We start from the raw sequence: 55976 nt of genomic DNA, 5'->3' as shown, positions 1-55976 counted from the left end.
GTCGTACACGCCGAGCAGCCGGGCCGGGTTGGCGGAGATGGCCTGGACGACCGACTCGACGGGCAGGCCGTCGATGGTGGCGGCGCGCTTGAACGCGCGGTCCAGGGTGAGGGTGGAGCCGGCGATGGAGCCGCCCTCGACGAGGCGGGCGACGCTGTCCTTCACGTCGACCGCGAGCGGGCCGAGCATGTAGCGGCCGTCGCCGAAGCCGGCGGCGTCCATGGCGTCGGTGATGAAGGCGACGCGCCCGGGGCCCGCGTGGTGGAAGGCGAGCTCCAGGGCGGCGGGGTGGAGGTGGGTGCCGTCGTTGATGAGCTCGACGGTGATCCGCTCGTCCTCCAGGAGCGCGGCGATCGGGCCGGGGGAGCGGTGTCCGAGCGCGGGCATCGCGTTGTAGAGGTGGGTGGCGACGGTGGCGCCCGCGTCGATGGCCGCCCGCGTCTGCTCGTACGTGGCGTCGGTGTGGCCGATGGCGGCGATCACGCCGTGCTCGGCGAGCAGGTGGACGGAGTCGAGGCCGCCGGGCAGCTCGGTCGCGAGGGTGACCATCTTGGCCTGGCCGCGGGCGGCGTCGATCAGCTTGCGGACCTCGGCCGGGTCGGGGTCGCGCAGCAGCGTCTCGTCGTGGGCGCCCTTGCGGCAGGGGGAGATGAACGGGCCCTCGAAGTGGAGGCCGGCGATCTCGCCCTGCTCGGCGAGCTCGGAGAGCAGCCCGGCCCGCCGGGTGAGGAAGTCCATGTCGCCGGTGACGAAGGAGGCGACGACGGTGGTGGTGCCGTGCAGGCGGTGGGTGTGGACGCCCTTGAGGACCTCGTCGACGGTGCCGGAGGTGAAGGACGCGCCGCCGCCGCCGTGGTTGTGCATGTCGACGAAGCCGGGGACCAGCCAGTGCCCGGTGAGGTCGACGGTGGGGGCGTTCTCGGGGGCGGAGCCCGCGATGCGGTCGCCGGCGACGATCACGCGTCCGTTCTCGACCGTTCCGGTGGGCAGCACGACGTGCGCGCCGGCGAGAACCTGGTGATCGGCCATCAGGCGGAAACCTCCGAGTCGAGGGAGAGAAGGTCCCAGGCGAGGAGGCCCGCGCCCAGGCATCCGGCGGTGTCCCCGAGGGCCGCCGGGACGATGGCGGGCAGCTTCTGGAACGTGACGCGTTCCTCCACGGCGGCCCGGAGGGGTGTGAACAAGGTTTCCCCGGCCTCGGCGAGACCGCCACCGATGATGAGCGTCCGGGGGTCGAGGAGGGTGAGCGCGGTGACGAGCCCGTCGGCGAGCGCGTCGACGGCGTCCTGCCAGACCCGTACGGCCGTGGGGTCGCCGGACTCGACGGCCTTCGCGCAGTCGGCGGCGTCGGCCTCCGGGTCGCCGCTGGCCTCGGCCCAGGCGAGGGAGACGGCGGAGGCGGAGGCGTACCGCTCCAGGCAGCCGCGCTGGCCGCAGCCGCAGTCGGTGCCGCCGGGGCGGACGACGATGTGACCGATCTCGCCCGCGTAGCCGTGGGCGCCGGCCTCGATGCGGTCGCCGATGCCGATGGCTCCGGCGATGCCGGTGCCGAGGGGGACGAAGAGGAAGCGGTCGGCGCCGTTGCCCGCGCCGATACGGCCTTCGGCGAGGCCGCCGGTGCGCACGTCGTGGCCGAGGGCGACGGGGACGCCGTCGAGCCGGCGGCTGAGGAGTTCGCGCATGGGAACGTCGCGCCAGCCGAGGTTGGCGGCGTAGACGGCGATGCCGTTCTCCGCGTCGACGATGCCGGGGACGGCGACTCCGGCCGCGGCCGCGGGCTCTCCGTACCGCTCCTGGCCGAGGGCGCGGAGCTCTTCGGCGAAGCCGAGGATCGTCTCCACGACGGCCTCGGGGCCGCGCTCGCGCCCGGTGGCGCGGCGGGCCTCGTGCAGCAGGGTGCCGTCCGCCCCGACAAGGGCGGCCTTCATACCGGTGCCGCCCACATCCAGGGCGATGACGTGTCTCACGGGGGACATTCTGGCGCGCGAGGACCTAACAGGTCTAGTCCACTGGCCAGGATTGTTGCGCTCGGATACAAATTCGACGCCGACCATGGGGCCATGGTCCCGCCGCAGTTGCGGAAGTGATACCCAAGTGGTGTAGACCTCATGCCCGGGGGCGGGGCAGACTTACGGCCCTGAGAAGTGCAAACACGCAGCTCAATGCAGATGGACGACAGCTCAACGACGAGCAAAAGGTGGATGAAGCCGTGGAGCGGCGACGATTCCTTGGACTGACCGCGGCCGCCGCCGCCCTCGGACTGACCGCGACGGTCGCCGGCTGCGGCACCCTCGGCGGTGACTCCGGCGACGTGACCCTGAAGCTGGTCGCCGCCGACTACGACCTCAACGGCGGCGACAGCACCAAGAAGTACTGGGCCGACCTCGTCGCCGCCTTCGAGGCGAAGCACCCCGGCGTCAAGGTCGAGGTCCAGGTCCTCTCCTGGGACGACGTCGACCGCAGGGTCGCCGAGATGGTCAAGGACGGCGAGGCCCCCGACATCGCCCAGATCGGCGCCTACTCCGACTACGCGGCCGCCGGACAGCTCTACGCCGCCGAAGAGCTCCTCTCCATCCCCGTCCAGGCCAACTTCCTCGGCCCGCTCGCCTCCGCCGGCGCGTACAAGCGCACCCAGTACGGCATGCCCTTCGTCGCCTCCACCCGGCCGCTCTTCTACAACAAGGCCCTCTTCCAGGAGGCCGGCGCCAAGGCCCCCACCACCTGGGACGAACTCGTCGAGGCCGCCGAGAAGCTCAAGGCCAAGGGCGTCACCACCCCCTTCGCCCTGCCCCTCGGCCCCGAGGAGGCCCAGGCCGAGGCCCTCATGTGGCTGCTCGCCGGCGGCGGCGGCTGGACCGACGCCTCCGACCGCTACGCCGTCGACTCCGAGGCCAACGTGCGCACCTTCGAGTGGCTCCGCACCCACCTCGTCGGCAAGGACCTCACCGGCCCCATCGCCCCCGGCAAGCTCAACCGCAAGACGGCTTTCGCCGCCTTCGCGAGCGGCGAGGTCGGCATGCTCAACGGCCACCCCTCGCTCCTCAAGGAGGCCGCGAAGCGGGGCGTCCAGGTCGGCCAGGTCCCGCTGCCCGGCGCCGAGGGCACCCCCAGGACCTCCATGGGCGTCGCCGACTGGATCATGGGCTTCAGGCAGAACGGCCACCACAAGGAGATCGGCGACTTCCTCAACTTCGTCTTCAGCGACGAGAACGTCCTGAAGTTCGCCGGGGACAACGACCTGCTGCCGGCCACCGTCACCGCCTCCACCCGCATGGAGACCGACCCCGAGCACGAGAACCTGCGCGTCTTCCTCAAGGTCCTGCCCGACGCCCAGCTCCCGCCGGTCGGCAAGACCTCCTGGGCCAAGGTCAGCGAGAACATCAAGCAGAACATCGGCAAGGCCGTCACCCCCGGCGCCAGGCCGTCCGAGGTCCTCGGCCGGATAGGACGGGACGCGACGGCGCTGGAGAACGCGGAGTAATAGGTTGGTCCTATGACCGACGAGGCCGAAGGCAGTGGGCTCGGGGAGCGCGAGCAGGCGCTCCTCGCCGTCGAGCGGCGCTCCTGGCCCGGCCCCGGTGCCAAGGAGCGCGCCGTCCGCGAGCGGCTCGGGCTCTCGCCGACCCGCTACTACCAGCTCCTCAACGCCCTCCTCGACGACCCGCGTGCCCTCGCCCACGACCCTGTCACCGTCAACCGGCTGCGCCGGGTCCGGGAAGAGAAGCAGCGGCGGCGAGAAGGGTGACCCCGGCCACGCTGACGTGACACCCGTACGTCGGTAGGGTCGGAAGCATGGTCAGCAGCCTCCCGCACCCGACCTTCCCCAAGCTCTCAACCCTGTTCGAGCAGGGGAGACCCCATTCGTCCGGCCGCGACGGCCTGGCCGCGCTCCTCGCGCGGCCCGCGAAGGCCGTCGTCGCCCTCGACTTCGACGGCACCCTCGCCGACATCGTCCCCGACCCCGAGCAGGCCCGCGCCCACCCCGGTGCCGTGGCAGCCCTCGCCGCCCTCGCCCCCCGGGTCGCCTCGATCGCCGTCGTGACCGGCCGCCCCGCCGGGGTCGCCGTCCGCTACGGCGGCTTCGCCGGCGTCCCCGGCCTCGAGCACCTCGTCGTCCTCGGCCACTACGGCGCCGAGCGCTGGGACGCCGTCACCGGCACCGTCCAGGCCGCCGCCCCGCACCCGGGCGTCGCCTCCGTCCGCGCCGAGCTTCCCGGCTTCCTCGACCGGGCCGGGGCCTGGCCGGGCGTCTGGATCGAGGAGAAGGGCCGCGCGGTCGCCGTCCACACCCGCCGCGCCGAGGACCCGGAGGGCGCCTTCGAGGCCCTCAAGGGCCCGCTCGGCGACCTGGCCGTCGCCCACGGCCTCGTCCTGGAGCCGGGCCGCATGGTCCTGGAGCTGCGGCCCCCGGGCATGGACAAGGGCGTCGCCCTCGCGGAGTACGTACGGGAGGTGGGCGCCGGGTCCGTGCTCTACGCGGGCGACGACCTGGGCGACCTGCCGGCCTTCGCGGCGGTCGAGAAGCTCCGCTCCGACGGCACCCCGGGCGTCCTGGTGTGCAGCGGCTCCACGGAGGTCCCGGAACTGGCCGGCCGCGCGGACCTCTCGGTGGCGGGCCCGCCGGGCGTGGTGGAGTTCCTGACGGAACTGGCGAGGGCGGTACGGGAGGCCTGAGGCGGCCGGCCCGCAGGCGCGGCCCAGCGGCCTCGGAGACGCGGGCCCGGAGACGCGGGCCCGGAGACGCGGACCCGGAGACGCGGGCCCCGGACATACGAGGAGGGCGGTACGGAAGCTCCGTACCGCCCTCTTCTTCTCGTACGGATCAGTGCGCGGCCGGGTTGGCGACGCTGATCGTCAGGTCGTCGCCGGCGTCACCGGTGACCGTGACGCGCAGGCCGTGACCGGCGACCTTCACGCTGGCCTGGGGGGCCGTCGTGTCGTAGTACGCGTTCGGGTCGGTGTCGTCGAAGACCGGGATGCCCGGGACGGAGGGGGCGCAGGCCGCCAGCGTCTGGACGGTCTTGTTGCCGCCCTTGCCCACCAGGACCTCCTTGTGGAGGCAGGTCGCGTCGGTGGCCTCCAGGCCGAAGGTCGCGTCGAAGGGCTGGCGACGGTTGCTGGGCGCGGTCCCGTCGGCGTACCGGAACGGGGCCGGGCGGGCGTCGACGGCCATCGCCGAGCCGCCACCGGGGTGGTTGCTGACGTTGTTGTCGTCGAAGGACCGGTCGACGTACCAGACCAGCATGCCGTTCTGGAACTTGAAGAACTCGACCCAGTCGGGCGCCGTGATGCCCTTGCTGAACTGGTACGGGCCCTGGGCGAGGAGCGCGTCGGAGCCGACGTACTCGCGGTTCTCCACGAGGTAGTACCGCGGGGCGGTGGCGGTCTCGGTGCCGGTGGAGATCTTCCAGCGGCCCTGCGCGGTCCAGCCGCCGACGCCCTGCTCGACGTCGTCCGACGCCAGGGTCGTGCCGCCGGAGGTCAGCGCGATGTCGTCCAGGAACGCGCCGGCGAAGTGCACGCCGCCGTCGCTCTGGTAGCGGAAGCGGAAGAGGGACGGCTTGCCGGCGGAGTCGTACGAGTAGCGCAGCGTCGTCCACCGGCCGGCGGAGGAGCCGGAGACGGCTGCGCCGGCGCGGGCCCAGGTGGCGCCGTTGTCGAGGGAGTACTCGGCGAAGAGGTAGTCGAAGTCGGCCTCGATCTCGTACCAGGCGCTCGCCTTGACCGTGACGCGCGAGGTGGCGGGCACGGAGCGGGTGAGGGACTGGTTGAGGCCGTCGGCCGAGCCGGTCCACCAGGCGTGGGTGCCCGAGGTGGGCGTCGCGTAGGTGGTGCTGCTCGTCTTGTCGGGGAGCGCGATGCGGACGGCCTGCTCCTTGCCGGTGACCTGGAGCGCGGCAGGGCTCAGCGTGTACGAGCCGGTGGCGCCGAGCGGTGCGTCGGCGTAGTCCAGCCAGCCGAGGAAGAGCTTCTCCTCGGCGCCCATGAGGCCCGGGTGGGTGCCGATGCCCTCGTTGGCGGCGGCGCCGTGGCCGAGCCAGGAGCCGGAGCTCATGAGGGTCCAGAAGGCGGTGGAGTTCTCGCCGCCGTTGGTGTCGTAGAAGTCCGGCAGGCCGAGGTCGTGGCCGAACTCGTGGCAGAAGACGCCGAGTCCGCCGTTCTCGCCCTCGGTGGTGTAGTCGCCGAGCCAGTACTTGGACTGGCCGATGCGGGCGCCGCCCTGCTTGTTCTGGGTGCCGGAGACGTCGGGGCCGGTGAGGCCGTAGTCGTCGCCGTTCACGTACCAGCGGTGGGACCAGATGGCGTCCTCGCCCTGGGCGCCGCCGCCGGCGTCCTCGCCCATGCCGGCGTGCACGGCCTGGAAGTGGTCGATGTAGCCGTCGGCCTCGTCGAAGTTGCCGTCGTGGTCCCAGTCGTTGCGGTCCCAGACGTCGAACTGGGCGAGGTACGCGTCGATCTCGGCGGGCGACTTGCCGGCCGCGAGCTGGGCGTTCCACCAGGCGTCGCCGGTGTCCTGGATGAAGGCCCAGGAGCCGCCGGTGTCCTCGACGGAGTTGTCGCCGTAGGTGGAGGCGTTGCCGGGGACCTTGACCCAGTCCTCGACGGTGTTGGTCACCGAGTACTTGCCGCTGGACAGGCCCTCGTAGAAGGTCTTCATGGACTCGCCGGAGCCGTTGAAGAGTTCCTCGTAGTGGGCCTTGGAGAAGTCCGCGGTCCAGGCGTTGGAGTTGTCGGTGCTGCGGTCCGGCTGGGGTATCTGGTTGTGCAGCGGGCCGGGGACGGTGCCGAGCTTGCCGGAGCCCTGGTCGCCGAACTCGGAGAGGATCGTGAAGATCTTCTCCTGGCGGGTGGCGGTGGTGGTCTCGGTCTCGGCGAACTTGCCGGGCGCGACCTCGACGACGCCCTTGGCGTTCGCCTTGGCCTTGCCCTTGGCGACCAGGTCGATGGCCTGCTCGCGCAGCTTGGTGCGCTGCTTCGTGAGAGGTCCGGGCCGGTCGTCGGTCCGGTGCGCGTTCGCGCCCGCGGGTGCGACGTCCCGGGCTTCCTGCGCGGCGGCGGGGGTGAGCCCCGCGGCGAGGAGTGCGGTGAGCGCCGACCCGAGGGTCATGCCCACGACAATCTTCTTCACGTGTCTTGCGATCCTTCCGCTTTGCCTCTGGGGTGGGGAAAACGGATCGCCTGGGGGAACGATCGCCGCAGAGTCTGACACGAGAGGACCCCTCAGGAGGAGGGGTAGCACCGAATAGCGACGACGGATTCCCGCTCAACGAAGCAACAGGTCCACGACGCCGGTCAGGTCTTCCTGCCCGCTGCCCGTGTCGAGCCGCCGCCGCATCAGCTCGAAGTAGGGCCGCAGCAGCTCCGCACTGACGCCCTCCCCCTCGGCCGTGGCCAGGAACGTCGGCGTGCCCGCCACCTGCATCGCGAGGTTCGAGACCACGCCGGTGGTGTAGTCGCCGCTCTTCAGCTGCGCGGCCGTCCGGTGGACGCTCGGGGCCATGGCGGAGAGGAAGTCGGCGAGCAGCGGGGCGAAGGCGACGGGGTCGACGTCCGCCCTCCGTACGAGGGCGAAGGCGTGCGCGACGCCGGCGAACATCCCGTACATGGCGCTGAGCAGGGCCACGTCGTGCAGGGCGGCGAACCCCGGGTCCTCGCCGACGTACTCGGTGCCGACAGGTACGGCGAGGACGGTCCGGCGCATCTCGAACAACTCCCGGGAGCCGCTGTAGAAGACGTAACCGCCGGCCTCGGGGACACCGATCATCGGCGGGACGGCCATGATGCCGCCGTCGAGGTAACGGGCGCCCCGCTCCTCGGCCCAGGAGGCCCGGGCCCGGGCCTGGGCGGGGGTCGTGGTGGTGAGGTTGACGAGGTCCTTGCCGACCAGGTCGACCCCGTCGAGGGCGGATCCGACGGACTCGTCGTCGAGCAGACAGACGACGACGAGCCCACCCGCCGCGACGGCCGCGGCCGCACTGTCCGCGACCTTCGCCCCCTCGGCGGCGAGCGCCTCGGCGCGGGCGGGGGTGCGGTTCCAGACGGTGAGCGGATGCCCGGCCGCGAGCCAGGTGCGGGCGAGGGCGGCACCCATGGCGCCGAGACCGAGGAGGGAGACGGGGGACTTCGGGATGTTGTTCTGCGTCATGCGCAGAAGGCTGCTGCAGGCCCTCTGACCTGCTCAAGTACCCACTTCCAAGTGGGTGGTTACCCTGAGGTGAGCGAACAGGTCAGAAGGGTGGGGCGCGTGGCGACACTGAACCGACCGGCAGCCGGGACCGGCCACGTCTGCGGGATCGACACCGCGATGGAGGTGATCGGCGGCAAGTGGAAGGTCCTCATCCTCTGGGCGCTCCACGAGCAGCCCCACCGCCGCTTCGGCGAACTCCGCCGCCTGGTCCCGGGCATCACGGAGAAGGTCCTCGCCTCCCACCTGCGCGAGATGGAAACGGACGGCATCGTCGCCCGCGCCTCCTACGACGAGGTCCCGCCCCGCGTCGAATACACCCTCACCGAGTCCGGCCTCCGCCTCAACGAGGCCCTGGAGCCGCTGGCGGCGTGGGGGAGGGAGCGGCGGGAATCCATGAGCACCGCTCGCTGAGAGCCGGCGAGAATCCGTCGTCATGGGAGCGGACGTACACGGATTCATCGGGTGCCGGATCACGTACGGCACCATCGATGAGGAGGACGACGAGGTCCGGCGCCGGTACGAGGCGCGGACCGGCTCCCCGTCGGATTCAACGCTGCAGCCAGCTCAGCAGGGTCGTCGCCGTGAACACCGCGCCCGACGCCAGACAGACCGTGCGCGGGGTCAGCCACCCGGGGCCTTCCAGGGGCTGGGACTGCGGGACCGGAGCCAGCAGCGCGTCGGCGAAGGCCTGCGCGGTCGGCGGTCGATCCGCCGGCTCGACGGACATCGCGGCCCGTAGCAGCAGGGCGACGTTCGGTGGAAGCTCCGCTCCGGCCGGGAGCGCCGGCAGCGTCGAGGCGGTCGGCTGGTCGGTCATCAGGGCTGTGGCGCGCCCGCCCGGGCCGAACGGCTTCTGCCCGGTCAGCAGCTCGTAGGTCACGACGGCCAGCGCGTAGACGTCTGCCCTCCCGTCGAACCCGCCGGTCTGGAAGGCCTGTTCCGGTGCCATGTACGCCGGCGTGCCCGTGGTCACCGTCAGCCCGGACGCGTCGGCCAGTTGCTTCGCGCTGCCCAGATCCGCCACCAGCACCGCGGCCGGCGCAGAGCCGGTGGAGAGCAGCAGGTTGGACGGCTTGACGTCGCGGTGCACCACACCCGCCTCGTGCAGGACCTGGACCGCGTAGCCCGCCTCCGCAGCCAGCCGCAGCGCCTCCTGCGGGTCGCACTGCCCGACCCGGTCCTCCAGGGTGCCGCCGCGTACGTGGTCCATGACGAAGTAGGGCCGGTCCTCCTGCACCCCGACGTCGTGCACGCGGACCACCCGCGGGCTGGCGATCCGGCGCAGCAGCCTCGCCTCCGCCAGGAACCTCTCGCGCACATCGGCGTTGGCGGCCCAGTTGTCGGCCAGCACCTTCACCGCGACCTCGGTGTCGAGCTCCGGGTCGTAGGCCTTCCAGACCGTCGCGAAGGAGCCGGCTCCGAGCCGCTCCAGGAGGAGGTAACGGCCGAGCTTGCGCATGTGGCAGCATTCTGCCGGAGTCGGGGGGAGTGGGGAACTCCCGTTCGGCGGGCGGGATGCCAGGCGGGACGAAACGGGGATCAGGGTGTTCGAGGAAGGCGAGCTGGAACGGCTCGTGGCGGCTGCCAAGGCGGGCGACCCGGGGGCGATGGAGTACCTGCTGGCCAAGCTGCGGCCGATGGTGCTGCGCCGCTGCTCGCGCTTCCTGCCCCACCACGCCGACGCGGAGGAGGCCGCGCAGGACGCCCTGCTGTCCATCAGCACGCACCTGGGCGAGTACGGCGGCCACGGCTCCTTCCTGGGCTGGGTGACGGTGATCGCCTCGAACGCCGCCCGGTCCACCTACCGCTCGATGCGCCGACGCGCCGAGGACAGCCACGCCGACCTCCCCGAGTCGGTCGACCCGCGCACCACGAGCGTCATCGCCGGGAGCCGGCTCGACCTGATGGAGGCGTTGGCCGCGCTGGAGCAGCAGCACCCCACCCTGGTGGAGTCCTTCGTGCTGCGCGACCTGGGCGACCTGACCTACGTCCAGGTGGCCGAGCAGGTGGACGCCCCGTTGGGCACGGTCAAGGACCGGATCCACCAGGCCCGCCGCTTCATGCGCGAGCGCCTGGTCACCGGTCCGTGAACGGCGGTCCCGCGAGGGGCGGCGGCCACGCCGTCGTCCGGCCCCGGTCCGCCGTCGCCGCCCTGGTGGCGGCCGCCGTGCTCGGGCTGGTGACCGGCCGATTCGTCCTGCCCTCTCCGCCCGGCGCCGACGCGCACCCGGCAGCGCGGTCGGGTGCAGCGGTCGGCGGGGCGACCCAGGGCGCGTCCGCTCCCGCGCCGCCCGGCGCGTCCACCCCTGCGCCCTCGGCCTCCGGTTCCGGCTCGCCGACCGGTTCGACCGGGCCGGTGACGAAGGCGAACCTTCTGGAACCCGCGGCGTTCGGCCCGGACGCCGGCGTCGGGAAGATCCACGTCACCGACCGGTACGGCGACGGGAATTACGCCAACGCGGCCTGCACCGGGGAGAAGACCCTCACGGAGACCCTGGGCGGGCCCGGTGCCCACTTCCGCGGACTGATGACCGGCACCCGCACCAACGCGAGCGACCCCACGCTGGCCTGGGACGGCGCCGACCAGGTCGCCCGCGAGGTCGCCGCCGAGGCCCGGAGCGCTTCCCTGGCGCAGAACTTCTCCCAGCGCCTGCTGCTGGAGCAGGTGCCCTGCCAGGAGGAAGCGCCAGGGCACTGGGTCTATGGAAGGACCACGACGCTGCGGCTCGCCCCGGACGTCACCGCGAGCTGGATGGGCGTCTACCAGGGATCCCTCAACACCACCGGCACGGCGCCCGAGGGCGAGGAGCCCTGCGGCGGCATCGCCGTGCTGCGCAGCGGCACCCACTACGGGGTGCTGGAGGTCGACGCCTGCCTGGGGACGGCCGCGATGGACCGCGTCGTGAGGACCGCTTTGTCACGGCTGTGAAACAGCCGGTCAGGGCTCCAACTTTCCCTCCTCCGGCGGCATCTCCCCGGTTGTACGAGGACGCAGCAGGCGTCCCGACCAGCAGGGGGACCAGATGACCGAGAACCAGACCGTCCAGCAGAAGTCCGTTCGCCGCAACCGGGTCGCCGCCGCGGCCTGCTTCGCCGCCGCACTGATCACGGCCGGCGTCGCAGGCACCCAGTCGGCCGCCGCCGCCGGGGCCGCCCACCGCACCGCGGTCGCCGCCCACCAGGCCGCGGCCGCGGTCGCCGTGCCCCGACTCGGCTCCGCGGACCTCGTCCAGAGCGAGGACTTCCCGAAGGCCCTGAACCCGGTCGGCGCGACCGTTGCGCTGGACGGACGCCAGGGGCTGTCCGCGTGCTCCGGCGAGGAGACGATGCGCGACCTGACCAAGGGCAAGGCCACCGCGTACGCGTCCGTGAACTGGACCCTCACCACCGACGGCCGGCTGAGCGAGTCGGCCGCGAGCGCCCCCACCAAGGCCGCGGCCGCCACCTGGGAGAAGCAGCTCGTCGCGCTCGTCCAGGACTGCCAGGACGAGCCCGCCGGCCACTGGTACTACGGCGCGGCCCACACCCTGACCACCACCGGCGGCACCGCCCGCTGGTACCCGGCCTACAACGGCGACGGCACCGCCGCCGGCGGGGTCGCGGTCCTGCGCAGCGGCACCAGGGTCGGCATCGTCGAGCTCACCGGCCGGCCCACCCACGCCCCGACCCACGTCGAAGGCATCGCCACCGCAGCGCTGAACCGCCTCTCCTCCTGAACGGCAGCCCGCTCCGCCCGCGCCGTCGGGCGGAGCGGCGCCGCATCGACGCTGTCGTACGCGCGCACGCGCGCAGCCTGCGTGGGACGGAGGCCGTTCTCGATCTCTTCCGGGCCACCGGCTCACCGTTCCCGCAGCGCCTCCAGCTGGTCCAGGAACCAGCGTTGCGGGGGGAGCGCGGTGGCCGCGGCGGCGAGGCGTTTGGTGCGGTCCGCCCGTTCCGTGGAGGGCATCGTCAGGGCCGTGTGCAGGGCCCGGGCCGTCTCCGTGACGTCGAAGGGGTTCACCGTGATCGCGTCCTCGTGGAGTTCCTCGTACGCGCCCGCCTCACGCGAGAGGACGAGCGCGCAGCCCGACTCCGAGACGACCGGTATCTCCTTCGCCACCAGGTTCATGCCGTCGCGCACCGGGTTCACCAGGGCCACGTCCGCCATGCGGTAGGCGGCCAGGGAGCGGGTGAAGTCGTCCTCCACCGAGACCAGGACCGGCTGCCAGTCCGCCGTGCCGAACTCCGCGTTGATCTCGTTCGCGAGCCGTGTGACGGCGGCCGTGTACGAGCGGTACGCCTCCAGGTCCTGGCGCGAGGGGTACGCCGAGGCCATGTGCACCACCCGGTCGCGCCATTCCGGGTGGGTCGCCAGGAGCTCCCGGTAGGCCTGCAGGCCTCTCAGGATGTTCTTCGAGAGTTCCGTCCGGTCCACTCGGACGATGGTCTTCCGGTCGCCGACCTCGTCCCGCAGCCGCGCCAGGCGGTCGTCCACCTCCGGGCGGTACGCCAGCGCCCGCAGCTCCTCCCCGTCCACCCCCAGGGGATACGCGGCCACCCGCGTCCGTCCCAGCCCGCCCGCGCCCCGCTCGAACGCCTCCGCCCACGCGTGCGTGTGGAAGCCCAGCCGGTCCGCGCCCAGCATCCCCCGCAGGAGTTCCCCGCGGATGTCGGTCGGGAGCATCCGCAGGTACTCCGGCGATGCCCACGGCGTGTGCGTGAAGTGCGCGATCCGCAGGTCCGGGCGGAGGTCCCTGAGCTGCCCCGGGACCAGCGCCAGGTGGTAGTCCTGCACCAGGACCTCCGCGCCCTGCGCCGCCTCCGCCGCCAGGGCCTCCGCGAACGCCCGGTTGTAGCTCCGGTACGACTCCCAGCGGCGGCGGAACCCCGCGTCGAAGACCGGCTCGCGCGGGATGTCGTACAGGTGGTGGTGGAGGAACCACAGCACCGAGTTCGCGATGCCGTTGTACGCGTCGGCGTAGATCCCCGGATCGATGTCCAGCATGCGCACGCCCGGCTCCGCCGTCCCGCGCCGCACCGCCTCCCGGTCGCCCTCGCCGAGCGCCGCGCAGACCCAGAGGCTCTCCTGGGAGTCGATGGTGCTCAGGGCCGACGCCAGGCCGCCGCCGCCCTTGCGGGCGTCCAGCGAACCGTCCTCGCCCAGCGCGTACGAGACCGGGCCCCGGTTGGATGCCACCAGCACAGTTGCCATGTGGCGAACCTAGCCCGTCCCGTAAACGCTCAAACGTACGTATACGAGACGAGCTGATTCGGCCACGAGGAGTTGCCGCAGGTCAGTCGCGTCGGCCGCGCATCGCCGCCTTCGCCACCAGGCCGGTCGCCGCCAGGGCCACCGCCAGCGCCCCGAGCAGCCACAGCCGCTCGCCGCTGCGCCCGGTCTCGGCCGTGGAGCCGGCGTGACCGCCCCGGGGCCCGGGGGTCGGGGGTGCGGGTCTGTTGCGGAGCACGAAGGTGTTGTTGTCGTCCGAGCCCTGGCCGGAGGCCGCGGTCGCGCAGCGGGCCGCCAGGTCCGCCGGGGCGGTCGGACAGCCCATGACCGTGTTGCCGATCGTCGTGAAGTCGCCGTACGGCGACTCGTCGTACCGCTTGCCGAAGGGCTCGACCACGTCCGCGGCGGCCGGACCGGCCGCCGTGAACGCGAGCGAGCCCGCGACGAGCCCGGCGGCCGCGAGCACTCTCCCGAGCCCGAGGTGAAGGTGCGTGAAGCGCATAAAAGGGCAATTTATGCAAAGCGGATCATTGCGGGGCGTTACGCCACGCGGCGGTGCGCGTACTCCGCGATCTCCACCATCGGCGGCCGCTCCTCCGTGTCCACCGCGTACGTCCGCGGCTCGAAGCCCTTCTCGCCCCGCTCGAACTGCGTCAGCCGCGGCCGCACCAGATGGCCCCGCGAGAGCCGCAGCTGCGCCGTCCGGTAGATCGCCGCCGCCATCCGGCCGAGCGCCTGCCCGTCCTGGTGCCGGTGCTTGCGCACCCCCACGTCCACCTGCGCGAGCGCGTCCAGGCCCACCGTGTGCAGGGCGTCCACCAGCAGCCCCAGCTCCACCCCGTAACCGACCGGGAAGGGGAGCCGTTCGAGCAGCGAGCGCCGCGCCGCGTACTCGCCGCCCAGCGGCTGCACGAAACCGGCGAGCAGGGGCCAGTGGAGGTTCAGGAGCGGGCGCGCCACCAGCTCCGTCACCCGGCCGCCCTGACCGGGAGCCTTGCCGGAGGCGAGCCCATCGAATTCCGTGCCGAACGGGCGGTCGTACATCGCCTTCACGAAGTCCACGTCCGGGTCCGTGAGCAGCGGCCCCACGATCCCCGTCACGAAGTCCGCCGAGAAGTCCCGCAGGTCCGCGTCCACGAAGCAGACCACGTCCCCGCTCGTCGCCATCAGCGACCGCCAGAGCACCTCGCCCTTGCCGGGCACGGCCGGTATGCGGGGGAGTATCGCGTCCCGCGCGACCACCCGCGCGCCGGCCGCCGCCGCCACCTCCGCCGTACGGTCCGTGGAGCCCGAGTCGATCACCACCAGCTCGTCCACGAGGGGCACGGACTCGGTCATCAGCTCGCGCCGGATCACGGAGACGATGTCCCCGACCGTCGCCTCCTCGTTCAGCGCGGGCAGGACGACGCTGACCGTCGTCCCCCGCTTGGCGGCGAGGATCCGCTCCAGCGGCCGGTCCGCCACGGACCAGGACCGCCGGCCCAGCCAGCGCTCCACCTCTTCCAGCACATGATCTCCATCTCGCGGTTCGGACGGCCGGTTCAAGCGTCCGGGCCTTCGGTTACAGTCTTGAACAACGCGGATGCCCGATGCACGTCGGGGTGCCGCCCGCGTCGGAGTGCAGGAACGAAAGTCCACCGCGCTTCACAATCGAATACCGCTCATCCAGAGGGGCAGAGGGAAACGGCCCGTTGAAGCCCCGGCAACCCTCCAGTCGGTTTGTCTCGTCCTCCAGCGAGGTCCCCGGCTAGGGAAGGTGCCAAATCCGTCTCATGACGAAAATTTCGTCATGGGAAAGATGAGGAGAAAGGGCCTCGCCTCCATGGCTGTTCAGACCGTCGCACCCACCACCGTCGACCTCGGTCCCGCGTCCGGGCTTTCCTGTCGCGAATGTGGTGAAGTCTTCCCGCTCGGCCCGATCTTCGCCTGCGAACTCTGTTTCGGACCGCTCGAAGTCGCGTACGACCTTCCCACCGGTGACCCCGAGGCGCTGCGCAAGCAGATCGAGGCCGGCCCCGCCAACATCTGGCGCTACGCCCCCCTCCTGCCCGTCCCGTCCGACGTCGCCGAGAAGCCCAACCTGAACCCCGGCTGGACCAAGCTCGTCCAGGCCGACAACCTCGCCGCCGCGATCGGCGTCGAGCCCGGCAAGCTCTTCGTCAAGGACGACTCCGGCAACCCGACCCACTCCTTCAAGGACCGGGTCGTCGCCCAGGCCCTCGAAGCCGCCCGCGCCTTCGGCTTCACCACCCTCTCCTGCTCCTCCACCGGCAACCTGGCCGGCGCCGTCGGCGCCGCCGCCGCCCGCGCCGGCTTCCGCTCCTGCGTGTTCATCCCGCACGACCTGGAGCAGGGCAAGGTCGTCATGGCCGGTGTCTACGGCGGTGACCTCGTCGCCATCGAGGGCAACTACGACGACGTCAACCGCTTCTGCTCGGAGCTCATCGGCGACCCGCTCGGCGAGGGCTGGGGCTTCGTGAACGTCAACCTCCGCCCGTACTACGGCGAGGGCTCCAAGACGCTCGCGTACGAGATCTGCGAGCAGCTCGGCTGGGTCGTCCCCGACCAGCTCGTCATCCCGATCGCCTCCGGCTCCCAGCTCACCAAGATCGACAAGGGTCTCCAGGAGCTCATCAAGCTGGGCCTCGTCGAGGACAAGCCGTACAAGATCTTCGGCGCCCAGGCCGAGGGCTGCTCCCCGGTGTCGGCGGCCTTCAAGGCCGGCCACGACGTCGTACGGCCCCAGAAGCCGAACACCATCGCCAAGTCCCTCGCCATCGGCAACCCGGCCGACGGCCCCTACGTCCTCGACATCGCCCGCCGGACCGGCGGCGCCGTGGAGGACGTCAACGACGAGCAGGTCGTCGACGCCATCAAGCTCCTCGCGCAGACCGAGGGCGTCTTCGCCGAGACCGCGGGCGGCGTGACCGTCGGCGTCACGAAGAAGCTCGTCGAGGCCGGTCTCATCGACCCGAGCCTCACCACCGTCGTCCTCAACACCGGCGACGGACTCAAGACCCTGGACGCGGTGGCCGACACCTCTCAGGCGACCGCCACCATCCGCCCGAGCCTGGACGCGTTCCGCGACGCCGGCCTGGCGCTCTGAAAGGTAACGAACACATGGCCGTGAACGTCCGCATCCCCACCATCCTCCGCACCTACACGGGCGGCCAGGCCGAGGTCCAGGCCGAGGGCGCGACCCTCGCCGAGGTCATCGCGGACCTGGAGAAGAACCACACCGGCATCGCCGCCCGCGTCCTGGACGACCAGGGCAAGCTGCGCCGCTTCGTCAACGTGTACGTCAACGACGACGACGTGCGCTTCGAGCAGGGCCTGGAGACGGCCACCCCGGCCGGTGCGGGCGTCTCGATCATTCCCGCCGTCGCCGGCGGTTGCTGATCTCCGGCTGATCTCCGGCCGAGGTCTACCAGTCAGTACGAATTGCCCCTTCCGCGCGATAAGCGGAAGGGGCAATTCTGCATGGTTGAGCGCGGTAGAGTTGGGGAAGTCCCCTCCGCTGCTCATGCCAAGCGCATATGAGAATGCGTCCCCGCACGACAAGAAGCAGCCAAAGTGTGTGCGCGTTGTGTACCTTCTGCGCGCTTTGCCGGGCCCGACTTGCCCCGTCATCCAGGGGATTATCCCCAATTCCCCTTTCCAGGACGCCCAGAATTCTCGGTCGAATGACCTGTTGCAGAGGGCAGTTGGGCAGATACATTCAGCCGCGGTCGACGCGTTCCGGCGCAGGGTCTGACCCGGGTCCGCGAAGTGCGGTCCCGCGCAAGGGCCAGTAATAGGGGAGTTAGGCATGGCTCAGGGCACCGTCAAGTGGTTCAACGCGGAGAAGGGCTACGGCTTCATCGCGGTAGACGGTGGTGCGGATGTTTTCGTCCACTACAGCGCGATCCAGATGGATGGCTACCGCAGCCTCGAAGAGGGCCAGCGGGTCGAGTTCGAGATCTCGCAGGGCCAGAAGGGTCCGCAGGCGGACATGGTCAAGCTCGCCGTCTGAGCGCGGCGCGATCGGCCACCGACGCAACGCCGTCGAGGGGTCCGCATCCCTGAGGGGATGCGGACCCCTCGCGCGTTCCCGAGACCTCGCGGGGAGGTGCCCGATCCACGAGAGTCGCTTGCACTCGCATGGGTCGAGTGCTAATCATTGGCGTTAGCACTCGGAAGGTGAGAGTGCTACGAGGATCGGGCAGACGAGGCCGCCGGCCGGGTGGGGCAAGGAACCACACGGAACCGCGGAGGCCGTCCGTCGCGGGCGTCGGCGCGGTCCTGGAGCGTTATCCACCCCATGTCCGGGAGGACCACTTCACATGGCCAAGATCATCGCGTTCGACGAGGAGGCCCGGCGCGGTCTCGAGCGCGGCATGAACCAGCTCGCTGACGCCGTCAAGGTCACCCTCGGCCCCAAGGGTCGCAACGTCGTCCTCGAGAAGAAGTGGGGCGCCCCCACGATCACCAACGATGGTGTCTCCATCGCCAAGGAGATCGAGCTCGAGGACCCGTACGAGAAGATCGGCGCCGAGCTGGTCAAGGAAGTCGCCAAGAAGACGGACGACGTCGCCGGCGACGGTACGACCACCGCCACCGTCCTCGCCCAGGCGCTCGTCCGCGAGGGCCTCCGCAACGTCGCCGCCGGTGCCAACCCGATGGCCCTCAAGCGCGGCATCGAGAAGGCCGTCGAGGCCGTCTCCGGCGCCCTGCTCGAGCAGGCGAAGGATGTCGAGACCAAGGAGCAGATCGCTTCCACGGCCTCCATCTCCGCCGCCGACACCCAGATCGGCGAGCTCATCGCCGAGGCGATGGACAAGGTCGGCAAGGAAGGCGTCATCACCGTCGAGGAGTCCCAGACCTTCGGTCTGGAGCTGGAGCTCACCGAGGGCATGCGCTTCGACAAGGGCTACATCTCGGCGTACTTCGCCACCGACATGGAGCGCATGGAGGCGTCGCTCGACGACCCGTACCTCCTGATCGTCAACTCCAAGATCTCCTCCGTGAAGGACCTCCTTCCGCTCCTGGAGAAGGTCATGCAGTCGGGCAAGCCGCTGCTGATCATCGCCGAGGACGTCGAGGGCGAGGCCCTGTCGACGCTGGTCGTCAACAAGATCCGCGGCACCTTCAAGTCCGTCGCCGTCAAGGCCCCGGGCTTCGGCGACCGCCGCAAGGCCATGCTGAACGACATCGCCATCCTCACGGGCGGCACGGTCATCTCCGAGGAGGTCGGCCTCAAGCTCGAGAACGCGGGCCTGGACCTGCTCGGCCGCGCCCGCAAGGTCGTCATCACCAAGGACGAAACCACCATCGTCGACGGTGCCGGTGACAGCGAGCAGGTCGCGGGTCGCGTGAACCAGATCCGCGCCGAGATCGAGAACTCCGACTCGGACTACGACCGCGAGAAGCTCCAGGAGCGCCTCGCGAAGCTGGCCGGCGGCGTGGCCGTCATCAAGGCCGGTGCCGCGACCGAGGTCGAGCTCAAGGAGCGCAAGCACCGCATCGAGGACGCCGTTCGCAACGCGAAGGCGGCCGTCGAGGAGGGCATCGTCGCCGGCGGTGGCGTGGCCCTGCTCCAGGCCTCCAACGTCTTCGAGAAGCTCGAGGCCGACCTGTCGGGCGACGAGGCCACCGGTGCCAACATCGTCAAGCTCGCGCTCGAGGCCCCGCTGAAGCAGATCGCGGTCAACGCCGGTCTCGAGGGCGGCGTCGTGGCGGAGAAGGTCCGCAACCTGCCCGTCGGCCACGGCCTGAACGCCGCGACCAACGAGTACGTCGACCTCATCGCCGAGGGCATCATCGACCCGGCGAAGGTCACGCGCTCCGCGCTGCAGAACGCCGCGTCGATCGCCGCGCTGTTCCTCACCACCGAGGCCGTCATCGCCGACAAGCCGGAGAAGGCCGCCGCGCCGGCCGGCGGCGGCATGCCGGGCGGTGACATGGACTTCTGATCCCCCCGAGGATCGGCAGTTCATCGCTGAACGCGCAGCTCGCGTACGCGACCGAGGGCGGCACTCCCATCAGGGGGTGCCGCCCTCGGGCGTTTCTCCGGGGAGCCGCTCAGCGCACGTCGACGTAGTCCCCGCCGGCCGAGGCCGGGGAGTGGAAGTGCCGGGAGTCGGCGGCGTAGTGGCGGATCCGCCAGGTGCCGTCGGCGCTCGCCTTCGCCTTGAGCGAGACGGCGCCGCTCGCGCTGGACCGGCCCGAAGCCATCTGCTTCCAGGTGGTGGTGCCGCGCGCCTGGAACTGCAGGACGACGGGCGCGTTCCCGTACCCCTGCCAGGTGCCGTTCCAGAAGTGCTGGAGGCTGCCGGTGACGGTCACGTAGCCGCCCTTGGAGACCGGCTCGGGGCCGGCGTTCAGGGAGACGACGCGGGTGTCGAAGCGGACGAGCCGGAAGGAGGGCGAGGTGGCCCCGGCGAGCTCGTCGCTCGTCAGGTGACGAACCCGGAACCAGCCGCCCCGGCTGCCCGCCCTGAGCGTGATGTCCTCCCAGGAGAGGGCCGTCTCCCGGAGGGGTACGCGCTTCCAGCCGCCGTCGACGGACTGCTCCAGCTGCACGTCCTGCTGCGACATGGACGCGTCCGGCATGTACAGCGCGCGGAGGTTGACGGACACCGTGAGGGTGCCGTCGGCGGACAGCGAGGCGCTGCGGAGGTCGAGACGGGACTCCAGGGGGACGGCGAGCGGGCCCGAGAGCCGGTCGAACACCAGGAACGGGTCCCCGGAGGTGACCTCCCACTCGTACTGGCCGGAGCCGGCGAAGGCGGGGAGCTTCGCGGTGAACCGGCCGTCCGCGTCCGTGCGCACGTTCGCGACCTGCGGGCCGAAGGCCACGCGGACGGGCTGGTCGGCGAGCGGCGCGCCCGCGGCGGCCGGGTCGGTCAGACGTCCGCCGATGGTGACGGTCTCGCCGCTGAGCGCCCGCTTCCTGTCGGCGGCGGCGGTGGCCGACGCGCGGAGCGGCTTGTACGTCTCCGCGACCGAGCGCGACGCGCTCACGCTGCCGTGCACCTCGGCGCTGTCCTCGGCGAATGAGGCCGTGAAGGTGTCGCCGGGGCCGGCGACGGCGTACGGCTCGCCGGTGAAGTCGCCGGCGGCGGAGGTGGCGAGGGCCCGGGGGGCCTCGTCGGCGGCCGCGCCCTCGCGCCGGACGGTGACCGTGCGGTCCGGGAGCGGCACGATGTCCCCGGAGCCGGGCTGGACGGCGCTCAGGTTGCCCTGGGGGCGGGCGTTGCGGTCGTCCCAGGCGGGAACGCCCACGCCGAAGGAGAGGAGCTCCGGCCGCAGCCGGAAGTCGAGCCGGCCGGCGTCGGCGCGGGTGAGCGTGTTGCCGAGCGAGTCGGTGGCGGTGACGTCGATGGCGTACGTCCCGAGGGACGGGATGGTGCCGCCGTCCTCGACGAGCTTCAGCGTCGCCTCGGCGGGCAGCCGGAAGGTGCTGGCGAGCCGGGGGTCCCAGGAGTCTCCGGGGACGAGCGTCGGGACGGCGGCGACGACGGTGTCGCCCTGCCGGATCTTGGCGGAGACGGCGGTGACCTTGGCCTGCGGGGCGTCGGTCCAGGCGGTCACCTCGAAGACGCCGCGCTGGGTGTCGTCGGTGACGGCGCGGCCGATGCCGACGAGCGGGCTGCCCGCCGGGGTCTCCTCGGCGAGGGCGGGGGCGGTCGACGCGGCCAGGGCCACGGCCGCGACGGCGGCTGTCAGGGAGAGGCGGAGGTCAGCGCGCATCGATGTACTTCGCATTCGTCTCGCTGTAGAAGTAGCTGCCCGTGGTGTTGAGGTAGACCGCCCAGGAGCCGTCGCCGTAGGCGGTGGCGCGGTAGCTGAAGTTGCCGTAGCTGTTGGTGGCGATGCTCTGCGACACCCAGTACCACTGGCTGCTGCCCTTGGGCTTGTAGACCAGGGTCAGCTTGACTCCGCCGAGCGGCTTCCAGACTCCGCCGACCTTGCGCTGGACGGTGCCGGAGACGGTCATCTTGCCGTTCACCACGGGCTGTGTGGGGCTGATGGTGAAGGCGGAGAAGCGGGTGGGCGTGCGGCCCCGCTTCAGGCTCGGGCCGGTCTTGGCGACGAGCTGGTTCGTCTCCGGGTGCTGCACCCGGTAGAGCGCGGACTCGTATCCCTGGAGCCTGAACTTGTACGTGCAGTTCGTGTCGGTCCGGCCGGAGCGCAGGTTGAACCAGCTGCGTCCGCCGTCCAGGGAGGCCTGGAGCGTCACGGGCTGGGTCTCGTAGCAGGCGTAGCCGCTGCTGAGGCTGCCCGAGACGTCGAGCCTGCCGAACTCGTCGAGGGTGGCGTTGTACGGCGAGAAGGTGAACTGCTGCGGGACGACGACGTCGATCTTGTCGTAGGGCCGGGGGTCGCCCGCGAAGTACGGGGAGGGCCGCAGCGAGGCGTAGACGTAGTCGGTCGAGTACTGGATCCGCGCGGGGAGCGAGAAGGTGCCGGTCGCCGAGGAGGTGGCCGAGCCGAGCACGTTGACCGCGCTGGCCTCGTACCACCCGGGCTGGGTCCCGGTGGCGACGACGGGCGCGCCGGCGAAGGGCTTCCAGCCGTCGGCCGTGAGCCGTTCGACGAGTCCGGTGACGCGGAGGTCCGTGCCGGCGAGGACGCGGTACTTGTCGCCGTCGGCGGTGATCCGGTACCGCGTCTGCTCGATGGGCACGTCCGGCACGCTGCGGTTCGGCTCGTCCGGGTCGATGCCGGCGCTCGGGACGATGGTCGCCGTGCCGCCGGTGAGCCGGCCCTGGGGCGTGACCGTCACCGAGAAGGAGCCGTCGGCGCGGACGGTCGCGGTGCCCGTGCGGTCGACGTATCCGCTGATGCCGTAGGTCTGGAACCAGAACTGCACCCGGGTGCCCTCGGGCGCGGTGGAGCGTTCGCCGGTGGCCGGGTTCCAGCTGGTCGTGGTGCCGGAGAGGACGACCTGAGGATGCTCGTAGCTGGTGGTCGCGCGGTCGGCGGTGATCCTGCCGACGCCGACGTGCGGCTTGTGGCTGTAGGCCGCGCCCGCCCGGTACGTGGTGGTTCCGCCGGGCCGTCGGTAGTCGATCCGGACCGGGTAGTCCCCGAGGGCGGTTCCCTCGGGGAGGGTGATGGGCGCGTCGGTGGTCCAGTCCCCGTAGCGCAGGGTCAACTCCTCCGTGGAGGCGAGGACCGGGGCGTCCGGGGCGGTGGAGGCCAGCACGCTGACCTTGACCCACAGTGCGTCGCCGAGCAGCCCGACGCGGTAGCGCCCGTCGTCGAGCGTGGCGTCGGCGGTGTTGGCCACGTCCGCGTGCGCGGCCGGGGCGTGGATGACGGCGGGCGCGATGACGCCGGCCGAGAGAGCGAAGACGGCGGCCGCACGGACAAAGGCGTGCGGAAGCCTGCGCGTTGAGCGCGGCAAAGGGACCCCCCACAGGTCTGAGATCGCGGCCACGCCCTCATCCGGGCGGCCGCGTGGCAGAACTTTAGCGCTCACCTGTTGAACATGTTCATTCGCTTTACGGGGATGCCGGGGTGATCCTGGAATGGTCCCTTCGCGAGGGGAGCGGAGCCATGGTCACCCTCCTGACGACGCCGGCCGACCGCGAGCTCGTCATCACGCGCACCTTCGACGCCCCGCCGGACCGGGTCTGGGCGGCCTGGACGCGGCCGGAGCACGTACGGGAGTGGTACGGGGTGGCCGGGCTGACCACGTCCGTCGTCGAGATCGACCTGCGGACGGGCGGGGCGTGGAGGTGGGGCCAGACGGGGCCGGACGGCCAGGAGATCGTCTTCTCGGGCACCTACGAGGACGTCGTCCCGGTGGAGCGGCTCGACTACACGGAGGTGTTCGAGCAGATGCCGGGCGCCGAACCGGTCCGTGTGGCCCTCACCTTCGACGCGACTCCGGACGGGGGCACGGCCCTGACCAGCACGTCCCTGTGGCCGTCGAACGAGATCAGGGACCAGGCGCTGGCGGCGGGCATGGAGGCGGGGGTGAGGGAGCAGTACGACAGGCTGGCGTCGCACCTGGAGCGGATGGGCTGACCCACCGCTCGTACCGACGTCACCGCCGGAAGAGCCCGGTCCAGAGGAAGGACTCCCCGAACGCGGGGGACGCGGCGGACTGCGCCCTCATGCGGCGCAGCTCGATCTCTGTCAGGTCGGCGAAGACGGTGCGCAGGGAGGTGTCCGTGTAGGCGAGCCCGCCGTGCAGCTTCCCGTCCCGGTAGAAGTCGGCGTCCGGCAGCTCGGAGCCCATGCCGCCCTCGCCGGCGGCGAACGCGGTGAGCGCGAAGTGCCCGCCGGGCGCGAGGGCGCGGTCGAGGAGGGCGAGGTAGCTGACGCGGCGGTGCGGGGGCAGGTGGTGGAAGCAGCCGGAGTCGTAGACGAGGTCGTACGGGCCGTCGAGGGCGGCCGTGAAGGCGTCCCCGCGCACGAACCGGAGGCCCTCGGCGCCGGTGTCCCGGGCCCGTTCCTCCGCCCAGGCGATGGCGGTGGGCGAGAGGTCGACGGCGGTCACGTCGAATCCGGCCGCCGCGAGGTACAGGGCGTTCCGGCCGGGCCCGCAGCCGAGGTCGAGCACCTTGCCGCCGGCCGGGATCAGCCCCCGCTCGACGTACGACACGAGGTTCTCGTCGGGCTTGGCGACGAAGAACGGCACGGGCTTGTCCCGGTCGGCGTAGAACCCGTCCCACCAGTCGGCCCCGCCCTCCGTCCACCGGTCGGCACCGGGCGCGAACAGGCCGTCGAGCAGGGTGAGGACGTCGTCGATGGTGCGGATGGTGCGGGCGGTCTCGCTCATGTGGATCTCCCCTCCGAGTCCCTCAAGAATAAGGGGAGTTGGGGTAAAAGCCCAGGTCAGGTATGGTGTGCGGATCGACCGTGCGGGTGCTGGGCGGCCCCTGACGGGGTCGCGGACCCGAGGGGGAGGGGACTGTTGCGCGGCCCGGCGGAGGACGCCCCACAGGCCCGGGAAGGGGCCTTCCAGCGGTCCGCCAGGCGATCTTTCTGGCGGCTTCGATTCGCTTGAATGTACGATCCGCCTGCCGACAGGGGGGGTCCCGCCGGCCCCTCGGCCGCGCGGCCCGCTCCGCCCTGCCGTCCTGCCCGCCGAGCGTCCGCCCTCCCTCGTCGTACCCGTCTTCACACCCGTACGAGGGGACACGTACTTGTCCGTCCGAAGAGCCGTCGCGCTCGCACTGAGCGCGGCCCTGGGCATCACCGGCCTGACGGCCGCCGCACCTTCCGCCGTGGCGGCGTCCGCCTCCGACGCGCCGTACGACGTGACAATTCCCGCGCCGGTGGACCCCGCCGGAACGGACGAGATGGTCCTCGTCGCGGCCGGGACCGGTGTCCAGATGATGCGCGGGGGAGAGGTCATGTCCCCCATCTGGCAGAGCCTGACGGACGGGCGGGTCGACCACGGTCCGATCTGCGAATTGGGGCACCCGTTCTACCGCGGTGACAGGGTCGCCTGCGTCGGGTACACGGAGATCACCGTCCACGACTTCGCGAGCGGTGCCGATTACACCCGGCCCTTCGGATACGAGCATTGGTACCCCGTTCTCGCACAGGGCCGGCTGCTCGCCGCCGACACCGGGACCGACGGAACCGTCCTGCACCTCCTCGGCTACGGCCCGGACGCCCCCGAGGACCTGGACGTGCCCCTGCCGGGCGACACGATGCCCTCCGTCCTGAGCTACGACGACGCCGGCGCGCTCATTCGCTACAGCGACATCACCGCACTCGTTGACTTCGCCACGGGCACGCTCACGCCCGTGCCCGCCCTCCCGGTCGCCACGAACTCCCCCAGTGCCGTCCTCAGCGCCGACTGGATCGTCCAGTACAGCCAGACGGGCACGGACAGGGCGTTCGTCGTGTCCCGTACGGACCACGGCGACCCGGGCCGGACGGTGAAGCTGCCGAACGACGACGTCAACACCCAAGGGCGGCTCGGCGTCGTCGGCGACTGGATCGTGGGTCACTACATCCCGTCCAGCGGCGGGTACGTCCCTACCCTCGCCACGCCGATCGACGGGGGAGCCACGCGCGACCTCGGCGTCCGTGGCTGGTGGAGCAGCGCCGACACGAACGTGGGCGCCCTGTACATGATGGACGAGGGGGGTGTGCGGCGGGTCTCACCGGGCGCCGACGGAGTTCCGGTCACCTCCCAGGTCCTGGCCCTTCCCCCGACCCTCCCGTACACCGGGCTGAGCATGGCCAACGGCAGGGTGGTGACGGAGACGCAGACGGCCACCAACACCCTCCGGGGCTTCGACGTGTCCCTCTCCGGGGCGCGGACGGCCACGCCGACCTGGACCTGTGACGCGTACAAGGCCCTCGGCCCGAACTGTCCGTCGCTCATCGCGTCGGACGGCACGAGCATCGGGACGTGGTGGCGTGACACCGGTGACGGCCGCCTGCTCACCCTGGAGAACGGGAACCGCCCGGCGTCCGGCGGGCAGTCGGCGTGCTACGACTGCGCCGTGACGGCGCGGGTGACCACGCCCGGATCCTCGGGAACCACGCGCACGGTCATGCTTGCCTACCCGGGCACGCTCCAGGTGGACTCGGTGTACGACGTCTCCGGCCGGTATGTGCGCTTCCGCGGCACCACGGCCGCCGGCAGGCGCTCGATCGTCGCGGACACCGAGACGGGGAAGATCCTCCGGGACACCGCCATCTCCGGGCAGGCCCTGCAAGGTGGCCGGCTCTGGACGGCGTCCACGACGGACGACACCGTGTCCGCCGTCGACCTGCGGACGGGCGCGACCGTCGAGACGCACCACCTCGGGGCGAGTTGCGTCGCCTCCCGCCTCGAGGCCGTCGGCAAGTGGCTCTACGGGCGCTGCTCGCAGTCGTCCGCGGTCGTGTACGACCGTGAGAAGAAGGTGTCGACCAAGCTCCTGGTCGACCGCAACACCGAGCCGCACCTGGGCGACGGCTTCCTCGTCCACAGCTTCTACGGCTCCATGGGCTACGGGTTGATGGTGAGTGACGTCCGGTCCGGTGCGGAGGTGTACCAGTCCTTCGGCCCCCTCGGGAACGACTCCGTCCAGGTGCCCCTGACCTGGACGGTCGACCGCTTCGGCGGGGGCTTCGCGTACATCGACTCCTGGCGGGCCGTCCGCGTCGTCGGTCTCGGCGGCGTCACCAGCCCGCTGACCGCGCTCGACGCCGACACTCCCTCGTCCGTCAACCTCAAGTCCGCCCTCTGGAAGCCCCGCTGGTGGCTCTCCAAGCCCGCCGCCTCCTGGACGCTGACCCTCAAGCACAAGATCACCGGCAAGGTCGTCCGTACCCTCACCGGCGGCGAGGCCCGTGGCATCGTCGTGCCCTCCTGGGACGGCAAGGACGCGGCCGGGAAGCTCGTCGCCAACGGGGCCTACGCCTGGGCGCTCGCCGTGAAGCCCGCCGACGGCCAGGGTCCGGACCTCGCCCTCTCCGGGGTCGTCAACCTGTCCGGCGGTGCCGCCGTCTGGCGCGACCTCGCCGGGGACGACGGCTTCGGCGACCTGTTGGCGATGGACACGACCGGGCTCGTGTCCCTGTACCGGGGTACGGGCACGGGCGCGGTCTCCGCGCGCATCGCCGGTACGGGGACCACGTTCGCGACCACCTCCGTCCTCGTCCCGACGGGTGACCTGAACGGCGACCGCTGCCCCGACGTCTACGTCCGCGTCGGCGACCAGCTCCGCGCCTACCGGCCCGGCTGCGGCAAGGTCCTCTCCGCCTCCTCGCCGTACACGCTCGTCGGCTCGGGCTGGGGACAGTACGACGTACTGACCTCCCCCGGCGACGTCAACGGCGACGGGTACGCCGACCTGGTCGTCCGCCAGGCGTCCACCGGCGACATGTACTTCTACGGCGGCACGGCCGACCACCGGGTGAAGGCCCGCGTGCGCATCGGCACGAACTGGAAGCTGTACAAGAAGCTCGCCGGCGCCGGCGACCTCAACGGCGACGGCCGCGGCGACCTCCTCGGCGTCGACGCCTACGGCGTGCTGTGGCGCTACTACGGCACCGCGACCGGCGGCGTCACCACGCGCGTGAAGGTCGGCGGCGGCTGGGGCGTCTACTCGTCCCTCGTCGGCACCGGCGACCTCTCCGGCGACGGCCGCGCGGACCTGGTGGCCCGCGACACCGACGGAAAGCTGTGGCGCTACAGCGGCACGGGCACCGGCCTCTACGGCACCCGCGTCCTGATCGGCTCGGGCGGCTGGAACGGCTACAAGGGCCTGTACTGACCGTGGAAGACCCCGAGGGCCCGGCTGCTCGTCGCAGCCGGGCCCTCGTTCGTTCCCACCGTCACGCCGGCGGGGCCAGCAGCCCGGCGTCCTGACCCGACCGCCGCAGCGACTCCGCGACGAAACCGCTCGCCTTCAGCTCCTCGACCGTGTCGCGGAGGAAGGCCACGGTCTCGGGCCGCCGGCTCACCGTCGTCCCGACGGCCTGCCGGATCTCCATGAACCGGCCCTCGATCAACCGCAGGTCCGGATGCGCGGCGACGTACGCGGTGAGCGGCTGACGGATCCCCGCACCCACCTCCAGGCCCTCGGCCCGGAAGACGTCGACGCCCTCGTCGCCGCGCACGACGGTCGCGTGGGCGAGACTCCGCGACAGGAACAGGTCGTACGCGGAACCCTTCTTGACCCCGATCCGCACGCCCGGCGCGTCCACGTCCTCGACGGTGCTGAGCGCCGAACCACGCGGCACCGCGTACACGCCCTCGATGACGACGTACGGGGCGGTGAACGCCACCTCCGTCTCCCGCGCCGGGTCCACGGCGAGGAAACAGAGATCGGCCCGCCCCTCCGCCATCGCGTCGAAGGACTTCCGCGCCGCGTCGAAACAGAGCAGCTCCACGGGAAGCCCGAGCCGCGCCCCGATCTCCCGCGCCAGATCCACGGTCACCCCTCCCGGCGCCTCGGGAGTGCCCTGCGCGAGCACCGGATTCCCGAGGTTGACGGAGGCCCGCAGAATCCCGGCGGGCGCGAGGTCGGCGGCAATGGCGGGGCTGGGTGTGGTGGTCATGGGGGTGGAGTTTAGGCGGGGGTGGCGGGGCGGACTCTCGGCGCCGCCGACTTCGGCGCCGGGGGGCGGGGCGCGCCTTCAGGCGTCGGCCGTCGGCGGGCTTCCCGCTGTGAAGCCCTCGCCGTCCTGGAATTCGATCAGGATTCCCCCGTCCGGGAGGAAGAGCCAGCAGGTGGGGCCCTGGTCGAGGATTGTTTCGGCGTGCCGGGACGCCAGGGTGGCCGGCAGGGCGATTGTCGGGATCAGGAGGTTGTCCCAGAAGACGATGACGAGTTCGTCGGGGGCGGCGTGGGTGTGGAGCAGGGCCGCCAGGGCCTCTCCGTCGAACTCTTCGGTTCGTGCGGTGACTTCGACGCCCTGCCAGTTCAGCCGGGCGGAGCCGATCGGCTCGAAGCGGTTCAGGCTCGCCTCGGCGAACGCGCGCTGTTCCCCGTACGAGAGGAGCAGTACGTCCTCGCCCAGGAGGTCCAGGACCTCCGCGATGTACTCCGGGTGGGTCCCGTACGACTCGTGCGCGCTCATGTCGTGAGTCAAGCAGGTCCGGACGTCCGGGGGTTGGCCCTACCTCCGACCCGCCTGTCTGCCGGATGGGGGCCGGTGGGCGCGTCCGCGAGGCTGTGCGCATGACAACGAATCGTGGACGCAAGGCCCTGATGCTCGCTCTCTCCGTCGCCGCCGTCGCCGGAGTCGGGATCGTGGGGGGCGGGGTCGCGCCCGCCGCTGCCGCCGGGCTCCAGTGGCATGACTGCGACCCCGCCGTGAAGCCGCTGCCCGGGCAGCAGTGCGCCACGCTCTCCGTGCCCCTCGACTACGCCGATCCCGACGGTGAGCAGATCGGGCTCGCCGTCGCCCGGCTGCCCAGTGCCCGGCCCGAGGCGCGGCGCGGCACGCTCATGGTCATTCCCGGTGGGCCCGGCAGCTCCGGTGTGCAGCGGCTCGGGCAGAAGGGGGCCGCCCTCGCCAAGGAGATGAACGGCGCCTACGACCTCGTCGCCTTCGACCCGCGTGGTGTCGGCGGCTCCGCCAAGGCCCGGTGCGGCTTCGACGAGGACGACCGGCGCCTCGTGACCCTGCGGTCCTGGCCCGCCGCCGACGGCGGCATCGGCGAGAACGTCGCCCGCTCCCGGCGCATGGCCGAGGCCTGTGCCCGGAACGGGGGTGCGATGCTGCGCGGGCTCACCACCGCCAATCAGGTGCGTGACCTCGACCGGCTGCGGCAGGCGCTCGGCGAGCGGAAGCTGTCCGCCTGGAGCGTCTCGTACGGGACGTACGTCGCCGCCGTCTACGCCCAGAAGTTCTCCGAGCACACCGACCGTTGGGTCCTCGACAGCAGCGCCGACCCCGACCCCAGGCGCGTCGCCCGCGGCTGGCTCGCGAGCATGGCGCGCGGTGCCGAGGACCGCTTCCCCGACTTCGCCGCCTGGGCCGCCCACCCCGACCGCGACAGGGACGGGCTTCGGCTCGCCGAACGGCCGGAGGACGTGCGCGGGTTGTTCCTCGGGCTCGCTGATCGGCTCGACCGTGAGCCCAGGGCCTCCACCACCCCCGGTGTGCCCCTGACCGGCAACATCCTTCGCCAGGCCCTTCAGCAGGCCCTCTACTCCGACGCCTCCTTCCCCGCCTTCGCCCGTCTCCTCTCCCAGGCCCTCGACCCCGCGGGCGTGCCCGTGCTGCCGCCCGAGCTGGCCGGGCCGATGCCCGACGAGGCCGCGACCGTCAGCGTCGGCGTGATCTGCAACGACGTCGACTGGCCCCGTTCCGTACCGGCGTACGAGCGGGCCGTCGCCGCCGACCGCGTGCGCCACCCGCTGACCGCCGGCATGCCCGCCAACATCACGCCCTGCGCCTTCTGGAAGGGCGGCGCGGTGGAGAAGCCGACCCGGATCACCGACCAGGGCCCGTCCAACGTCCTCATGATCCAGAACCTGCGCGACCCCTCCACCCCGCACTCCGTCGGGCTCAAGATGCGCGAGGCCTTCGGCGACCGGGCGCGCCTCGTCTCCGTCGACAAGGGCGGCCACGCCGTCTACCTCGGCAACGGCAACGCCTGTGGCGACCGGGCCGTGACCCGCTTCCTCACGGAGGGCGTGCGGCCGGAGACGGATGTTCTCTGCCGGTGACCGGGAGGTGGGAGGGGCCCGGCGGAGACGATCCGCCGGGCCCCTCCCCGTACCCCTCAGACCTTCACCGGCTCCGGGGCCGGTTCGGCGGCGCCCACCCCCGTCTCCTCCGTCTCCACGTCGAACTCCGCCAGGAGTTCCTTGCTGAAGCCGAAGAAGTACGTCGCCACGAAGCCCGCCGCATACCCGACCAGCAGACCGCCCGCGTAGATCGCGATCGTCTCCCCGAGGCCCCTGTTCCCGTCGAGGAGCGGGAAGAGGGCCCAGCCGGACGGGCCGATCGCGGTCGAGCCGACCTTGTCGCCCAGCATGCTGAAGAGGCCGACGAAGCCGCCGCCGAACGCGCCGCCCACGCAGGCCGTGACGAACGGGCGGCCCAGGGGCAGCGAGACGCCGTAGATCAGGGGCTCGCCGACGCCCAGGAAGCCGGCCGGGAGGGCGGACCTGATGGTGCGGCGGATGGAGCCGTTGCGGGGGAGCTTCAGGTAGACGGCCAGGGCCGCGCCGACCTGGCCCGCGCCCGCCATCGCGAGGATGGGGAGCAGGACCGTGTACCCCTGCTGCTCGATGAGGGTCGTGTGGATCGGGATGAGGGCCTGGTGCAGGCCGAGCATCACGAGCGGCAGGAACAGGCCGCCGAGGACGAGACCCGCGCCGGCGCCCGCGTTCGCGAGGAGCCAGTCGGCGGCGTCGCCGATCGCCCGGGACACCTCGCCCGCCACGTACATCAGCCCGAAGATCGTGACGAGGCCCGAGATCAGTACCGTCAGCGTCGGGGTGACCAGGACGTCCAGGGACTCCGGGACCCAGCGGCGGCACCACTTCTCCACGTACACGGCGAGGACCGCGGCGCCCAGCGCGCCGAGCACACCGCCCTGGCCCGGAGAGAGCGTCTGGCCGAAGGCGTCGATCTTGGCGACGCCGGGGAAGACGATGATCGCGGCGACCGCGCCGCCGAGGATCGCCGTGCCGCCGAACTCCTTGGCCGTGTTGTAGCCGACGAAGACCGCGATGAGGGCCATGAAGCCGCTCGCCATCGCCGCGAGCGCGGGGGTGACGCCGGGCAGCCATCCGAGGTTGATCAGGAGGCCGTTGAGGCCGGCGATGATGCCGCAGCCGATGAGGGCGGGGATCAGCGGGACGAAGATGTTCGCGATCCGGCGGAGGAAGAGCTTGAACGGGGTCGCGTTCTTCGCCTTCCGCGCCTCCTTGAGGGCCGCGCCCCGGTCCGCGAGTTCCTCCGCGGTGTGGGGCGGTGCGGGGGCTTCGGCCACCAGGGCCTCGAACTCCGGGGTCACGCGGGCGACGGTGCCGGGGCCGAGGACGATCTGGTATGTGTCGTCCTCCACGACCCCCATCACGGACGGCAGGGCCTTGAGGGCCTCGTCCCGGACGAGCGAGCGGTCCCGCAGGCCGAGCCGGAGGCGGGTCATGCAGTGGGCCACGGAGCTGATGTTCCCGGCGCCGCCGACGAGGGGGAGGATCGCGGCGGCGATGGCGCGGTTCTTGTCGTCTGTGCTCATGGGGCGGTGGTGCCTTGCTGTGAGGGGGTCTTTACGCGTGCAGGGCCGTACGCAGGTGACCCTGGGACGCGGTCAGCCGCTGCTCGGCGGTCTTGGCATCGATGTCGGCGAGGATCATCAGGATCGCGGTCTTCACCTCGCCGCCGGCGGCGGCGAGGGCCGTCTCGATCTGCTCGTCCGGGGCGCCGGTGGCCAGGGCGACGATCCGCCGTGAGCGGGCCTGGAGCTTGTCGTTGGAGGCGCGGACGTCGACCATCAGGTTTCCGTAGGTCTTGCCGAGGCGGATCATCGTGATGGTCGAGATCATGTTGAGGACGAGCTTCTGGGCGGTGCCGGCCTTGAGGCGGGTGGAGCCGGTGAGGAGCTCGGGGCCGGGGACGACCTCGATGCCGTGCTCGGCGGCGGCGGCGAGCGCGCTGTCCTCGTTGCAGGAGAGGCCGATGGTGAGCGCGCCGAGGGAGCGGGCGTGCTCGACGGCGCCGACGGCGTACGGGGTGCGGCCGGAGGCGGAGATGCCGACGACGGTGTCGTCGGCGGTGAGCCCGAGGGCGTCCAGGTCGGCGGCGGCGAGTTCGCGCGAGTCCTCGGCGCCCTCGACGGCCTGGACCATGGCGGTAGGGCCGCCCGCGATGAGGCCGACGACCTGCGAGGGGTCGGTGTTGAAGGTGGGCGGGCACTCGCTGGCGTCGAGGACGCCGAGCCGGCCCGCGGTGCCCGCGCCCATGTAGATGAGGCGCCCCCCGCGGGCCATCCGCTCGGCGGTGGCGTCGATCGCGGCGGCGATCGCCGGGAGCTGCCGGCCGACGGCGTCGGGAACGGTCCGGTCCTCGCCGTTCATGGTGCGGGCGATGTCCAGGGTGGGCAGCCGGTCGATCTCGGCGAGCTCGGGCCGGAAGGCCTCGGTGGTGAGGGTGGCCAGCTGGGCGCGGAGTTCGGAGTACGAGGTGGGCACGGGGGCTCTTTCGGTACGGCGGCGTCGTCGGCGCCGGTGCGGCGGGTGGTGGTCAGCGGGTCCGGGGGGAGTGGCGGTGGGCGAGGGCTTCGTACGAGGCGGCGAGGGCAGGGGCCGCCGTCTCGTACGTACGCTGCGTGACGCAGGTGAACAGGCAGTCCACGACCAGGAGTTGGCTGGTGCGGGACGACATCGCCGCGGGGCGCAGTTCGCTCTCGCGGGCGGTGGAGGTGGTCAGTACGTGGTCGGCGTACTGGGTGACGGGGCCGTCCGGGCGGCCGGTGATGGCGACCGTGGTCGCCCCGTGGTCGAAGGCCACCCGGAGCGGTTCTATGACGTCGCCGGTGGAGCCGGAGTGGGTGATGGCGATGGCGACGTCGCCGGAGCGGAGCTGTACGGCGTTGGTGACGGCGAGGTGCGGGTCGCTGTGGGCGTGCGCGATCAGGCCGATCCGGAGCAGCTTCTGGCCGAGGTCCTGGGCGACGAGGCCGGAGGCGCCGACGCCGTAGATGTCGATGCGGCGGGCGACGGAGAGGGCGGCGACGGCGGCGCCGAGCTGGACGGTGTCGAGGCCTGCGGCGGTGTCGGCGAGGGTCTGCTGTTCGTCGTAGGCCAGCTTGGCGACGACGTCGGCGATCGGGTCGTCGACGGCGATGTCGGCGGTGACGGCCGGGGCGCGGCCGGACTGCTGCTGGGCGGCGAGGCCGGCGAGGGCGAGGCGCAGATCGCGGTAGCCGGGGTAGCCGAGCAGCCGGGCGGTGCGGACGACGGTCGCCTCGCTGGTGCCGGTGAGCTCGGCGAGGCCGGTGACCGTGAGCGCGGCGCAGCCGGCCGGGTCTCCGGCGACGGCCTCGGCGACCCGCTGCATGGAGCGGGTCATGGACGGTGCGAGGGTGCGCACCTTGGCGGCGAGGGCGGCGGGGGCGGGGGGCGCGTCGCTGGTGAAACTTTCCTTCACGTCATTGGTCACACGTGAAAGATACTTTCGGCGGGGGCGGGGGGACAAGACCCCGTGGGGCCTCGTCGTTCCCGGATCCGGAGGGGACCTTCGTCCTTTCCCCCGCACGGGTGACAATGAGTCCATGGACGACATCGACCCCGTGGAGCAGGCGCTGCACGCCGCCCGCGCGCTGGTTCTGGCCGACCTGGTGGCCCGGCAGGTGGCCGCCGCAGAGGTCGTCTCGATGGTGGAGGACGCGGTGACCCACCGGCGCTGGTGGGTCGAGCAGTGGCCCGAGGGGGTGTCGTACGTCGCCGGGCTCGTCGCCCAGGACGTGCAGGACGCCCTCCTCGAACGGTACGGACGCTGGCCGCTCTGCCCGGTCTGCGCCTCGGGCGACCCGCACGCCCTCGACGTCGAGCCGGAGCTCGGCCCCGACCCGCACTGGGTCTGCGGCAAGCAGGGCGTGGTGGTGGCCCCGGTGGGCGGCCTGACGTGACGGGAGCGCCGGCGTGAGCCTCTACATCGACCCGCCGACCTGGCCGGGCCATGGCCGCATGTGGTCGCACCTGGTCAGCGACGTCTCCTTCGAGGAGCTGCACGCCTTCGCCGCGTCGATAGGCGCCCCGCCGCGCGCCTTCGAGCGGGACCACTACGACATCCCGTCCGACCGGTACGCGGACGCGGTCGCGGCGGGCGCGATCGAGGTCGGCTCGAAGGAACTCCTCCGCCACCTGACGAAGGCGGGCCTGAGACGGCCGAAGGGGAGGCCGGTTTCCTGACCCGTCGGCCTCATGGGACGACGGTGACGCCGATCTGCATGTGGATGTGGTTCTGGTGCTGGTCGCGGAGCTCGGCGTTCTCGGAGCCCTCGGGGGCGTCCGGGGCGTAGTCCGGGTAGATCACGAAGCCGGTGCCGCCGAGATCCGGCATGGGCCACTTGTTGGCAGGGCCGATCGCCGTCGCCTCGCACTCGAAGGTGGCGAATCGGAAGGCGGTCGTGAAGAGCCCGTACCCGAGGGGGTCCGTGGTGGGGTCGATGCGGACCTTGACGCCGGGCGGGCGCGGGAGGTTGCCCCAGTCCTTCTTCACCGAGCGGGTGAACGCGGTTCCGTTCAACTCCCCCGTGACTCCGGACAGATCGAGCGCGCGGCCTCGGTTGTGGCAGTCGTTCGGGTTCGGCCCGCCGTGCCCGATGCCCAGGTGGAGAAGCTCGGCGATGTCCGGCGCCGAGGAGTTGATCCAGCGGGTGAGGCGGTACAGCGCGATCAGCATGCGCTGGTCGAGGTTGTCGATGACCGTGGCCGTCGGAGCGATCTGGTTCGTGTAGCGGATGCCGCCGAACGACGGCGGGCTCACCACGACCCGCTGGGCCGGCGTCGGCGACACGATCCCGGCCGGACCGTCCACGAACGTCGGGCTTTTCAGGGTGAGCGTGCCGCGTCGGATCAGGTCGGCCATCAGCCGGTTCGCCTGGGTGAGGGTGAGTAGTCGGGCAGGGGCGACGGCCCCGGAGGGGGTGGGCGCGAGCTGGAAGGTGCCGTCGAGGGGGCCGCTCGCATCCACCGCGTCCGCGTCCACGTCGAAGCGCCTGTACTGCCCGCCGCGGAAGAAGTACGCATACCGGCCGCCCGGGTAGGCGACGGCATCGAGGTTCACCGGGAAGACCCCGGACCAGCGGTCCGCGATCTTGACGGGGTAGCCGGGGTCGACCCGGTCGGCGGTGATGTCGTACCGCACGTACGAGTCACCCTTGAAGAGGTACAGCTTGCCGTTCCCCCAGTTCACGGCGGCGTCGATGCCGGTACGCCAGTCGGGGCCGCCGCCCGAGCCGGTGGGCAGCCCGGCCCAGGCGGGGCCGACGGGGAGCGGATAACCGGGATCGACCCGGTCGGTGGGGTCGTCGTACCGCAGATAGTCGCCGCCCGTGAAGGCGAACGCCTTGCCCGCTCCCCACCAGACGAAGGCGTCGGGCGAGCGGGGGAGCCCCTCCCACCGGTCGATGCCGAGTCCCGAGTCCTCGCGGATGCCGGTCACGGAGTCGTACCGGTCGTATCTGTCATTGTCGTAGAAGAGGTACGTCTTGTCGTTCGACCAGGAGATGGCCGTCCGCAGATTCGCCATGGTCCCGGTTCCTTCCCTCGCGGGGGCGGGCTGCCGCGTGGGCCGCCCGCCCCCTTTCCTATTCTCTTTCCTCACGGTTCAGAGGACGCCCGTCCAGCGGCAGCCCGTCACGGGCGCGCACTGCCAGCCGCGCCCGTACCCGTGCACCAGCTGGGCGGGGTCGCCGGGCACGGAGCCGTACCCGCCGCCCAGCTGCCTGTGCACCAGGAAGGACGGTTCGCCCGGAGGATGGGCCACGACCTTGATGCGGAACGGCAGGTAGTGCTCACGCCGGTCCACCGCCGGTCTCTGTATCGGCAGATCGAGTCGCATGGCGCTTCCTCCGCTGAGGTAGGTGACTCAGAACGGGAACAGGTCGTCCAGGGACTGGCCCAGGATGCCCAGGAGCCCGTTGGCCGTGGCGCCGCCGTGGGTGGCGTCGTATCCCTCGGGCCTGCGTCCGCGTTCGACGGGTGCGGACTGCTGGGGGAGTTGCAGTCGGAGCTGCCCGGGTGCGGACCGGCGGGGGGTGTCGCCGGCGCTCCTCTCAAAGGTCTCGTCGAACATCAGGGTCTCCTTTCAGTAGCCTGCCGTTCCTCGGGCCCTCTGCCGTCAGAACGGGAGGATGTTCTCGATCAGGCCGCCGAGCGTGTTGAAGATGCCGTTGGCCGTGGCGCCGCCGTGGGTGGCGTCGTATCCCTCGGGCCTGCGTCCGCGCTCGACGGGTGCGGACTGCTGGGGGAGCTGGAGCCGGAGCTGTCCCGGCGCGGACCGGCGGGGGGTGCCGGTGTCGTTCTCGTGGGTCTCGTCGAACATCAGGGTGTCCTTTCCACTGCCCGGCTTTCCTTCGGAGCCGGATGCTCAGAACGGGAGGAGGGGATCGGGGAGGATGCCGATCGGCCAGTTCAGGTTCCCGCCGAGCCAGCTGGCGGCGGCGCCGTTGGCGTCGTACCCCTGGGGCCTGCGTCCGCGTTCGACGGGTGCGGACTGGTGGGGGAGCTGGAGCCGGAGCTGTCCTGGGGCGGATTGGCGGGGGGTGCCGGTGTCGTTCTCGTGGGTTTCGTCGAACATCAGGCTGTCCTTTCCACGGAGTTTCCGGTCAGGTGCTCGCGCCGTACTGCGCGTAGCACATCTGCCTGGCCGGACCGGTCATGGTGGCGCAGGAGGACAGAGCGGCCCCGACGCCGGTACGGGTGTCCCGGGCACCGTCCTGCTGGTCGTCGCGGCGGACCGGACGGGCCAGGAGCGGCATGGCTCCCGGGCGGACGTGTCGTGTGTTCCGGGTGTCCATGGCGAGGTCTCCTCTCAGGGGGCTGACTCAGTAGGAGCCGAGGAAGGTGTGGACCGGGGCGAGCGTGACCGGCAGCTCGTCGCTCACGTCGACGGTGAACTGGTACGAGAGCCGGGACCTGCGTTCGTCCTCGGGGTCGTAGAAGGTCACGGTCACGTCCTGGCAGTCCGAACCGAGCCTGCAGTAGGGGCTCTTGGTGACCGAGATCGTGTCGAGCGAGTAAAGGTTCTTGCTGGATCCCGGCACCTTGCTGGCGGAGAGCAGGCCCTCCGCGATCTGCTTGCTGAACGAGTAGGCGTTGGTGCCCATGAAGTTGAGCGCGCGGTCGGCGGAGGTCTGTCCGAGGTTCCGGAACTGGTAGTAGATCTTGTCGAGGAACGAGCGGATCGTCAGACGCAACTCGCCCTCGTTGCGGACCTTGACCTTCTGCTGGGCGGCTTCCTTCTCGATCTTCTCGACGACGGCGTTGATGAGCGCCTCCTCGTACCAGGTGTACAGACCGCGGCTCTTCACCTCGACGACCGGCACGATCTGGCCGGAGTACAGGCGGGTGGTGCGGTTCGTGAGGACGCCGGGGACGGAGACGCGGGAGATGAAGCCGTCTGCCAGCTTCGGCTGCTTCTCGACGTTGATGGCCTGGCCGGCGATGGCGTCGCGGAACACGCGGTAGACGGTCGACACCGGCGGACTGGTCAGCGCCGCGACCAGCTCGGAGAAGGGCTTGTTCTGCTCTGTGGTGAGCTGCGCGGCCGTCCTGCGCTCACGGTGGACCTCTTCGGGGAGGGCGAGCGGGACGCTCCAGTCCATGGCGACGGACGGCTCGGCCTCCAGCGCGTACACGGTGGCGCCGTCCATGACGAGGGTCCAGGTGAGCTTGGAGCAGGCCCACGGCGCGTCCATGAGGTAGGTGCGGAGCTGGTTCGGGTTGTACGGATCGGGCTCCTGCTCGACGTCCTCGCCGTCGACGGTGGCGGGTACGTACGGCATCTGCTGCCGGAAGCTGTCCCGGCGCGCCTCGGTCGCGTAGTCGAAGCCGATGGTGCCGATGGCGTAGATCAACTGTCGCGGGGACGCACCGCCGCTGCCGCCGCAGCTGCACGCCGCCGGGTCGCCGCCGCAGCCACAGGCGGGGCGCACTCCGGCGCTTGTGGTGGCGTGGGGGGCGTGAACTGGGGGCGCAGCGGGGGTCGGTGCGGCGGTTGCGGCCGGCGCGGCGGCTGCGGCGACGGCGGGGACCGGGGGCGCGAGGGCCGGGGCGGGTGCCTGGACCGGTGCCGCCGCGGGCGGCGCCGGCGGAACCGGGGGCGGGGGAGGCGCGCCACCGTCGGCAGCGACGCCCGCCGGTACGGGCGGGGCCGCCGGTACGGGAGGCGCGGGCTGAGCGGGTGCGACGGGCGTCCCGTACGGCGCGGGCTTCGCGGGTGTCCCGTACGGCGCGGGGGTCTCGTGCCCGGCCGGGGCGACGTTCGGCGCCGGGGCCTCGGACGGCGTGGGGGCGGCTGCGGGAGTGGTCACGGCTGTCTCCTCTTTCGTGGTGGCGAGGGCGAGAGCCCGGACGGCGTCCAGGCTGCCGCCGAGCCCGCGGCGGCAGGCCGGGGCGTCCGGGTCGGCGCAGTCGGCGGGTGCGGTGGCGGTCGAGAGCAGCGCCTGACCGGCGGCCCTCGGGTCGGCGGCCCCGCCGCCGGCCAGCTGGGCCGCGACGAGCAGGGCGGCCGTACCGGCCACGAGCGGGGTGGCGAAGCTGCTCCCCGTCAGGGAGGCGAGGCCGCCGCCGGGGGCGGCGCCCTCGATGTCCTGCCCGGGGGCGAGGATCCCGTGGGTCCGGTAGGCGCCGCCCCAGTTGCTGATGTCGAGTGGGGAGCCGTCGGCCGCGGCGGCGCCGACGGCCAGGACGGAGGGGACGGCGGCCGGGACCTGGAGGGTGTCGGCCCCGTCGTTCCCGGCGGCGGACACGACCAGCACGCCCTCGTCCTCGCAGAGCCGCAGGGCCCGTTCGAGGAGGGCGTCGGCCTGGCCGGTGTCGGTGCGTTCGCCGCCGCTGATGTTGATGACGTGCGCGCCTTCCTCGACGGCGCGCTCGATGGCACGGGCCAGGTCCATCTGGGGGACCCGGCCGTCTCCGCCGTCGCGGAAGACGGGGAGGATCAGGCCGCGGCAGCGCGGCGCGATCCCGGTCACGGGGGAGCCGGGCATCCCGAAGAGGAGGCTGGCCACGTGCGTGCCGTGCAGTGACATCGGTCCTGGGCCCGCGGGCTCCCCGACCAGCGTGACGAGGCGTGTGAGGTCCGCGCCGGCGAAGCAGGGGTGGGACAGGTCCACGGGGCCGTCGAGCAGTGCGACGCACACGCGGGGGTCGCCGTACGGCGCGTCCGGCCGTGGGCGGAGTTCTCCCAGGACTGCCCGAGGCTTCATCTCGGTCCTGCCTTCCGTGCCCGGGGGCACCGTGGGCGGAAAAGCATCTGCGTCCGACTGTGGAAGGCCGTTGTCGGCGGTTCGTCACCCGGAATGTGCAAGCGGCGTCCGCCGGGCGTTTCCGGTGCGTTGCCGGAGCGTTCGAGGGGGCGTTTGGCAGCCGGTCAGACCCGGTGGGACGGCGGGCCGGACCGCGTTCGGAAAAATTCGCCGGTCGGGTGGCGCGGCGTGGCGGACGCGTACGGCGGGGCCGCCGGCGTGCGGATGCGCGGATGCGTGATCCACCGGCCGGTTGCACAGTGAGGATGTGTCATCGAACGGCGTATACCTCGAACTGCTCGGGGCCTTCGAGCTCTCTTACGCCGGATGCCGCATCCCTCTCCCCTCGGGCGCACAGCGCCTGTTGGCGCTTCTCGCCGTGCATACGGCCGGCGTCTACCGGGGTGCGGCAGCCGAGCGGCTCTGGCCCGACTGCAGCCCGGCCCGGGCTTCGGCGAACCTCAGGACCGCCCTGTGTCACGGGCGGCGGGCGGGTCCGCTGGCGACGGTGGAGTGCGTGGACCGAAGGCTGCGGCTCGCACCGGTGGTGGACGTGGATCTGCACCGCGCCCGCTGCCGGGCCCAGGACGCGATAGGCGACCGCCGGCCGCCCGGGGATCCCGAAGAGCTCGCGGCCGCGTTCGGGGAGGAGCTGTTGCCGCAATGGCCGGACGAGTGGCTCGTCCTGGAGCGGGAGCGCTGGGACCAGCTGCGGCTGCACGCCCTGGAGGGGCTGGCGCGGCGGCTGCGGCGGGACGGCGAGTACCTGGCGGCGCTGCAGACGGCGCTGACGGCCACCCAGATCGACCCGATCAGGGAGACGGCACACCGCATCCTCATCGAGATCCACATCGCGGAGGGCAACACGGCCTGCGCGGTGAAGCGCTACAAGGACTACCAGCGGTTACTTCGGCAGGAGTTGGAGGTGGAGCCGTCCCCGCTGATGACGAGACTGGTTCAGGACCTCACCTCCGCGTGAGCGCCGGCCGCGCCCGCGTCAGCCCAGCTTGGCCGCGATGGCGCGGGCGCACTCCAGGGACTCGGTGTGCGTCGTGTCGACCTCCAGGTCGTACGCGACGCCCTCGTGCACGATCCGCGCCTGCTGTGCGGCCATCCCCGTGGGCCGGTCGCCGCGGGCGATCTCCCGCCCCTCGGCGACCGCGCTCTCGCACCGGACGCCGACCCAGAGCACGGGCAGGTCGCCGAGGGCCTGGCGCCAGCGCTCCTGGGACGCGGCCCCGCCGAGGAAGACGTCGTCCACGACGATGCGGGCGCCGGACCGGGCCATGGCCACGAGCCCCCCGGCCCAGGCGGCTTCGAGCTTCCGGAATCCGGCTCCGACGCCGACTCCGCCGTCCGCGTCGAACACGATCCCGTCGTCGGAGTCCTGCATCTTCGCGGGCAGGGCGTCGACGAACGAGTCGACCCCGAACGCCAGCCAGGGCTCCGGCAGGACGGCCTGCAGGCACCGTACGATCCCGGACTTCCCCGAGCTGGACCCGCCGTTGAGAATGATCATTCGCGCCGTCATCGCGCCACCCTAGGCGCCGCGGAGTCCGGCCCGCACCCGGTTTCCGTCGCTCCTCAGCAGGGCGCTTCGGCCGGCTGTTCCTTCGGCTGCGGGGTGCCCGAAGTGACCACGCGCGAAGTGGACTTGTGGAGCTTGAGGGCCAGGGCCGCCGTCGTCAGGCCCAGGGCCGTCATCGCGGCGCCCGCCCAGGCGGTGGAGGCGTAGCCGAGGCCGGCGTCGATGACGGTGCCGCCGAGCCAGGGGCCGCCGGTGTTGCCGAGGTTGAAGGCGGCGGTGGTGGTGGCGCCCGCGAGGGTGGGGGCGGCGCCGGCGACGTTGAACATGCGGGCGTTGAGGGCGGGGGCGGTGTAGAAGGCCGAGACGCCGAGGAGGAAGGTCAGGACGACCGTCGCGGCGGGGTTGGGGGCCAGGACGGCGAGGGCGATCAGGAAGACGGTCGACGCCGCGATGCCGCTGAGCAGCACCCCGAACAGGTGCGCGTCCGCGACACGCCCGCCGATGGTCGTACCGACCAGCGCGCCGATGCCGAAGAGCCCGAGGACCGCGGAGACCCAGCTCTCGTCGAGGCCGGAGACATCGGTGAGGAGCGGGGCGAGGTAGGAGAAGGCGCAGAAGACGCCGCCCGCCGCGAGCGCGGTGATCGTGACGGAGAGGAGGACCTGCCGGTCGCGGTAGATGGCGAGTTCCCGCTTGAGGCGGGGCTTGGTCTCGGGGAGCGGGATGTGCGGGATGCGGGTGACCACGCCGGCCAGCGCGATCGCGGAGGCCGCGCCGACCGCCCAGAACGCCGAGCGCCAGCCGAGGTGCTCGCCGAGGAACGCGCCGGCCGGGACGCCGAGGACGTTGGCGATGGAGAGTCCGCCGATCATGACGGCCATCGCCTTGGCGCGGGAGCCGACGGGGACCATCGCGATGGCGACGGCCGCGCCGACCGCCCAGAACCCGGCGCAGGCGAGCGCGCTCACCACCCGCGAGGCGAAGAGGACGGCGTAGTTCGGCGCCAGCGCACCCGCGATCTGCCCGAGCCCGAAGACCGTGATGAGGGCGACCAGGGTGGTCTTGCGGGGCAGCCGCAGCGTCGCCACCGCGAGCAGCGGCGCGCCGACGACCATCCCGATGGCGAACGCGGAGATGAGCAGTCCGGCGCGGGGGATGGAGACGCCCATGTCCTCCGCGATGGGCGGCAGCAGTCCGGACAGCATGAACTCGCTCGTGCCGAGCGCGAAGACCGACAGGCCGAGGATGTAGACGGCCAGTGGCATACGGGTGGGGGGTGTCGGGTCGGTCGTGGGCGCGGTGTGCTCGGCTGAGGAAGACGGCATGACATGCGTCAACCTATGGTTTGTGCCTGTCATTCCGTGAGCGGTGGATTTCTCGGGATGTGAGACTCACGGGCCGGCCGTCAGCTCCGCCAGTTCCCGTTCCAGGTTCTCGCGGGCCCGTGCCTCCCAGGCCGCCGCCCCGTAGGGCGTGCGGAAGAGGCGGGGAAGGTTAAGGAGCTGGCGCAGGACGGTGGCGCGGCCCTGGCGGAAGGCCGGTTCCGGGACGAAGGCGTACTCCTCGCGGACGGCGGCCGCATACCCCCCGTACGTATCCGGGGCGGTGGCCAGGATCGCCAGGTCGGCGTCGCAGAGGGTTTCGCCGTTGAGGTCGCCCGCGGCCGGGTCGTGCGTGGTGGTGAGGCGGACCAGGCGGGCCACCTCGGCCACCTCGTGCGCGGTGAGGCCCGCCTCGGTGAGGGCCTTTTCGGCCAGGGCCGCGGAGCGTTCCTCGTTCTCGGAGCGGTCCGGGCGGTAGACGGCGTCGTGGAACCAGGCCGCGAGCCGTACGAGCTCCAGCTCGCCGCCCTCCCCGCCCTGGTCGGCGAGCTCGTCGATGCGGTCCAGGACCGCCTGCAGGTGGTCGACCGTGTGGTAGCGGCGCTGCGGTTCGGCCCAGCGGGCCAGCAGGTTCCGGCCGTACGGGGCGGGGTCGGGGCCCTCCCGGCCGGCGCGGGCGGCGAGCAGGGTGGCGTTCCAGCGGCGGAGCAGGTCCCGGGCCCGTTCCTCGTCGAAGGCCGGCCCGCGGGCGGGTCCTTCCTGGGGCTGGTCTTCGTCGGCGGTCGGCCCCTGCTGCGGCTCTTCCTCGGCGGTCATGGGGGCATTCTGCCCGGCCGGGGGTGCGGAGGGAGTGCTTCCCACGCGCCCTCATCTCACCCTTACATACCCCCCATGGGTATGCTACGGTGCTCCGCACGAGTACCCCCTAGGGGTATGCAGCAGCGAGTGAAGGGTCAGGGCAATGTCAACCGTCAACCCCCGGCGCTGGTGGGCACTTGTCGTGCTCGCCGCCGCACAGTTCATGGTCATCATGGACACCTCGATCATCGGAGTCGCGCTCCCCGAGATGCAGAAGGACCTGGGCTTCTCGCAGAGCGAGCTCCAGTGGATCTTCAACGCCTACGTGATCGTCTTCGGCGGTCTGCTGCTCCTCGGCGGACGCCTCTCCGACCTCGTCGGAGCCCGCAGGATCTTCGTCTCCGGCTGGGCCGTCATGATCGCCGGTTCGGTCGTGGCCGCCGCCGCGCAGACCGCCTGGGTCGAGATCGTCGGCCGCGCCGTCCAGGGCGTCGGCGGTGCGCTCATCGCGCCCTCCGCCATGACCCTGCTCATGATGCTCTTCATGCACGACCCGAAGGAGCTCGGCAAGGCGATGGCGCTCTACGGCGCCGCGGCCCCCGCCGGCGGCACCGCGGGCGTCTTCCTCGGTGGTGTCTTCACCGAGTGGGTGAGCTGGCAGTGGGTCTTCATCATCTACATCCCGATCGGCCTCGCGACCCTCGCCGCGACCAAGCTCCTCCCGGACGTCGAGTCCCGCCGCGGCTCCGTCGACATCCTCGGCGCCGTCGCCGTCACCGCCGGTCTCGCGCTCGCCGTCTTCGCCGTCGTCCGTGCCCCCGAGGTCGGCTGGGGCGCCACCGCCACCATCCTGGAGCTCGCCGGCGCCGCCGTCCTCCTGATCCTCTTCTTCGTCATCCAGAAGAGCATCCGCGAGCCGCTCATGCCGCTCTCCGTCTGGCGGGTCCCGCGCCTCGGCTCGGCCAACCTGGCGATGACGCTGCTCGGCGCCGCGTGGATCCCGATGTGGTACTTCCTCAACCTGTACCTCCAGCAGGTCCTGGGCTACGGCGCCTTCGAGTCCGGTGCCGCGCTGCTCCCGATGACCGTGCTCCTCATGATCTTCATGACGGCCATCACGGCCCGGCTCATGATGAAGGTCGGCGCCAAGCCGCTCATCGCCGGCGGTCTGCTGGTCCTCGCGGCCGGCCTGGTCTGGCTCTCCGCCGTCGAGCCCACCGGCACCTTCCTGGTCGACGTCCTGCCGGCCTCGCTGGTCGCCGCGCTCGGCATGTCCCTCGCCTACATCCCGACGATGATGAGCGCGATGGCCAACGCCCCGCAGGAGCAGGCCGGTCTCGCCTCCGGCATCGTCAACACCACCTACAACGTCGGCTCCGCGCTCGGCCTCGCCGCGCTCACCGCCGTCGCCATGTCCCAGGGCGCCGACCAGCTCGGCAACCTCCCGAAGCTGACCGAAGGCTTCTCGTCCGCCTTCATCGGCGCCGCGATCGTCGCCGCCGTCGGCGGTGTCGTCACCCTCCTCGTCATGAAGGGCGACAAGGCGGTCGAGGCCGAGGCCGCCGCCCCCGCCCCGCAGGGCGAGAAGGTCGCCGCCTGAACCGACAGCCGGAGGGGCCGCCCGATGTCCGTACCACCGGACGTCGGGCGGCCCCTTTTCCGTCCTCAGAAGGGAATCCCGTGGAACTCAACACCCGCGCCGTGCACCTCTTCAACGAGCCCTTCCCGTCCGGGAGCTGGCCGCTCTCCGTGCCCCTCGTGCAGTCCTCCGCCTTCGCCTTCGACTCCGCCGCCGAGCTCGCCGACGCCATGGCCGACCCCGACGGCCGGTACGTCTACAGCCGCCGCGGCAACCCGACCGTCCGCGCCCTGGAGCAGACCCTCGCCGGCCTGGAGGGCGGCGCGGCCGCCATCGCCTTCGCCTCCGGCATGGGCGCCATCAGCGGCGTCCTCCTCGCCCTCCTCAAGCCCGGCGACCGGGTCGTCGCCCAGCGCTGCCTGTACGGCGGGACGCACGCCGTCCTGTCCGACCTGGCCGAGCGGTACGGGATCGAGGTCGTACGGATATCCGGCGACGACCCGGCCGAGTTCGAGGCCGCCGCCGTGCACCCCGCCACCCGGCTCCTCGTCCTGGAGACGATCGCCAACCCCACCGGCCAGGTCCCGGACCTCCCCGGCCTGCTCGCCGCCGCCCGCGCCCTCGGTGTGACGAGCGTCGTCGACAACTCGCTCGCCTCGCCCGTCCTGTGCCGCCCCCTGGAGCTCGGCGCCGACATCGTCGTGCACTCCACCACCAAGTACCTCTCCGGCCACTCCGACGTCCTCGGCGGCGCCGCCGTCTTCGCGGACGACGGGCTGCGCCGCCGGGTGTGGCCCCGCACGGTCGAACTCGGGGCCTGCGCAGACCCGTTCGCCGCCTGGCTCACCCTGCGCGGGATCCCCACGCTGCCCCTGCGGATGCGCGAGCACTGCGCCAACGCCGCCGCCCTCGCCGAGCTGCTCACGGCCCGCGCCGGCGTCACGGCCGTCCACTACCCCTGGCGCCCGGACCACCCCTCGTACGCCACCGCCCGGAAGGTCCTCGCCGGCGGTGGCGGGCTGCTCTCCTTCGAGCTCGCCGGGGGACGGGACGCGGGCCGGGCCTTCATCGAACGCGTACGGCTCGCGAAGCTCGCGCTCTCCCTCGGCGGCGTGGAGACGCTGGTCGCGCATCCGGCGTCCACGTCCCACCGCGAGCTGGACGCGGAAGCCCTGGCAGCGGCGGGGATAGCTCCCGGCCTCGTCCGGATGTCGGTCGGCATAGAGGACGTGGAGGACCTCTGGTCCGACATGGAGCAAGCGATGTGATGAAGGGCCCTCCCGGCCCTTCTTTTGGGTTGACAAAATAAATGGTCGATTCGTAGATTGGGTGATGCCAGGAAACGTTGACTCCTAGGTCAAGGGGGGCGCGCGATGCGCTACTTCGAGGACTTCCGGCCCGGCGACATCCACGAGCTGGGCACCGTCACCGTCACGGCGGAGGAGGTGCTGGAGTTCGGCAGGCGCTTCGATCCGCAGCCCTTCCACACGGACCCCGAGCTCGCGCAGGACTCGATGTTCGGCGGTCTGATCGCCAGCGGGTTCCACACCCAGTCGATGTTCATGCGGCGCTACGTCGACGGACTGCTCGCCTACAGCGCCTGTATGGGCTCGCCCGGCATCGACGAGGTCCGCTACCTGCGGCCCGTCCGCCCGGGCGACGTCCTCACCGCCCGCGTCGAGATCCTCGGCTCCACCCCGTCGCCGTTCAACTCCGCCACCGGCACCGTCAAGCCGCGGTGCACGCTCGTGGCCCCCGACGGGACGGCCGTGTTCAGCATGATCCTGCACAGCATCTTCCGCCGGCGCCCCGCCGACACCGAGGCCGGCCATCTGTCGTCGATGCCCGCGGCCGAGGACCCCGTCGCCTGTGTGCGACCGGCCAAGACCTGTGTCCCGGCCATGAGCGCCTGACGAACCGTTCCTTCGTCGGGCCCCTGAACACGGCCGTCCGTAATTCCCGAAACCGACCGAAGGGGGGACCTCCTGTGGAGGCCGTATCCCGCACCGCCCAGTGGACCGCCGCCGCGCGCGCCCTGGAGACCGAGCGCGAGGACCGGCTGTTCGCCGATCCCTACGCGCGCACCGTCGCCGACGAGATCGGCTTCGAACTGCTCGCGCGCTACGACGGGGGCGGCATCGTGCCGTTCCTCGCCATCCGCACCACCTACCTCGACCGGGCCATCGTGAAGGCGGTGGAGGAGCGCGGCATCCGGCAGGTCGTCTTCCTCGCCGCCGGCATGGACACCCGCTTCTTCCGGCTGCCCTGGCCCGACGGCGTCACCGTCTACGAGCTCGACCGCCCGGCCCTCCTGGAGGCCAAGGCCGAGATGCTCAAGGACGAGCCGCAGCCCGCCGGCCGCACCCGGATACCGATCCCGGTCGACCTCACCGAGGACTGGACCGGCGCCCTGAAGGAGGCCGGCTGGAAGAGCGAGGAGCCGGTCCTGTGGATCGTCGAGGGCCTGCTGTTCTTCCTGCCCGAGCAGGCCGTGCGGACCCTCATCTCCACGCTCTCCGCGCACGCCGCGCCCGGCTCCGTGCTGCTCGGCGACGTCATCTCCAGGGCCGCCCTGGAGAACCCGCTGGCCCGCACCTTCATGAGCGCGCTCAAGGAGGACGGCAACCCGTGGCTCTTCGGCACCGAGGAGCCCGAGGCGCTGCTCGCCGACTGCGGCTGGGCCGTACGCGAGGTCAAGCAGCCCGGTGAGGAGGGCGCCCACTTCGACCGCTGGCCCTACCCGGTCCCGCCGCGCTTCGTCCCGCGCGTCCCCCGCTCCTTCCTGTTCACGTGTGACCTGCCGACGTCCGAGGAGGAGAAGGCCGCATGAGCGCCCACGACTTCCACCAGAGGGTCATCACCGACGCCGGCGCGGCCGTCCGCGGCCTGACCGTCGCCCTCGGCGAGCGCCTCGGCCTCTACAAGGCCCTCGCCGAGCACGGCCCGCTCACCTCCGAGCAGCTGGCCGAGAAGACCGGCACGAACACGCGCTACATCGAGGAGTGGCTGCACGCCCAGCTCTCCGCCGGGTACGTCGAGCGGCACCCCAGCTCCCTCACGTACACCCTCCCCGCCGACCACGTCGAGGTCCTCGCCGACCCGAAGGCCGTCACCTACGCCGCCGGGTTCTTCACCGCCCTCAAGGCGCTGTACGCCACCGAGGACCTGCTCGTCGAGGCGTACCGCACCGGCGACGGCGTCGGCTGGGCCGAGCACGACGCGGCACTCGACACCGGCATGGGCTCCTTCTTCCAGCCCACCTACGAGCACAAGCTCGTCCCGGACTGGCTGCCCGCCCTCCACCAGGTCACCGACAAGCTGAGCGACGGCGGCACCGTCGCCGACGTCGGCTGCGGCGTCGGCCACACCACCCTCCTCATCGCGAAGGCCTTCCCGAACGCCACCGTCCACGGCTTCGACTACTCCGAGGAGGCCATCTCCATCGCGCGGGAGCTCGCCGAGGAGGCCGGACTCTCCGACCGCGTCGTCTTCGAGGTCGCCTCCGCCGACGACTACCCCGGCTCCGGCTACGACCTGGTGTGCTTCTTCAACGCCCTGCACGACATGGGCGACCCCGTCGCCGCCGCCCAGCACGTCCACAAGTCGCTCGACGCGGACGGCACCTGGATGCTCGTCGAGTCCAACGTCTCCCCGCAGGACATCGACACCCAGACCCCCGCCGCCCGCATGTTCATGGCCCTGTCCGCCGTGATGTGCCTGCCCGTCGCGGTCGCGCAGCGCGGCCCGCACGCCCTCGGCAACCACTCCGGCGAGAAGGCCTTCCGCGCCATCGCCGAGGAGGCCGGCTTCACCCGCTGGCGGCGCGCCACCGAGACCCCGGTCAACGCGGTCTACGAAGTCCGCCCGTAACCCCACGTCGCGAGGAGCGAGATCATGGGCGTAGCCGCCCCCCTGCCCGTCACCGACCGGTTCATGGAAGTCCTCAGCCGCCTCAGCGAGCGCTCGGTCGAGGACTACTACAACCCGTACCAGACCTTCCAGTGGCCCGAGACGCTGGAGGAGAACCGCTTCTGGATGACGCCGGAGCTGCTCACCGTCTACGGCACCGAGCACTACGACACCCTCGGTGAGGAAACGCTTCAGCGCCTGTCGAAGTGGGAGTCCGTCAACTTCTACAGCCTCAATGTGCACGGCATCCGCGAACTCCTCATCGAGGTCGTCGGCCGCATCCACATGCCCGGCTTCGAGGTCCCCTCGGACTTCTTCCACCACTTCATCGGCGAGGAGAACGAACACATGTGGTTCTTCTCCGAGTTCTGCCGGCGCTACGGCCACAAGATCTACGGCTCCACCGCCATGCGCGCCGACGCCGCCTGGGAGCCCGAGGTCGAGAACTTCCTCGTCTTCACCCGCATCCTCTTCTTCGAGGAGCTCGTCGACCACTACAACTCCCGGATGGCGAAGGACGACTCCCTCTGCCACACCATCCGCGAGGTCAACCGCATCCACCACCAGGACGAGTCCCGCCACATCGCCTTCGGGCGCGAGCTGGTCTCCCTGCTGTACCAGCGGATGTGCCAGGCCGTGAGCGCCGAGCGGGTCCGCGAGGTCGAGGCGTACCTCAAGCGGTACGTCGTCTACAGCATCAACTCGCTCTACAACCCCCACGTGTACAAGGACGCCGGCATCGCCGACCCGCTCGGCCTGCGCAACGCGCTCATCGCCGACGAGTCGCGCCGCGCCCACGAGCGCAAGGCGATCCGCAAGCCGCTCTCCTTCTTCCTGAAGACCGGCATCTTCACCGACGACACCCTGCCCGTCCTCTGAGCGACACCCTCACCCGAGAGGTGCACCGACCATGACCTTGACGACCCCCGAGAAAGGCGTCGGGTCCGCCACGGGCCTGCCCTCGCTCGGCCCGGAGGGGACCCGCCTGCTGCGGCTCCTCGACGACACCTTCGAGGGCTGGGGGGTGGCCGCGGGCGCCCGCCCCATGACCATGCCCCCGCTCCTCCCGGCCGCCGACCTGGCCAAGCTCGACTACTACGACAACTTCCCCCACCAGGCCGTCGTCGCCGCCCCGCTCGACCTGGAGCGCCGCGCGACCACGCCCTTCGACGCCACCGCCGGCCGCTTTCCGAGCGACGCACTCGAACCCGCCGCGCTCGGACTGCCCTCGGCCTCCTGCTACGCCGTCTACCTGACCCACCAGGGCACCCAGGTCGCCGACGACACCCTCGTCACGATCTGCTCCTGGTGCTTCCGCAAGGAGACGCACTACGAGGGCATGCGACGCCAACTCGGCTTCCGCATGCGGGAGATCGTCGCCATCGGCGCCCGTGAGCACGCCGAGAACCACCTCGCCGAGTTCACCACCCGCATCCAGTCCTTCGCGAAGGCGCTCGACCTGCCGCTGCGCCGGGAGGCCGCCTGCGACCCCTTCTTCGACAAGGGCAGCTCCAAGGCGGTCCTCCAGCGGCTCACCCCGGTGAAGTACGAGTTCCTGTACGAGGACCTGGCGATCGCCTCGGTCAACACGCACCGGAACTTCTTCGGCGAGCGCTGCGACATCACCCTGGCCTCGACCGGCGGACCGGCCTTCACCAGCTGCGTCGCCTTCGGCCTTGAGCGCTGGCTGTCCGCGCTGACCCGGCGCCACGGCAGCTGGGAAGCCGCCGAGCGGGCCGTCCTCGACGCCGGTGCGAGTGGCGCGGACGGGCCGGTGATCTGACGTGCCGGCCCGTCCCGCCGCCCCGCCGGCGGGCGGCCTGGGGTGGGCGAACCTCGGCATGGACATCGTGTCCGTCAACCGTGTCCGCAGGCTCCTCGCCCAGTACGGGGAGCGGTTCTTCGAGCGGATGCTCACTCCCGGCGAGCTCGCCGACTGCCGCACCTCCTCCGGGCTCGACGTCCTGAGCCTGTGCGGGCGGATCGCGGCGAAGGAAGCGGCGTTCAAGACCTTACGGGTCCGAGGCAGGTTCCTGCCGTGGCCGGACATCGTCGTGCGGCGCTCCGAGGGCGGCTGGCCGCTCGTGGAGCTGCACGGGCCCGCGGCCGAGATGGCCGCCGAGTCCGGGATCACCGAGATCACCGTGTCCATCAGCCACGACGTGGACTACGCGGTGGCCGTGGCCGCCCCGATCATCGCCCCCACCCCTTCCGTATCCAGCACCTCAATCGAGCAGTAGCTAACAAGGAGAGCAACCATGGCCGACGGCCTGCAGACGGTGAAGAACTGGATCCTCGAGCGTCACCCCGAGCGCGACGACATCGCCACCGACCTCGACCTGATCGAGAACCGGCTCATCGACTCGCTGTCCTTCGTCGAGTTCGTCTTCCTCCTGGAGCAGGAGAGCGGCACCGCCATCCAGATGGAGACCCTGGAGGTCGACTCCATCCGCACCCTCGCCGCCATCCAGCAGCACTTCTTCAAGACCCCGGCGGAGGTCCAGGCATGAGCCGCCGCCTCTTCACCTCGGAGTCCGTGACCGAGGGCCACCCCGACAAGATCGCCGACCGGATCAGCGACACCGTCCTCGACGCGCTGCTCGCCGAGGACCCCCACTCCCGGGTCGCCGTGGAGACCCTGATCACCACCGGTCAGGTCCACATCGCCGGTGAGGTCACCACCTCCGCGTACGCGCCGATAGCCCAGCTCGTGCGCGACGCCGTCCTCGACATCGGCTACGACTCCTCCGCGAAGGGCTTCGACGGCGCCTCCTGCGGCGTGTCGGTGTCCATCGGCGCGCAGTCCCCGGACATCGCGCAGGGCGTCGACACCGCCCACGAGGCCCGGGTGGAAGGCGCGGACGACGAGCTCGCGTCCCAGGGCGCCGGCGACCAGGGCCTGATGTTCGGCTACGCCTGCGACGACACGGCCGAGCTGATGCCGCTGCCGATCGCGCTCGCCCACCGCCTGTCGCGGCGGCTCACCGAGGTCCGCAAGGACGGCACCGTGCCGTACCTGCGCCCGGACGGCAAGACGCAGGTCACCATCGAGTACGACGGGGACCGCCCGGTCCGCCTCGACACGGTCGTCGTCTCCTCGCAGCACGCGGCCGACATCTCCGTCGACGGCCTGCTCACCCCGGACGTCCGCGAGTACGTCGTCGAGCACGTCCTCAAGCAGCTCGTCGAGGAGGGCGTCAGCCTGGAGTCCGACGGCTACCGGCTCCTGGTCAACCCGACCGGGCGCTTCGAGGTCGGCGGCCCGATGGGCGACGCCGGACTCACCGGCCGGAAGATCATCATCGACACGTACGGCGGGATGGCCCGACACGGCGGCGGCGCCTTCTCCGGCAAGGACCCGTCGAAGGTGGACCGCTCGGCCGCGTACGCCATGCGCTGGGTCGCGAAGAACGTCGTCGCGGCCGGCCTGGCGAAGCGCTGCGAGGTGCAGGTCGCGTACGCCATCGGCAAGGCCGAGCCCGTCGGCCTCTTCGTGGAGACCTTCGGCACCGGGACCCTCCCGGACGAGCGGATCCAGGAGGCCGTCAGCGAGGTCTTCGACCTGCGCCCGGCGGCGATCATCCGCGACCTGGACCTCAAGCGGCCGATCTACGCGGCGACCGCGGCGTACGGCCACTTCGGCCGCGAGCTCCCCGAGTTCACCTGGGAGCGCACGGACCGCGTGGAGGCCCTGAAGACGGCAGCGCACGCGCCGCAGGAGCGCGGCGGCGTCGAAAGGGAGAGCGACCGAGCACGGTCGACCGTCGACGCCGACTCGAGCGCTCCGGAGGCGCGAAAAAGGGAAGGGGTCTGAGGGAGATGCGTATCGCTGTCACGGGATCCATCGCGACCGACCATCTGATGACCTTCCCCGGCTGGTTCAGCGAGCAGCTGCTCGCCGACCGGCTCGACCGGGTCTCCCTGTCGTTCCTCGCCGACAACCTGGAGGTCAGGCGCGGCGGAGTGGCAGCGAACATCGCCTTCGGACTCGGTGTCCTCGGCCTGAGGCCGGCCCTCGTGGGTGCGGTCGGCGCCGACTTCGAGCCGTACCGGGTCTGGCTGAAGGACCACGGTGTGGACACCGACTCGGTGCGCGTCAGCGAGTCGCTCCACACCGCCCGCTTCGTCTGTACCACCGACCGGGCCCAGAACCAGATCGCCACCTTCTACGCCGGGGCGATGGCCGAGGCGCGGGAGATCGACCTCCGCGAGGTCGTCGCCCGCACCGGCCGACTGGAACTGGTCCTGGTCTCCCCGGACGACCCCGAGGCCATGCTCCGGCACACCCGCACCTGCCGTGACCTGGGGATCCCCTTCGCCGCCGATCCGTCGCAGCAGCTGGCGCGGCTCGACGGGGAGCAGGTGCGGGAGCTGGTGGACGGGGCCCGGTTCCTGTTCACCAACGAGTACGAGACGGCCCTCCTCCTGGAGAAGTCCGGCTGGACCGAGGCGGAGGTCCTGCGCCGCGTCGACACCTGGGTCACCACCCACGGCGAGGCCGGCGTCCGGATCCGCGGCGAGGGCCGGGACCCGCTGGCCGTGCCGGCCGTCGAGGTCCCCGCCGTCGTCGACCCGACCGGCGTCGGCGACGCCTTCCGGTCCGGCTTCCTCGCCGGCTGGCTGTGGGGCGTGCCGGAGCGGTGTGCGGCGCAGCTGGGCTGCGCCGTCGCGGCGACCGTCCTCGACTACGTGGGGACGCAGGAGTACCGGCTGCACCGGGAGTCCCTCCTGGACCGCATCAGGACGACGTACGGGGTGGGCTGCACGGCCACCCTGGTCACCCATCTGAGGGGGCTGTCATGAGCGAAGCCCGGCGGTCGCTCAGGGAGGAGTTCGCGACGCGGGTCGTCGTCGCCGACGGGGCGATGGGCACCATGCTCCAGGCCGCCGACCCGACGATGGACGACTTCCGGAACCTGGAGGGCTGCAACGAGATCCTCAACCTCACGCGCCCCGACATCGTCGCCTCCGTCCACGACGCGTATTTCTCGGTCGGTGTGGACTGCGTCGAGACCAACACCTTCGGGGCGAACCTGGCCGCGCTCGCCGAGTACGGCATCGAGGACCGGGTGTACGAGCTGTCCGAGGCCGGCGCCCGGATCGCCCGCGCCTCCGCCGACGCCCACACGGCCGCCGACGGCCGCCCCCGCTGGGTCCTCGGCTCCATGGGGCCCGGTACGAAGCTGCCGACCCTGGGCCACGTCACGTACGAGCCCCTCCGCGAGGCCTTCCAGCAGAACGCCGAGGGCCTGATCCGGGGCGGCGCGGACGCCCTGCTCATCGAGACCTCGCAGGACCTGCTCCAGACGAAGGCGGCCGTCATCGGCGCCCGCCGGGCCCTGGACTGGGTCGGTGTGGACCTGCCGGTGATCGTGCAGGTCACGGTGGAGACGACCGGCACGATGCTGCTCGGCTCGGAGATCGGGGCCGCGCTCACGGCCCTGGAGCCCCTCGGCATCGACATGATCGGCCTGAACTGCGCGACGGGCCCGGTGGAGATGGCCGAGCACCTCCGTCATCTGTCGCGGCACGCCCGCATCCCGATCTCGGTCATGCCGAACGCGGGCCTGCCGGTGCTGACCGCGGAAGGTGCCCACTACCCGCTGTCGCCGGCCGAACTGGCCGACGCACAGGAGCAGTTCGTACGGGAGTACGGCCCCGCCCTGGTCGGCGGCTGCTGCGGCACGACCCCCGAGCACCTGCGGGAGATCGTGGAGCGGGTGCGGGGCGCGGCCGTCCTCGACCGGAACCCGGTCGCCGAGCCCGGCGCGTCGTCCCTGTACAGCCATGTGCCGTTCCGGCAGGACACCTCGTACCTGGCGATCGGCGAGCGGACCAACGCCAACGGCTCGAAGAAGTTCCGCGAGGCCATGATCGAAGGCCGCTGGGACGACTGCGTGGAGATGGCCCGCGACCAGATCCGCGAGGGCGCCCACATGCTCGACCTCTGCGTCGACTACGTGGGCCGGGACGGCGCCGCGGACATGGCGGAGCTGGCGGGCCGCTTCGCGACCGCCTCCACCCTCCCCATCGTCCTCGACTCGACCGAGGTGGGGGTGCTGCGGGCCGGCCTGGAGGAGCTGGGCGGCCGGGCCGTCGTCAACTCGGTGAACTACGAGGACGGCGACGGACCCGAGTCGCGGTTCGCGCAGGTCACAGCCCTCGCCAAGGAGCACGGCGCGGCGCTGATGGCGCTGACGATCGACGAGGAGGGCCAGGCGAGGACGGTCGAGGCGAAGGTCGCGATCGCCGAGCGGCTCATCGCCGACCTCACGGAGAGGTGGGGGATCAGGGAGTCGGACATCCTGATCGACACCCTCACCTTCACCATCTGCACGGGCCAGGAGGAGTCGCGGGGCGACGGCATCGCCACGATCGAGGCGATCCGCGAGCTCAAGCGCCGCCACCCGGACGTCCAGACGACCCTGGGCCTGTCGAACATCTCGTTCGGTCTGAACCCGGCGGCCCGGATCGTGCTGAACTCGGTCTTCCTCGACGAGTGCGTGAAGGCCGGTCTCGACTCGGCGATCGTGCACGCGTCGAAGATCCTCCCGATCGCCCGCCTGGAGCCGGAGCAGGTCGAGGTCGCGCTCGACCTGATCTACGACCGGCGGCGGGAGGGCTACGACCCGCTGCAGCGGCTCCTGGAGCTGTTCGAGGGCGCGACGGCGAAGTCCCTCAAGGCCGGGAAGGCGGAGGAGCTCCTCGCGCTGCCGCTCGACGAGCGCCTCAAGCGGCGGATCGTCGACGGCGAGAAGAACGGCCTGGAGGCCGACCTCGACGAGGCGCTGGCCGAGCGGCCGGCGCTGGAGATCGTCAACGACGTGCTCCTCGACGGCATGAAGACCGTCGGCGAGCTGTTCGGCTCCGGCCAGATGCAGCTGCCGTTCGTGCTGCAGTCCGCCGAGGTCATGAAGACGGCGGTCGCCTACCTGGAACCGCACATGGAGAGGTCGGATGCCGAGGGCAAGGGCACCATCGTCCTCGCCACCGTCCGCGGCGACGTCCACGACATCGGCAAGAACCTCGTCGACATCATCCTCTCCAACAACGG

At 71.7% G+C, this 55976-nt stretch carries 55 protein-coding genes and 1 riboswitch (1 of these 56 running past the window's edge); of the genes, 29 read left to right on the top strand and 26 right to left on the bottom strand.

Going from position 1 to position 55976, the window contains the following annotated elements:
• Both nagA and ABT041_RS06915 read right to left on the bottom strand, forming a co-directional pair.
• Positions 1 to 1029, bottom strand: partial view of an N-acetylglucosamine-6-phosphate deacetylase gene (nagA, locus tag ABT041_RS06920; RefSeq protein WP_351180206.1) — the 5' portion only. It extends 126 nt beyond the left edge of the window; the window shows 1029 of its 1155 coding nt (coding positions 1-1029); the start codon lies at positions 1027 to 1029; the stop codon falls past the left edge of the window.
• Positions 1029 to 1967: an ROK family protein gene (locus ABT041_RS06915; protein WP_351180203.1), complete on the bottom strand. Its 939-nt coding sequence runs from the start codon at positions 1965 to 1967 to the stop codon at positions 1029 to 1031. The genes nagA and ABT041_RS06915 overlap by 1 nt, the downstream gene beginning before the upstream one ends.
• Positions 1968 to 2197: 230 nt before the next feature.
• Between ABT041_RS06915 and ABT041_RS06910 the strand changes: the two genes are divergently transcribed.
• The 3 genes from ABT041_RS06910 to otsB are packed head-to-tail and all read left to right on the top strand — an operon-like array spanning position 2198 to position 4674.
• A complete protein-coding gene (locus tag ABT041_RS06910; RefSeq protein ID WP_351180200.1) occupies positions 2198 to 3481 on the top strand; it encodes an extracellular solute-binding protein in 1284 nt (427 codons plus the stop codon).
• Positions 3482 to 3493: 12 nt separating this feature from the next.
• Positions 3494 to 3745 (top strand): DUF3263 domain-containing protein, encoded by a 252-nt coding sequence (locus ABT041_RS06905; RefSeq protein WP_351180197.1) that lies wholly within the window; start codon positions 3494 to 3496, stop codon positions 3743 to 3745.
• Between the two features lie 47 nt (positions 3746 to 3792).
• A complete protein-coding gene (otsB, locus tag ABT041_RS06900) occupies positions 3793 to 4674 on the top strand; it encodes a trehalose-phosphatase (RefSeq protein ID WP_351180194.1) in 882 nt (293 codons plus the stop codon).
• 148 nt (positions 4675 to 4822) lie between these two features.
• On the opposite strand, the gene ABT041_RS06895 is transcribed toward otsB, so the two are convergent.
• The gene (locus ABT041_RS06895; RefSeq protein WP_351180191.1) at positions 4823 to 7129 is read right to left on the bottom strand and encodes an immune inhibitor A domain-containing protein; all 2307 of its coding nucleotides are present in this window, start codon (positions 7127 to 7129) and stop codon (positions 4823 to 4825) included.
• A gap of 135 nt (positions 7130 to 7264) precedes the next feature.
• Positions 7265 to 8146 (bottom strand): NAD(P)-dependent oxidoreductase, encoded by an 882-nt coding sequence (locus tag ABT041_RS06890; protein WP_351180188.1) that lies wholly within the window; start codon positions 8144 to 8146, stop codon positions 7265 to 7267.
• Between the two features lie 99 nt (positions 8147 to 8245).
• Between ABT041_RS06890 and ABT041_RS06885 the strand changes: the two genes are divergently transcribed.
• A complete protein-coding gene (locus ABT041_RS06885) occupies positions 8246 to 8599 on the top strand; it encodes a winged helix-turn-helix transcriptional regulator (protein ID WP_351180185.1) in 354 nt (117 codons plus the stop codon).
• 136 nt (positions 8600 to 8735) lie between these two features.
• Here the strand turns inward: ABT041_RS06885 and ABT041_RS06880 are convergent, their stop codons facing one another.
• Positions 8736 to 9647 carry a serine/threonine-protein kinase gene (locus ABT041_RS06880; RefSeq protein ID WP_351180182.1) on the bottom strand — a complete coding sequence of 304 codons (912 nt, stop codon included), beginning with the start codon at positions 9645 to 9647 and terminating at the stop codon, positions 8736 to 8738.
• A gap of 85 nt (positions 9648 to 9732) precedes the next feature.
• Between ABT041_RS06880 and ABT041_RS06875 the strand changes: the two genes are divergently transcribed.
• The 3 genes from ABT041_RS06875 (at position 9733) to ABT041_RS06865 (ending at position 11904) form a co-directional block, all read left to right on the top strand.
• A complete protein-coding gene (locus ABT041_RS06875) occupies positions 9733 to 10278 on the top strand; it encodes an RNA polymerase sigma factor (protein ID WP_351180179.1) in 546 nt (181 codons plus the stop codon).
• Positions 10275 to 11117, top strand: coding sequence for a hypothetical protein (locus ABT041_RS06870; protein ID WP_351180176.1), 843 nt, complete (start codon positions 10275 to 10277; stop codon positions 11115 to 11117). The genes ABT041_RS06875 and ABT041_RS06870 overlap by 4 nt, the downstream gene beginning before the upstream one ends.
• 94 nt (positions 11118 to 11211) lie before the next feature.
• The gene (locus tag ABT041_RS06865; protein ID WP_351180173.1) at positions 11212 to 11904 is read left to right on the top strand and encodes a hypothetical protein; all 693 of its coding nucleotides are present in this window, start codon (positions 11212 to 11214) and stop codon (positions 11902 to 11904) included.
• 122 nt (positions 11905 to 12026) lie between these two features.
• On the opposite strand, the gene ABT041_RS06860 is transcribed toward ABT041_RS06865, so the two are convergent.
• The 3 genes from ABT041_RS06860 to ABT041_RS06850 all read right to left on the bottom strand — a co-directional run bounded on the left by ABT041_RS06860 (position 12027) and on the right by ABT041_RS06850 (position 14909).
• Positions 12027 to 13382, bottom strand: coding sequence for an alpha,alpha-trehalose-phosphate synthase (UDP-forming) (locus ABT041_RS06860; protein ID WP_351180171.1), 1356 nt, complete (start codon positions 13380 to 13382; stop codon positions 12027 to 12029).
• A gap of 82 nt (positions 13383 to 13464) precedes the next feature.
• Positions 13465 to 13902 carry a hypothetical protein gene (locus ABT041_RS06855; RefSeq protein WP_351180169.1) on the bottom strand — a complete coding sequence of 146 codons (438 nt, stop codon included), beginning with the start codon at positions 13900 to 13902 and terminating at the stop codon, positions 13465 to 13467.
• A gap of 38 nt (positions 13903 to 13940) precedes the next feature.
• Entirely contained in the window at positions 13941 to 14909 is a 969-nt protein-coding gene (locus ABT041_RS06850; RefSeq protein ID WP_351180166.1) for a glucosyl-3-phosphoglycerate synthase, read from the bottom strand.
• Positions 14910 to 15058: 149 nt separating this feature from the next.
• A riboswitch (SAM riboswitch) is annotated at positions 15059 to 15205 on the top strand.
• On the opposite strand from ABT041_RS06850, the gene thrC reads away from it, so the two are divergent.
• From thrC to groL, 4 genes are all read left to right on the top strand, one after another.
• The gene (gene thrC, locus ABT041_RS06845; protein WP_351181022.1) at positions 15199 to 16506 is read left to right on the top strand and encodes a threonine synthase; all 1308 of its coding nucleotides are present in this window, start codon (positions 15199 to 15201) and stop codon (positions 16504 to 16506) included. It overlaps the preceding riboswitch by 7 nt.
• Before the next feature lie 14 nt (positions 16507 to 16520).
• Positions 16521 to 16799 carry a MoaD/ThiS family protein gene (locus ABT041_RS06840; protein WP_351180164.1) on the top strand — a complete coding sequence of 93 codons (279 nt, stop codon included), beginning with the start codon at positions 16521 to 16523 and terminating at the stop codon, positions 16797 to 16799.
• A 409-nt stretch (positions 16800 to 17208) separates the two neighbouring features.
• The gene (locus tag ABT041_RS06835) at positions 17209 to 17412 is read left to right on the top strand and encodes a cold-shock protein (protein ID WP_015035246.1); all 204 of its coding nucleotides are present in this window, start codon (positions 17209 to 17211) and stop codon (positions 17410 to 17412) included.
• 310 nt (positions 17413 to 17722) lie between these two features.
• Positions 17723 to 19351: a chaperonin GroEL gene (groL, locus tag ABT041_RS06830; protein WP_351180160.1), complete on the top strand. Its 1629-nt coding sequence runs from the start codon at positions 17723 to 17725 to the stop codon at positions 19349 to 19351.
• A 109-nt stretch (positions 19352 to 19460) separates the two neighbouring features.
• Here the strand turns inward: groL and ABT041_RS06825 are convergent, their stop codons facing one another.
• Both ABT041_RS06825 and ABT041_RS06820 read right to left on the bottom strand, forming a co-directional pair.
• Complete coding sequence (locus tag ABT041_RS06825) at positions 19461 to 21131, bottom strand: hypothetical protein (RefSeq protein ID WP_351180157.1); 1671 nt, start codon at positions 21129 to 21131, stop codon at positions 19461 to 19463.
• Complete coding sequence (locus ABT041_RS06820) at positions 21121 to 22791, bottom strand: hypothetical protein (protein ID WP_351180154.1); 1671 nt, start codon at positions 22789 to 22791, stop codon at positions 21121 to 21123. The genes ABT041_RS06825 and ABT041_RS06820 overlap by 11 nt, the downstream gene beginning before the upstream one ends.
• A 152-nt stretch (positions 22792 to 22943) precedes the next feature.
• On the opposite strand from ABT041_RS06820, the gene ABT041_RS06815 reads away from it, so the two are divergent.
• Entirely contained in the window at positions 22944 to 23417 is a 474-nt protein-coding gene (locus ABT041_RS06815) for an SRPBCC domain-containing protein (protein ID WP_351180151.1), read from the top strand.
• A 19-nt stretch (positions 23418 to 23436) separates the two neighbouring features.
• Here the strand turns inward: ABT041_RS06815 and ABT041_RS06810 are convergent, their stop codons facing one another.
• Positions 23437 to 24174 (bottom strand): class I SAM-dependent methyltransferase, encoded by a 738-nt coding sequence (locus ABT041_RS06810; RefSeq protein ID WP_351180148.1) that lies wholly within the window; start codon positions 24172 to 24174, stop codon positions 23437 to 23439.
• Positions 24175 to 24541: 367 nt separating this feature from the next.
• On the opposite strand from ABT041_RS06810, the gene ABT041_RS06805 reads away from it, so the two are divergent.
• Positions 24542 to 27619 (top strand): FG-GAP-like repeat-containing protein, encoded by a 3078-nt coding sequence (locus ABT041_RS06805; RefSeq protein WP_351180145.1) that lies wholly within the window; start codon positions 24542 to 24544, stop codon positions 27617 to 27619.
• Positions 27620 to 27680: 61 nt separating this feature from the next.
• Here the strand turns inward: ABT041_RS06805 and ABT041_RS06800 are convergent, their stop codons facing one another.
• Together ABT041_RS06800 and ABT041_RS06795 are read right to left on the bottom strand one after the other, a co-directional pair.
• Positions 27681 to 28406 carry a transporter substrate-binding domain-containing protein gene (locus ABT041_RS06800; protein ID WP_351180142.1) on the bottom strand — a complete coding sequence of 242 codons (726 nt, stop codon included), beginning with the start codon at positions 28404 to 28406 and terminating at the stop codon, positions 27681 to 27683.
• A 78-nt stretch (positions 28407 to 28484) separates the two neighbouring features.
• Positions 28485 to 28928, bottom strand: a complete 444-nt coding sequence (locus ABT041_RS06795; RefSeq protein ID WP_351180139.1) for a hypothetical protein — start codon at positions 28926 to 28928, stop codon at positions 28485 to 28487.
• A 101-nt stretch (positions 28929 to 29029) separates the two neighbouring features.
• On the opposite strand from ABT041_RS06795, the gene ABT041_RS06790 reads away from it, so the two are divergent.
• Positions 29030 to 30526 carry an alpha/beta hydrolase gene (locus tag ABT041_RS06790; RefSeq protein ID WP_351180136.1) on the top strand — a complete coding sequence of 499 codons (1497 nt, stop codon included), beginning with the start codon at positions 29030 to 29032 and terminating at the stop codon, positions 30524 to 30526.
• Between the two features lie 56 nt (positions 30527 to 30582).
• Here the strand turns inward: ABT041_RS06790 and ABT041_RS06785 are convergent, their stop codons facing one another.
• Genes ABT041_RS06785 through ABT041_RS06775 form a run of 3 tightly spaced genes read right to left on the bottom strand, consistent with a single transcriptional unit; the run spans position 30583 to position 33971 of the window.
• Entirely contained in the window at positions 30583 to 32049 is a 1467-nt protein-coding gene (locus tag ABT041_RS06785) for a PTS transporter subunit EIIC (RefSeq protein WP_351180133.1), read from the bottom strand.
• 31 nt (positions 32050 to 32080) lie between these two features.
• Positions 32081 to 33001: an N-acetylmuramic acid 6-phosphate etherase gene (gene murQ / locus ABT041_RS06780; RefSeq protein WP_351180130.1), complete on the bottom strand. Its 921-nt coding sequence runs from the start codon at positions 32999 to 33001 to the stop codon at positions 32081 to 32083.
• 52 nt (positions 33002 to 33053) lie between these two features.
• Positions 33054 to 33971 carry a MurR/RpiR family transcriptional regulator gene (locus ABT041_RS06775; RefSeq protein WP_351180127.1) on the bottom strand — a complete coding sequence of 306 codons (918 nt, stop codon included), beginning with the start codon at positions 33969 to 33971 and terminating at the stop codon, positions 33054 to 33056.
• Between the two features lie 112 nt (positions 33972 to 34083).
• Here ABT041_RS06775 and ABT041_RS06770 point away from each other — a divergent pair, with 112 nt between their 5' ends.
• Positions 34084 to 34440, top strand: coding sequence for a DUF8819 family protein (locus ABT041_RS06770; protein ID WP_351180124.1), 357 nt, complete (start codon positions 34084 to 34086; stop codon positions 34438 to 34440).
• Positions 34441 to 34453: 13 nt separating this feature from the next.
• The gene (locus tag ABT041_RS06765) at positions 34454 to 34723 is read left to right on the top strand and encodes a DUF4031 domain-containing protein (protein ID WP_351180121.1); all 270 of its coding nucleotides are present in this window, start codon (positions 34454 to 34456) and stop codon (positions 34721 to 34723) included.
• Between the two features lie 10 nt (positions 34724 to 34733).
• Here the strand turns inward: ABT041_RS06765 and ABT041_RS06760 are convergent, their stop codons facing one another.
• The 7 genes from ABT041_RS06760 to ABT041_RS06730 form a co-directional block, all read right to left on the bottom strand.
• The gene (locus ABT041_RS06760; protein WP_351180118.1) at positions 34734 to 36065 is read right to left on the bottom strand and encodes a hemopexin repeat-containing protein; all 1332 of its coding nucleotides are present in this window, start codon (positions 36063 to 36065) and stop codon (positions 34734 to 34736) included.
• A 78-nt stretch (positions 36066 to 36143) separates the two neighbouring features.
• Positions 36144 to 36377 (bottom strand): hypothetical protein, encoded by a 234-nt coding sequence (locus ABT041_RS06755; protein WP_351180115.1) that lies wholly within the window; start codon positions 36375 to 36377, stop codon positions 36144 to 36146.
• 27 nt (positions 36378 to 36404) lie between these two features.
• Entirely contained in the window at positions 36405 to 36611 is a 207-nt protein-coding gene (locus tag ABT041_RS06750) for a hypothetical protein (RefSeq protein ID WP_351180112.1), read from the bottom strand.
• A gap of 45 nt (positions 36612 to 36656) precedes the next feature.
• The gene (locus ABT041_RS06745; RefSeq protein ID WP_351180109.1) at positions 36657 to 36860 is read right to left on the bottom strand and encodes a hypothetical protein; all 204 of its coding nucleotides are present in this window, start codon (positions 36858 to 36860) and stop codon (positions 36657 to 36659) included.
• Between the two features lie 45 nt (positions 36861 to 36905).
• Positions 36906 to 37115 carry a hypothetical protein gene (locus tag ABT041_RS06740; RefSeq protein WP_351180106.1) on the bottom strand — a complete coding sequence of 70 codons (210 nt, stop codon included), beginning with the start codon at positions 37113 to 37115 and terminating at the stop codon, positions 36906 to 36908.
• A gap of 28 nt (positions 37116 to 37143) precedes the next feature.
• Positions 37144 to 37335, bottom strand: a complete 192-nt coding sequence (locus ABT041_RS06735; protein WP_351180103.1) for a hypothetical protein — start codon at positions 37333 to 37335, stop codon at positions 37144 to 37146.
• Positions 37336 to 37362: 27 nt separating this feature from the next.
• The gene (locus ABT041_RS06730) at positions 37363 to 39747 is read right to left on the bottom strand and encodes a cyanobactin maturation protease PatG family protein (RefSeq protein ID WP_351180100.1); all 2385 of its coding nucleotides are present in this window, start codon (positions 39745 to 39747) and stop codon (positions 37363 to 37365) included.
• A 556-nt stretch (positions 39748 to 40303) separates the two neighbouring features.
• Here ABT041_RS06730 and ABT041_RS06725 point away from each other — a divergent pair.
• The gene (locus ABT041_RS06725) at positions 40304 to 40765 is read left to right on the top strand and encodes an AfsR/SARP family transcriptional regulator (protein WP_351180097.1); all 462 of its coding nucleotides are present in this window, start codon (positions 40304 to 40306) and stop codon (positions 40763 to 40765) included.
• Positions 40766 to 40783: 18 nt separating this feature from the next.
• Here the strand turns inward: ABT041_RS06725 and cpt are convergent, their stop codons facing one another.
• From cpt to ABT041_RS06710, 3 genes are all read right to left on the bottom strand, one after another.
• The gene (gene cpt, locus ABT041_RS06720; protein ID WP_351180094.1) at positions 40784 to 41317 is read right to left on the bottom strand and encodes a chloramphenicol phosphotransferase CPT; all 534 of its coding nucleotides are present in this window, start codon (positions 41315 to 41317) and stop codon (positions 40784 to 40786) included.
• 53 nt (positions 41318 to 41370) lie between these two features.
• Entirely contained in the window at positions 41371 to 42579 is a 1209-nt protein-coding gene (locus ABT041_RS06715; protein ID WP_351181019.1) for a Cmx/CmrA family chloramphenicol efflux MFS transporter, read from the bottom strand.
• Positions 42580 to 42705: 126 nt separating this feature from the next.
• Positions 42706 to 43452 (bottom strand): HD domain-containing protein, encoded by a 747-nt coding sequence (locus ABT041_RS06710; RefSeq protein WP_351180091.1) that lies wholly within the window; start codon positions 43450 to 43452, stop codon positions 42706 to 42708.
• A gap of 145 nt (positions 43453 to 43597) precedes the next feature.
• Here ABT041_RS06710 and ABT041_RS06705 point away from each other — a divergent pair, with 145 nt between their 5' ends.
• From ABT041_RS06705 to ABT041_RS06650, 12 genes are all read left to right on the top strand, one after another.
• Positions 43598 to 45034: an MFS transporter gene (locus ABT041_RS06705; protein WP_351180088.1), complete on the top strand. Its 1437-nt coding sequence runs from the start codon at positions 43598 to 43600 to the stop codon at positions 45032 to 45034.
• 80 nt (positions 45035 to 45114) lie between these two features.
• Positions 45115 to 46281 carry a trans-sulfuration enzyme family protein gene (locus tag ABT041_RS06700; RefSeq protein WP_351180085.1) on the top strand — a complete coding sequence of 389 codons (1167 nt, stop codon included), beginning with the start codon at positions 45115 to 45117 and terminating at the stop codon, positions 46279 to 46281.
• A gap of 105 nt (positions 46282 to 46386) precedes the next feature.
• Positions 46387 to 46926, top strand: coding sequence for a MaoC family dehydratase (locus ABT041_RS06695; RefSeq protein ID WP_351180082.1), 540 nt, complete (start codon positions 46387 to 46389; stop codon positions 46924 to 46926).
• Between the two features lie 74 nt (positions 46927 to 47000).
• A complete protein-coding gene (locus ABT041_RS06690) occupies positions 47001 to 47843 on the top strand; it encodes a class I SAM-dependent methyltransferase (RefSeq protein WP_351180079.1) in 843 nt (280 codons plus the stop codon).
• The gene (locus ABT041_RS06685; protein ID WP_351180076.1) at positions 47840 to 48883 is read left to right on the top strand and encodes a class I SAM-dependent methyltransferase; all 1044 of its coding nucleotides are present in this window, start codon (positions 47840 to 47842) and stop codon (positions 48881 to 48883) included. Before ABT041_RS06690 ends, ABT041_RS06685 begins: the two co-directional genes overlap by 4 nt.
• 24 nt (positions 48884 to 48907) lie before the next feature.
• The gene (locus ABT041_RS06680) at positions 48908 to 49801 is read left to right on the top strand and encodes a diiron oxygenase (RefSeq protein WP_351180073.1); all 894 of its coding nucleotides are present in this window, start codon (positions 48908 to 48910) and stop codon (positions 49799 to 49801) included.
• A 31-nt stretch (positions 49802 to 49832) separates the two neighbouring features.
• Positions 49833 to 50705: a class-II aminoacyl-tRNA synthetase family protein gene (locus ABT041_RS06675; protein WP_351180070.1), complete on the top strand. Its 873-nt coding sequence runs from the start codon at positions 49833 to 49835 to the stop codon at positions 50703 to 50705.
• Between the two features lies 1 nt (position 50706).
• Complete coding sequence (gene acpS / locus ABT041_RS06670) at positions 50707 to 51162, top strand: holo-ACP synthase (protein WP_351180067.1); 456 nt, start codon at positions 50707 to 50709, stop codon at positions 51160 to 51162.
• 18 nt (positions 51163 to 51180) lie between these two features.
• Positions 51181 to 51432 (top strand): phosphopantetheine-binding protein, encoded by a 252-nt coding sequence (locus ABT041_RS06665; protein ID WP_351180064.1) that lies wholly within the window; start codon positions 51181 to 51183, stop codon positions 51430 to 51432.
• A complete protein-coding gene (gene metK, locus ABT041_RS06660) occupies positions 51429 to 52736 on the top strand; it encodes a methionine adenosyltransferase (protein ID WP_351180061.1) in 1308 nt (435 codons plus the stop codon). The genes ABT041_RS06665 and metK overlap by 4 nt, the downstream gene beginning before the upstream one ends.
• Before the next feature lie 5 nt (positions 52737 to 52741).
• Positions 52742 to 53725, top strand: a complete 984-nt coding sequence (locus ABT041_RS06655) for a carbohydrate kinase family protein (RefSeq protein WP_351180058.1) — start codon at positions 52742 to 52744, stop codon at positions 53723 to 53725.
• Positions 53722 to 55976: homocysteine S-methyltransferase family protein (locus tag ABT041_RS06650; protein WP_351180055.1), on the top strand; the 2255-nt coding region annotated here is incomplete at its 3' end. The genes ABT041_RS06655 and ABT041_RS06650, both read left to right, overlap by 4 nt.

The organism is Streptomyces sp. NPDC002825, from assembly GCF_040295385.1.
GTDB lineage: Bacteria > Actinomycetota > Actinomycetes > Streptomycetales > Streptomycetaceae > Streptomyces.
This window is presented reverse-complemented; position numbering and strand designations above follow the sequence as displayed.

Coding starts and splice junctions, on each gene's coding strand:
- ABT041_RS06680 (WP_351180073.1), top strand. CDS start 48,908: ATGGGCGTAGCCGCCCCCCTGCCCGTCACCGACCGGTTCATGGAAGTC.
- ABT041_RS06880 (WP_351180182.1), bottom strand. CDS start 9,647: ATGCGCAAGCTCGGCCGTTACCTCCTCCTGGAGCGGCTCGGAGCCGGC.
- ABT041_RS06855 (WP_351180169.1), bottom strand. CDS start 13,902: ATGCGCTTCACGCACCTTCACCTCGGGCTCGGGAGAGTGCTCGCGGCC.
- ABT041_RS06800 (WP_351180142.1), bottom strand. CDS start 28,406: ATGACCACCACACCCAGCCCCGCCATTGCCGCCGACCTCGCGCCCGCC.
- ABT041_RS06770 (WP_351180124.1), top strand. CDS start 34,084: ATGGACGACATCGACCCCGTGGAGCAGGCGCTGCACGCCGCCCGCGCG.
- ABT041_RS06665 (WP_351180064.1), top strand. CDS start 51,181: ATGGCCGACGGCCTGCAGACGGTGAAGAACTGGATCCTCGAGCGTCAC.
- ABT041_RS06790 (WP_351180136.1), top strand. CDS start 29,030: ATGACAACGAATCGTGGACGCAAGGCCCTGATGCTCGCTCTCTCCGTC.
- ABT041_RS06750 (WP_351180112.1), bottom strand. CDS start 36,611: ATGTTCGACGAGACCTTTGAGAGGAGCGCCGGCGACACCCCCCGCCGG.
- otsB (WP_351180194.1), top strand. CDS start 3,793: ATGGTCAGCAGCCTCCCGCACCCGACCTTCCCCAAGCTCTCAACCCTG.
- cpt (WP_351180094.1), bottom strand. CDS start 41,317: ATGACGGCGCGAATGATCATTCTCAACGGCGGGTCCAGCTCGGGGAAG.
- ABT041_RS06730 (WP_351180100.1), bottom strand. CDS start 39,747: ATGAAGCCTCGGGCAGTCCTGGGAGAACTCCGCCCACGGCCGGACGCG.
- ABT041_RS06760 (WP_351180118.1), bottom strand. CDS start 36,065: ATGGCGAATCTGCGGACGGCCATCTCCTGGTCGAACGACAAGACGTAC.
- ABT041_RS06905 (WP_351180197.1), top strand. CDS start 3,494: ATGACCGACGAGGCCGAAGGCAGTGGGCTCGGGGAGCGCGAGCAGGCG.
- ABT041_RS06740 (WP_351180106.1), bottom strand. CDS start 37,115: ATGTTCGACGAAACCCACGAGAACGACACCGGCACCCCCCGCCAATCC.
- ABT041_RS06695 (WP_351180082.1), top strand. CDS start 46,387: ATGCGCTACTTCGAGGACTTCCGGCCCGGCGACATCCACGAGCTGGGC.
- ABT041_RS06795 (WP_351180139.1), bottom strand. CDS start 28,928: ATGAGCGCGCACGAGTCGTACGGGACCCACCCGGAGTACATCGCGGAG.
- ABT041_RS06890 (WP_351180188.1), bottom strand. CDS start 8,146: ATGACGCAGAACAACATCCCGAAGTCCCCCGTCTCCCTCCTCGGTCTC.
- ABT041_RS06755 (WP_351180115.1), bottom strand. CDS start 36,377: ATGCGACTCGATCTGCCGATACAGAGACCGGCGGTGGACCGGCGTGAG.
- ABT041_RS06815 (WP_351180151.1), top strand. CDS start 22,944: ATGGTCACCCTCCTGACGACGCCGGCCGACCGCGAGCTCGTCATCACG.
- ABT041_RS06810 (WP_351180148.1), bottom strand. CDS start 24,174: ATGAGCGAGACCGCCCGCACCATCCGCACCATCGACGACGTCCTCACC.
- ABT041_RS06710 (WP_351180091.1), bottom strand. CDS start 43,452: ATGACCGCCGAGGAAGAGCCGCAGCAGGGGCCGACCGCCGACGAAGAC.
- groL (WP_351180160.1), top strand. CDS start 17,723: ATGGCCAAGATCATCGCGTTCGACGAGGAGGCCCGGCGCGGTCTCGAG.
- ABT041_RS06735 (WP_351180103.1), bottom strand. CDS start 37,335: ATGGACACCCGGAACACACGACACGTCCGCCCGGGAGCCATGCCGCTC.
- ABT041_RS06860 (WP_351180171.1), bottom strand. CDS start 13,382: ATGGCAACTGTGCTGGTGGCATCCAACCGGGGCCCGGTCTCGTACGCG.
- ABT041_RS06715 (WP_351181019.1), bottom strand. CDS start 42,579: ATGCCACTGGCCGTCTACATCCTCGGCCTGTCGGTCTTCGCGCTCGGC.
- ABT041_RS06745 (WP_351180109.1), bottom strand. CDS start 36,860: ATGTTCGACGAGACCCACGAGAACGACACCGGCACCCCCCGCCGGTCC.
- metK (WP_351180061.1), top strand. CDS start 51,429: ATGAGCCGCCGCCTCTTCACCTCGGAGTCCGTGACCGAGGGCCACCCC.
- ABT041_RS06840 (WP_351180164.1), top strand. CDS start 16,521: ATGGCCGTGAACGTCCGCATCCCCACCATCCTCCGCACCTACACGGGC.
- ABT041_RS06835 (WP_015035246.1), top strand. CDS start 17,209: ATGGCTCAGGGCACCGTCAAGTGGTTCAACGCGGAGAAGGGCTACGGC.
- ABT041_RS06825 (WP_351180157.1), bottom strand. CDS start 21,131: ATGCGCGCTGACCTCCGCCTCTCCCTGACAGCCGCCGTCGCGGCCGTG.
- thrC (WP_351181022.1), top strand. CDS start 15,199: ATGAGGAGAAAGGGCCTCGCCTCCATGGCTGTTCAGACCGTCGCACCC.
- ABT041_RS06655 (WP_351180058.1), top strand. CDS start 52,742: ATGCGTATCGCTGTCACGGGATCCATCGCGACCGACCATCTGATGACC.
- ABT041_RS06865 (WP_351180173.1), top strand. CDS start 11,212: ATGACCGAGAACCAGACCGTCCAGCAGAAGTCCGTTCGCCGCAACCGG.
- ABT041_RS06675 (WP_351180070.1), top strand. CDS start 49,833: ATGACCTTGACGACCCCCGAGAAAGGCGTCGGGTCCGCCACGGGCCTG.
- ABT041_RS06685 (WP_351180076.1), top strand. CDS start 47,840: ATGAGCGCCCACGACTTCCACCAGAGGGTCATCACCGACGCCGGCGCG.
- ABT041_RS06785 (WP_351180133.1), bottom strand. CDS start 32,049: ATGAGCACAGACGACAAGAACCGCGCCATCGCCGCCGCGATCCTCCCC.
- ABT041_RS06705 (WP_351180088.1), top strand. CDS start 43,598: ATGTCAACCGTCAACCCCCGGCGCTGGTGGGCACTTGTCGTGCTCGCC.